The sequence below is a fragment of the Roseomonas sp. E05 genome, from assembly GCF_030063475.1.
Taxonomy (GTDB): Bacteria; Pseudomonadota; Alphaproteobacteria; order Acetobacterales; family Acetobacteraceae; genus Pseudoroseomonas.
On sequence record NZ_JASIRT010000021.1, the window covers coordinates 1 to 54,504 of the forward strand.

54 protein-coding genes and 2 riboswitches (1 of these 56 only partly in view) are annotated in these 54,504 nt (G+C 70.0%); of the genes, 22 read left to right on the forward strand and 32 right to left on the reverse strand.

Annotation, left to right across the window (positions count from 1 at the left end):
* Positions 1-126: 126 nt before the first annotated feature.
* Positions 127-1,076 (reverse strand): IS630 family transposase gene (locus QMO56_RS18085; protein WP_283527988.1). Its coding sequence is split into 2 segments (ribosomal slippage): positions 127-737 and positions 737-1,076, totalling 951 coding nucleotides; the frame shifts between segments, so codons are not numbered across the junction.
* An 89-nt stretch (positions 1,077-1,165) separates the two neighbouring features.
* Positions 1,166-1,558: a GFA family protein gene (locus QMO56_RS18090; protein ID WP_283527990.1), complete on the reverse strand. Its 393-nt coding sequence runs from the start codon at positions 1,556-1,558 to the stop codon at positions 1,166-1,168.
* 98 nt (positions 1,559-1,656) lie between these two features.
* On the opposite strand from QMO56_RS18090, the gene QMO56_RS18095 reads away from it, so the two are divergent.
* Positions 1,657-1,833 carry a hypothetical protein gene (locus QMO56_RS18095; RefSeq protein WP_283527992.1) on the forward strand — a complete coding sequence of 59 codons (177 nt, stop codon included), beginning with the start codon at positions 1,657-1,659 and terminating at the stop codon, positions 1,831-1,833.
* A gap of 86 nt (positions 1,834-1,919) precedes the next feature.
* Here QMO56_RS18095 and QMO56_RS18100 read toward each other — a convergent pair whose 3' ends face one another.
* Entirely contained in the window at positions 1,920-3,137 is a 1,218-nt protein-coding gene (locus QMO56_RS18100; protein ID WP_283528123.1) for an MFS transporter, read from the reverse strand.
* Positions 3,138-3,263: 126 nt separating this feature from the next.
* Positions 3,264-4,715, reverse strand: a complete 1,452-nt coding sequence (locus QMO56_RS18105) for an MFS transporter (protein WP_283527994.1) — start codon at positions 4,713-4,715, stop codon at positions 3,264-3,266.
* Positions 4,716-4,856: 141 nt separating this feature from the next.
* On the opposite strand from QMO56_RS18105, the gene QMO56_RS18110 reads away from it, so the two are divergent.
* The 4 genes from QMO56_RS18110 to QMO56_RS18125 all read left to right on the forward strand — a co-directional run bounded on the left by QMO56_RS18110 (position 4,857) and on the right by QMO56_RS18125 (position 8,476).
* A complete protein-coding gene (locus QMO56_RS18110; RefSeq protein ID WP_283527996.1) occupies positions 4,857-5,834 on the forward strand; it encodes a TRAP transporter substrate-binding protein in 978 nt (325 codons plus the stop codon).
* Between the two features lie 115 nt (positions 5,835-5,949).
* A complete protein-coding gene (locus QMO56_RS18115) occupies positions 5,950-6,528 on the forward strand; it encodes a TRAP transporter small permease (RefSeq protein WP_283528125.1) in 579 nt (192 codons plus the stop codon).
* The gene (locus tag QMO56_RS18120; protein ID WP_283527997.1) at positions 6,525-7,802 is read left to right on the forward strand and encodes a TRAP transporter large permease; all 1,278 of its coding nucleotides are present in this window, start codon (positions 6,525-6,527) and stop codon (positions 7,800-7,802) included. The genes QMO56_RS18115 and QMO56_RS18120 overlap by 4 nt, the downstream gene beginning before the upstream one ends.
* Positions 7,802-8,476, forward strand: a complete 675-nt coding sequence (locus QMO56_RS18125) for a DNA-3-methyladenine glycosylase (RefSeq protein ID WP_283527999.1) — start codon at positions 7,802-7,804, stop codon at positions 8,474-8,476. The genes QMO56_RS18120 and QMO56_RS18125 overlap by 1 nt, the downstream gene beginning before the upstream one ends.
* Positions 8,477-8,496: 20 nt before the next feature.
* Here the strand turns inward: QMO56_RS18125 and QMO56_RS18130 are convergent, their stop codons facing one another.
* From QMO56_RS18130 to QMO56_RS18140, 3 genes are read right to left on the reverse strand one after another with little or no spacing between them, the layout of a single operon-like run.
* The gene (locus QMO56_RS18130) at positions 8,497-9,267 is read right to left on the reverse strand and encodes an alpha/beta fold hydrolase (RefSeq protein ID WP_283528001.1); all 771 of its coding nucleotides are present in this window, start codon (positions 9,265-9,267) and stop codon (positions 8,497-8,499) included.
* A gap of 12 nt (positions 9,268-9,279) precedes the next feature.
* The gene (locus QMO56_RS18135) at positions 9,280-10,143 is read right to left on the reverse strand and encodes a DMT family transporter (RefSeq protein ID WP_283528003.1); all 864 of its coding nucleotides are present in this window, start codon (positions 10,141-10,143) and stop codon (positions 9,280-9,282) included.
* Positions 10,143-11,159: an NAD(P)H-quinone oxidoreductase gene (locus QMO56_RS18140; RefSeq protein ID WP_283528005.1), complete on the reverse strand. Its 1,017-nt coding sequence runs from the start codon at positions 11,157-11,159 to the stop codon at positions 10,143-10,145. The genes QMO56_RS18135 and QMO56_RS18140 overlap by 1 nt, the downstream gene beginning before the upstream one ends.
* A 195-nt stretch (positions 11,160-11,354) precedes the next feature.
* Here QMO56_RS18140 and QMO56_RS18145 point away from each other — a divergent pair, with 195 nt between their 5' ends.
* The gene (locus QMO56_RS18145; protein WP_283528007.1) at positions 11,355-12,587 is read left to right on the forward strand and encodes an ABC transporter substrate-binding protein; all 1,233 of its coding nucleotides are present in this window, start codon (positions 11,355-11,357) and stop codon (positions 12,585-12,587) included.
* 3 nt (positions 12,588-12,590) lie between these two features.
* Here QMO56_RS18145 and QMO56_RS18150 read toward each other — a convergent pair whose 3' ends face one another.
* From QMO56_RS18150 to QMO56_RS18175, 6 genes are all read right to left on the reverse strand, one after another.
* Positions 12,591-13,580: a tripartite tricarboxylate transporter substrate binding protein gene (locus tag QMO56_RS18150; RefSeq protein WP_283528009.1), complete on the reverse strand. Its 990-nt coding sequence runs from the start codon at positions 13,578-13,580 to the stop codon at positions 12,591-12,593.
* 34 nt (positions 13,581-13,614) lie between these two features.
* A complete protein-coding gene (locus QMO56_RS18155) occupies positions 13,615-14,730 on the reverse strand; it encodes an ABC transporter ATP-binding protein (protein ID WP_283528011.1) in 1,116 nt (371 codons plus the stop codon).
* Positions 14,731-14,734: 4 nt separating this feature from the next.
* Complete coding sequence (locus tag QMO56_RS18160) at positions 14,735-15,649, reverse strand: ABC transporter permease subunit (RefSeq protein WP_283528013.1); 915 nt, start codon at positions 15,647-15,649, stop codon at positions 14,735-14,737.
* A gap of 14 nt (positions 15,650-15,663) precedes the next feature.
* Complete coding sequence (locus QMO56_RS18165; RefSeq protein ID WP_283528015.1) at positions 15,664-16,548, reverse strand: ABC transporter permease subunit; 885 nt, start codon at positions 16,546-16,548, stop codon at positions 15,664-15,666.
* A gap of 76 nt (positions 16,549-16,624) precedes the next feature.
* Positions 16,625-17,965 (reverse strand): extracellular solute-binding protein, encoded by a 1,341-nt coding sequence (locus QMO56_RS18170; protein ID WP_283528017.1) that lies wholly within the window; start codon positions 17,963-17,965, stop codon positions 16,625-16,627.
* A gap of 68 nt (positions 17,966-18,033) precedes the next feature.
* A complete protein-coding gene (locus QMO56_RS18175) occupies positions 18,034-19,233 on the reverse strand; it encodes a diaminopropionate ammonia-lyase (RefSeq protein WP_283528019.1) in 1,200 nt (399 codons plus the stop codon).
* 68 nt (positions 19,234-19,301) lie between these two features.
* Between QMO56_RS18175 and denD the strand changes: the two genes are divergently transcribed.
* On the forward strand, positions 19,302-20,279 hold the full coding sequence (gene denD, locus QMO56_RS18180) for a D-erythronate dehydrogenase (RefSeq protein ID WP_283528021.1): 978 nt from the start codon (positions 19,302-19,304) through the stop codon (positions 20,277-20,279).
* Between the two features lie 125 nt (positions 20,280-20,404).
* Here the strand turns inward: denD and QMO56_RS18185 are convergent, their stop codons facing one another.
* Positions 20,405-21,304 (reverse strand): polysaccharide deacetylase, encoded by a 900-nt coding sequence (locus QMO56_RS18185; RefSeq protein WP_283528023.1) that lies wholly within the window; start codon positions 21,302-21,304, stop codon positions 20,405-20,407.
* A 125-nt stretch (positions 21,305-21,429) separates the two neighbouring features.
* Here QMO56_RS18185 and rutA point away from each other — a divergent pair, with 125 nt between their 5' ends.
* Both rutA and QMO56_RS18195 read left to right on the forward strand, forming a co-directional pair.
* Positions 21,430-22,509 carry a pyrimidine utilization protein A gene (gene rutA / locus QMO56_RS18190; RefSeq protein WP_283528025.1) on the forward strand — a complete coding sequence of 360 codons (1,080 nt, stop codon included), beginning with the start codon at positions 21,430-21,432 and terminating at the stop codon, positions 22,507-22,509.
* 124 nt (positions 22,510-22,633) lie between these two features.
* Positions 22,634-24,055, forward strand: a complete 1,422-nt coding sequence (locus QMO56_RS18195) for an amidase (protein ID WP_283528027.1) — start codon at positions 22,634-22,636, stop codon at positions 24,053-24,055.
* Positions 24,056-24,157: 102 nt separating this feature from the next.
* Here the strand turns inward: QMO56_RS18195 and QMO56_RS18200 are convergent, their stop codons facing one another.
* Positions 24,158-24,622 carry a response regulator gene (locus QMO56_RS18200; protein ID WP_283528029.1) on the reverse strand — a complete coding sequence of 155 codons (465 nt, stop codon included), beginning with the start codon at positions 24,620-24,622 and terminating at the stop codon, positions 24,158-24,160.
* Between the two features lie 279 nt (positions 24,623-24,901).
* On the opposite strand from QMO56_RS18200, the gene QMO56_RS18205 reads away from it, so the two are divergent.
* Positions 24,902-26,083 carry a M20 family metallopeptidase gene (locus tag QMO56_RS18205; RefSeq protein ID WP_283528031.1) on the forward strand — a complete coding sequence of 394 codons (1,182 nt, stop codon included), beginning with the start codon at positions 24,902-24,904 and terminating at the stop codon, positions 26,081-26,083.
* Between the two features lie 48 nt (positions 26,084-26,131).
* On the opposite strand, the gene QMO56_RS18210 is transcribed toward QMO56_RS18205, so the two are convergent.
* From QMO56_RS18210 to QMO56_RS18230, 5 genes are all read right to left on the reverse strand, one after another.
* Positions 26,132-27,121, reverse strand: coding sequence for a magnesium transporter CorA family protein (locus tag QMO56_RS18210; RefSeq protein ID WP_283528033.1), 990 nt, complete (start codon positions 27,119-27,121; stop codon positions 26,132-26,134).
* 28 nt (positions 27,122-27,149) lie between these two features.
* Positions 27,150-27,869, reverse strand: coding sequence for an acireductone synthase (gene mtnC / locus QMO56_RS18215; RefSeq protein WP_283528035.1), 720 nt, complete (start codon positions 27,867-27,869; stop codon positions 27,150-27,152).
* 2 nt (positions 27,870-27,871) lie between these two features.
* Entirely contained in the window at positions 27,872-28,411 is a 540-nt protein-coding gene (locus QMO56_RS18220) for an acireductone dioxygenase (RefSeq protein ID WP_283528037.1), read from the reverse strand.
* Complete coding sequence (locus tag QMO56_RS18225; RefSeq protein WP_283528039.1) at positions 28,408-29,025, reverse strand: methylthioribulose 1-phosphate dehydratase; 618 nt, start codon at positions 29,023-29,025, stop codon at positions 28,408-28,410. The genes QMO56_RS18220 and QMO56_RS18225 overlap by 4 nt, the downstream gene beginning before the upstream one ends.
* 180 nt (positions 29,026-29,205) lie before the next feature.
* Positions 29,206-29,478: a twin-arginine translocase TatA/TatE family subunit gene (locus QMO56_RS18230; RefSeq protein ID WP_283528127.1), complete on the reverse strand. Its 273-nt coding sequence runs from the start codon at positions 29,476-29,478 to the stop codon at positions 29,206-29,208.
* Positions 29,479-29,830: 352 nt separating this feature from the next.
* Between QMO56_RS18230 and QMO56_RS18235 the strand changes: the two genes are divergently transcribed.
* Together QMO56_RS18235 and QMO56_RS18240 are read left to right on the forward strand one after the other, a co-directional pair.
* Entirely contained in the window at positions 29,831-30,811 is a 981-nt protein-coding gene (locus QMO56_RS18235) for a TerC/Alx family metal homeostasis membrane protein (protein WP_283528041.1), read from the forward strand.
* A 515-nt stretch (positions 30,812-31,326) separates the two neighbouring features.
* A complete protein-coding gene (locus tag QMO56_RS18240; RefSeq protein ID WP_283528043.1) occupies positions 31,327-31,977 on the forward strand; it encodes a Crp/Fnr family transcriptional regulator in 651 nt (216 codons plus the stop codon).
* A gap of 15 nt (positions 31,978-31,992) precedes the next feature.
* Here the strand turns inward: QMO56_RS18240 and QMO56_RS18245 are convergent, their stop codons facing one another.
* The gene (locus tag QMO56_RS18245; RefSeq protein WP_283528045.1) at positions 31,993-33,015 is read right to left on the reverse strand and encodes an SDR family oxidoreductase; all 1,023 of its coding nucleotides are present in this window, start codon (positions 33,013-33,015) and stop codon (positions 31,993-31,995) included.
* A 184-nt stretch (positions 33,016-33,199) separates the two neighbouring features.
* Between QMO56_RS18245 and QMO56_RS18250 the strand changes: the two genes are divergently transcribed.
* Entirely contained in the window at positions 33,200-34,321 is a 1,122-nt protein-coding gene (locus QMO56_RS18250; protein ID WP_283528047.1) for a DNA topoisomerase IB, read from the forward strand.
* A gap of 15 nt (positions 34,322-34,336) precedes the next feature.
* Here QMO56_RS18250 and QMO56_RS18255 read toward each other — a convergent pair whose 3' ends face one another.
* On the reverse strand, positions 34,337-34,912 hold the full coding sequence (locus QMO56_RS18255) for an NUDIX hydrolase (protein WP_283528049.1): 576 nt from the start codon (positions 34,910-34,912) through the stop codon (positions 34,337-34,339).
* A 150-nt stretch (positions 34,913-35,062) separates the two neighbouring features.
* On the opposite strand from QMO56_RS18255, the gene QMO56_RS18260 reads away from it, so the two are divergent.
* Complete coding sequence (locus QMO56_RS18260) at positions 35,063-36,076, forward strand: DUF2891 domain-containing protein (RefSeq protein ID WP_283528051.1); 1,014 nt, start codon at positions 35,063-35,065, stop codon at positions 36,074-36,076.
* 60 nt (positions 36,077-36,136) lie between these two features.
* Here QMO56_RS18260 and gcvP read toward each other — a convergent pair whose 3' ends face one another.
* From gcvP to gcvT, 3 genes are read right to left on the reverse strand one after another with little or no spacing between them, the layout of a single operon-like run.
* Complete coding sequence (gcvP, locus tag QMO56_RS18265; protein WP_283528053.1) at positions 36,137-39,037, reverse strand: aminomethyl-transferring glycine dehydrogenase; 2,901 nt, start codon at positions 39,035-39,037, stop codon at positions 36,137-36,139.
* Positions 39,034-39,411, reverse strand: coding sequence for a glycine cleavage system protein GcvH (gene gcvH / locus QMO56_RS18270; RefSeq protein WP_283528055.1), 378 nt, complete (start codon positions 39,409-39,411; stop codon positions 39,034-39,036). Before gcvH ends, gcvP begins: the two co-directional genes overlap by 4 nt.
* Positions 39,412-39,423: 12 nt before the next feature.
* On the reverse strand, positions 39,424-40,521 hold the full coding sequence (gene gcvT, locus QMO56_RS18275; RefSeq protein ID WP_283528057.1) for a glycine cleavage system aminomethyltransferase GcvT: 1,098 nt from the start codon (positions 40,519-40,521) through the stop codon (positions 39,424-39,426).
* Between the two features lie 48 nt (positions 40,522-40,569).
* Positions 40,570-40,665, reverse strand: a riboswitch (glycine riboswitch).
* 3 nt (positions 40,666-40,668) lie between these two features.
* Positions 40,669-40,767: riboswitch (glycine riboswitch) on the reverse strand.
* A gap of 224 nt (positions 40,768-40,991) precedes the next feature.
* On the opposite strand from gcvT, the gene QMO56_RS18280 reads away from it, so the two are divergent.
* Positions 40,992-42,224: a YeeE/YedE family protein gene (locus QMO56_RS18280; RefSeq protein ID WP_283528059.1), complete on the forward strand. Its 1,233-nt coding sequence runs from the start codon at positions 40,992-40,994 to the stop codon at positions 42,222-42,224.
* Positions 42,225-42,513: 289 nt separating this feature from the next.
* Here the strand turns inward: QMO56_RS18280 and QMO56_RS18285 are convergent, their stop codons facing one another.
* Complete coding sequence (locus QMO56_RS18285; RefSeq protein WP_283528061.1) at positions 42,514-42,981, reverse strand: hypothetical protein; 468 nt, start codon at positions 42,979-42,981, stop codon at positions 42,514-42,516.
* A 165-nt stretch (positions 42,982-43,146) separates the two neighbouring features.
* Here QMO56_RS18285 and ispH point away from each other — a divergent pair, with 165 nt between their 5' ends.
* From ispH to QMO56_RS18305, 4 genes are all read left to right on the forward strand, one after another.
* Positions 43,147-44,124: a 4-hydroxy-3-methylbut-2-enyl diphosphate reductase gene (gene ispH / locus QMO56_RS18290; RefSeq protein WP_283528063.1), complete on the forward strand. Its 978-nt coding sequence runs from the start codon at positions 43,147-43,149 to the stop codon at positions 44,122-44,124.
* Between the two features lie 20 nt (positions 44,125-44,144).
* Positions 44,145-45,119 (forward strand): homoserine kinase, encoded by a 975-nt coding sequence (locus QMO56_RS18295; RefSeq protein WP_283528065.1) that lies wholly within the window; start codon positions 44,145-44,147, stop codon positions 45,117-45,119.
* On the forward strand, positions 45,109-45,597 hold the full coding sequence (gene rnhA / locus QMO56_RS18300) for a ribonuclease HI (RefSeq protein WP_283528067.1): 489 nt from the start codon (positions 45,109-45,111) through the stop codon (positions 45,595-45,597). Before QMO56_RS18295 ends, rnhA begins: the two co-directional genes overlap by 11 nt.
* 906 nt (positions 45,598-46,503) lie before the next feature.
* Positions 46,504-47,373 carry a GIY-YIG nuclease family protein gene (locus tag QMO56_RS18305; protein WP_283528069.1) on the forward strand — a complete coding sequence of 290 codons (870 nt, stop codon included), beginning with the start codon at positions 46,504-46,506 and terminating at the stop codon, positions 47,371-47,373.
* A gap of 350 nt (positions 47,374-47,723) precedes the next feature.
* On the opposite strand, the gene QMO56_RS18310 is transcribed toward QMO56_RS18305, so the two are convergent.
* Complete coding sequence (locus QMO56_RS18310; protein ID WP_283528070.1) at positions 47,724-49,901, reverse strand: AAA family ATPase; 2,178 nt, start codon at positions 49,899-49,901, stop codon at positions 47,724-47,726.
* 313 nt (positions 49,902-50,214) lie between these two features.
* Here QMO56_RS18310 and QMO56_RS18315 point away from each other — a divergent pair, with 313 nt between their 5' ends.
* Positions 50,215-50,472: a hypothetical protein gene (locus tag QMO56_RS18315; RefSeq protein WP_283528072.1), complete on the forward strand. Its 258-nt coding sequence runs from the start codon at positions 50,215-50,217 to the stop codon at positions 50,470-50,472.
* Positions 50,473-50,607: 135 nt separating this feature from the next.
* Here the strand turns inward: QMO56_RS18315 and QMO56_RS18320 are convergent, their stop codons facing one another.
* Positions 50,608-51,282 (reverse strand): DUF7002 family protein, encoded by a 675-nt coding sequence (locus QMO56_RS18320; RefSeq protein WP_283528074.1) that lies wholly within the window; start codon positions 51,280-51,282, stop codon positions 50,608-50,610.
* A 280-nt stretch (positions 51,283-51,562) separates the two neighbouring features.
* On the opposite strand from QMO56_RS18320, the gene QMO56_RS18325 reads away from it, so the two are divergent.
* The gene (locus tag QMO56_RS18325; protein ID WP_283528076.1) at positions 51,563-52,183 is read left to right on the forward strand and encodes an AbiEi antitoxin N-terminal domain-containing protein; all 621 of its coding nucleotides are present in this window, start codon (positions 51,563-51,565) and stop codon (positions 52,181-52,183) included.
* 120 nt (positions 52,184-52,303) lie between these two features.
* On the forward strand, positions 52,304-52,777 hold the full coding sequence (locus tag QMO56_RS18330) for a DUF4126 family protein (protein ID WP_283528078.1): 474 nt from the start codon (positions 52,304-52,306) through the stop codon (positions 52,775-52,777).
* A 167-nt stretch (positions 52,778-52,944) separates the two neighbouring features.
* Here QMO56_RS18330 and QMO56_RS18335 read toward each other — a convergent pair whose 3' ends face one another.
* The 4 genes from QMO56_RS18335 to QMO56_RS18350 form a co-directional block, all read right to left on the reverse strand.
* Complete coding sequence (locus tag QMO56_RS18335) at positions 52,945-53,586, reverse strand: hypothetical protein (protein WP_283528079.1); 642 nt, start codon at positions 53,584-53,586, stop codon at positions 52,945-52,947.
* Between the two features lie 85 nt (positions 53,587-53,671).
* Positions 53,672-53,851 (reverse strand): hypothetical protein, encoded by a 180-nt coding sequence (locus QMO56_RS18340; protein WP_283528081.1) that lies wholly within the window; start codon positions 53,849-53,851, stop codon positions 53,672-53,674.
* A gap of 147 nt (positions 53,852-53,998) precedes the next feature.
* Complete coding sequence (locus tag QMO56_RS18345; RefSeq protein ID WP_283528083.1) at positions 53,999-54,319, reverse strand: hypothetical protein; 321 nt, start codon at positions 54,317-54,319, stop codon at positions 53,999-54,001.
* A gap of 83 nt (positions 54,320-54,402) precedes the next feature.
* Positions 54,403-54,504 carry the final stretch of a hypothetical protein gene (locus QMO56_RS18350; protein ID WP_283528085.1) on the reverse strand. 531 nt of this gene lie beyond the right edge of the window, so the window shows 102 of its 633 coding nt (coding positions 532-633); the start codon falls outside the window, past its right edge; its stop codon occupies positions 54,403-54,405.

Genomic DNA, 54,504 nt, shown 5'->3' on the forward strand with positions numbered 1-54,504 from the left:
GCGCAACGCATCCGGGTCCGCGCTCATCCAGGCCAGCCTCCAAAAGCCAGCCTTGAATCACGCCCCGCTCAGCAGCGGAATCCCTCAGATCAGGAAATCGTCACCACCGCCTAGAGCATAATCTGATCAGTCTGGTCCATATCCGGCAGCGGTGAAATAGCTGGCACATTCCTGTGGTGAGAACTGCGGGAGGGCGTCGCGGATGGCATCCCAGAGCGCGTCGATGGTGCGGGTGGCAGCCTTCCGCAGGAGTGCCTTGAGCTTGGAGAAGGCATTCTTGATCGGGTTGAAGTCCGGAGAGTACGGCGGCAGAAACCGCAGTGTCGCGCCTGCGGCTTGAATGGCTTCCCGGACGGCGGCGCCTTTGTGGGCAGGCAGGTTGTCGAGGATGACGATGTCGCCTGGGCGTAGGGTGCGTGCCAGAACCTGCCGTGCATAGGCGGTGAACCACTCGCTCGTCATGGCGCCGTCCAGCACCATCGGCGCGGTCAGGCCGGACAAGCGCAGCGCGCCCGTGAAGGTGGTCGTCTTCCAGTGGCCGTGCGGTACGGGTGCCCGGCAGCGGGTTCCGCGCTTCGAGCGCCCATAGAGCCGTGCCATCTTGGTGGAGGCGCTGATCTCGTCGATGAAGACCAGCCGTTCGGGATCCAGGTCAGGCTGCGCCTCGAACCAGGCTTTACGCCTGGCGGCTACGTCCGACCTCAATTGCTCCGCGGCGTGGGCGGTCTTTTTTTGACTGTCATGTCGTGGCGGTCCAGCAAGCGCCAGACGGTGCTCGGAGCCACTGCGACACCGTGGTCCCGCCAGAGCATCTCGGCCAACTCGACCAGCGTGATGTCGACCTTGGCGTCCACCGCGGCCAGGATGATGTCCCTGTAGGCTTCGGCCCGCCGCGACCGGCGGTCGCCGCCTTGGCGGCGTGCCTTGGCCTGGCCGCTCGTGTGCCAGTCCTGCATCCAGCGGATCGCGCTGGACACGGAGACGCCAAACCGGGCCGCCGCGGCGCGGCGGGATGATCCCGCCTCCACGGCCGCAATGACGCGCGACCTGAGATCAGAGGACAGCGCTCTGCTCATCCCAACCGGCCTCCTCCCGGCCCATAGGGTGAATCAGATTTCCAGCCGTTCGGGAATCCCTCTCCGATTCAATCAGGTCAGATCATGCTCTAGCCGCGCGTGGTCGCGTGCCGCGGCAGGCCATCCGCCACCCACACCCAGGAGAGCCGGCTCCGCGCCCAGGTGTGGTCCTGTGGCGGCACCTGCTCAGGATCGTCGAGGCTGGCGGTGGTGATGTCGATCTCGTCCGGCAGGTCGTGCCGCTGATAGGTCAGGCTGGTGCCGCAATCCGGGCAGAAGCCCCGTTGCGCGACGGGGCTGGAGGCGAAATACCGCGGCTTTCCGCCGGTGAAGCGGAGGCTGGCGGTCGGTACGCTGAACCAGGCCACCATCGGCGCGCCGCTGCTGCGCCGGCAATCCGCGCAATGGCAGAGGGTTGCGTTGAACGGCGCGCCTTCGGCCTCGTAGCGCACCTGGCCGCAGGCGCATCCCCCCGTGAGCATGTCCCGAGTTCCTTCCTGGATGGCGGCATCAGCCTGCCATGGAACCCGGCGCCGCGCGGCCCGTTTCCTCTGGGCAAGCAGGAAACAGGAGAACACGGATGGCCGAGGACAAGAACCCCAATGCCGACCGCACCGGCACCGAGAAGGTTCATCAGGAGATGGGAACCCCACCCAACCCGGAGACACCCCGCCCGCAGGACGGTAGCAAGCCGGTGGACCAGAAGGCCCAGAAGGATGCCGCCGAGGAGCGCCGCAAGACCGGTGGCTACGAGTAGGAAGGCCGGGGCAGCCCTTCCCCCAGCCCCCTGACTGGCAAAAAGAAGATGGGGGTTCGGGGGAATTCCTTCCCCCGACCTTTTCTTCAGTTCTCGCGTGCCACCGGCGGCAGCCGCGCCAGGAACAGCGCCGCGACCAGCAGCGCCAGCAGCAGGCAACCGCCCACCAGCGCGCCGACGCCCACCCAGCGCCCGGAGGCCCAGGCCAGCCCGCCCAGCACGCCGACGATGCTGGCTCCCATGTAGTAGGCGAAGAGGTAGAGCGAGGAGGCCTGCGCCTTCGCCGTCAGCGCCCGCCGCCCCACCCAGGAGCTTGCCAGGGAGTGGCAGCCGAAGAAGCCGAAGGTGAGCAGCGCCATGCCCAGGATGATCAAGGGCAGGGAGGAAGGCAGCGTCAGCGCGAGGCCGGAGAGCATGATCAGCACGGTCGCCCAGAGCATCCGGCGCCGGCCGAAGCGGTCCGCGAGGCCGCCGACGAAGGTCGAGCTGCCGATACCCACCAGATAGACGGCGAAGACCATCGCCACCGTGCTGTGCGCCAGCGAGAAGGGCGGCGCCAGCAGGCGGAAGCCGATGTAGTTGTAGATGGTGACGAAGCTTCCCATGAACAGGAAGCCTTCGAGGAACAGCCAGCGCAGCCCGCCGTCCCGCAGGTGCATGGCGAAGTTCGTCGCCATCCCGCCCCAGGAGAGCGGGCGCGGGCGGAAGTGCCGCGAGGCTGGCAGGCTTTGCCAGAAGACCAGCGCCGCCGCCACGCCGAGCAGGCCGATGCCGCCGATCGCCCAGTTCCACCCGCCCCAGTCCAGCAGCAGGCCGGCGAGGATGCGGCCACTCAGCCCGCCGAGCGCCGTGCCGCTGATGTAGAGGCCCATGGCGAAGCCGCTCGACTGCGGCTCCACCTCCTCCGAGATGAAGGCCATGGCCACCGCCGGCAGGCCGCTGAGCGCCACGCCGAACAGCGCCCGCAGCAGCAGGAAGCTCTCCCAGCCCGGGGCGAAGGCGGCGGCCACGGTCAGCAGCGAGGAGACGACCACGGAGGCCACCATCACCGGCTTGCGGCCCAGCGCCTCCGACACCGCGCTGGCCACCAGCAGGCAGAAGGCCATGACGGCGGTGGGGACGGACAGCGCCAGGCTGCTCGCCGCCGGGCTGACCTGGAAGGCGGCCGAGAAGGCCGGCAGCAAGGGCTGCGCGCAGTAGAGCAGCGCGAAGGTGGCGAATCCGGCACAGAGGAAGGCGAGATTCGTGCGGCGGAAGGCGGCCGTGCCGCGCTGGATATAGGGAGGCTCCTCGGTGGCGTTCATGGCGGGGTCCGGCAGGTTCCGTTGCGCCGCAGCATGGCGCATGGCCCGGCCGCTGTCGCCTCCGGGCGTGGCACGGCTGCCGCCGCTTCCCGGCATGGCCGCTCCCGCATGCGGTGCGGGCGCCGCTCAGTCCTGGTGGGCAGATAGCGGCGAAGCGATCGATTCCAGCGAGCGCCCCTCCGCCGCGAAGCCGAGCTTCCACTCCGTGAAGGCCGCGAGCAGCATCAGGGCGGCGGCCAGCAGGAAGCCGAGCGTGATGTCCATCCGCGCGCCGCCCTCGATGAGCCAGCCGAACAGCGCCGGGCCGGCGACGCCGCCGATGCCGGTGCCGAAGGCGTAGAAAATGGCGATGGCGATGGCGCGCATCTCCAGCGGGAAACTCTCCCCCACCGTCAGATAGGCGGCGGAGGCGGCCGGTGAGGCGAAGAAGAAGATCACCGTCCAGGCGAGCGTCTGCTCCCAGGCATTCAGCCAGCCCTGCTGGAATGCGAGGCCGGAGATCGCCATCAGCAGGCCTGAGATGGCATAGGTGGCGGTGATCATGATGCGCCGGCCGATGCTGTCGAAGAACGGCCCGAGCAGCAGCGGCCCGAGCAGGTTGCCGAGCGCGAAGGGCAGGATGTACCAGCCGACCTCGCGTGACGGCACGCCCTGGAAGGTCGTCAGGATCAGCGCGTAGGTGAAGAAGATGGCGTTGTAGCAGAAGGCCTGGCAGGCCATCAGCGTAACGCCGAGCACGGTGCGCCGGCGCTGCCGGTGCAGCATGACGTGCAGCACCTCGCGCATCGTCGCCTTGCCGCGCCGGCTGAGCCGTACGGGACCGTATTGCAGTGGCGGCAGCGGCCCCTGGCGGGATTCCACCTGCGCCTCGATGGCGGTCACCACGCGGTCCGCCTCGCCGGGCTTGCCATGCGTCATCAGCCAGCGCGGGCTCTCCGGCACCCAGCTCCGCAGCAGCATGATGACGAAGGCGAGTGCACCGCCGACGACGAAGGCGGCGCGCCAGCCGATCTCGGGGTCGATGATCGCCGGGTCGAGCACCACCAGGGCGGAGAGCGCGCCGATGGCGGCGCCGGCCCAGAAGGTGCCGTTCACCGCCAGGTCCACCGTGCCGCGGCGCCGCGCCGGGATCATCTCCTGGATCGCCGAGTTCACCGCCGCGTACTCGCCGCCGATGCCGGCGCCCGTCAGTGCGCGGAACAGCGCGAAGGACCAGAAATCCCAGGAGAAGCCGGTGGCGATGCTGGAGAGCATGTAGACGATGACGGTGACGAAGAAGATCTTCCGCCGCCCCACCCGGTCGGTGAGCCAGCCGAAGAACAGCGCCCCGAGCACCGCGCCGATCAGGTAGGCGGAGGCGGAGAGACCGACCTGGGTCTCGGAGAGGCCGAGGCTCGGGCTCTCATGGATGGCGCCGGCCAGCGAGCCGACCAGCGTGACTTCCAGCCCGTCCAGCGTCCAGGTGATGCCGAGGGCGGCGATGATCAGCCAGTGGAAGCGGTCCCAGGGCAGCCGGTCCATGCGGGCGGGCACTTCCGTCTCGAAGACCTGCGCCGCCGCGTCCTGCCCCTGCCGCATCCCGTGCTTCCCCCCTGCCATTCTGCCGGTGAACGCCACTCTGGCCCAGGTGTTGCCCTTGTTGCAAAGCCCGAGGCCGCTCCCTTAAGAAGAGCACAACGGAGCGCCGGCCCTTCCGGCGCCGAGGGGGGAAGACTGAACATGAAGATGCTGCGCCGCACGGTGCTGGCCGCCATCCTGGCCGCCGCACCCGGGCTCGCCGCCCGGGCCCAGACCGAGATCACCATCCAGCACCCGCTGCCGACGGCCAACAGCCATTACGGCGCCGGCGCGACGGCGTTCAAGGAGACGCTGGAGAAGCTCTCCAACGGCAAGTATCACGTCACCATCCAGCGCAACGATAATGAGCGCGAGATGATCGAAAGCGTGCAGATCGGCACGCTGGACTTCACCATCACCTCCACCGGCCCGGTCGGCAACTTCGTGCCGGAAGTGCGGGCGGTGGACGTGCCCTTCCTGTTCCGCGACTACGCGCATGCGCGCGGCGCGCTGGATTCGCAAGTCGGGCAGGACATCCTGGCGAAGTTCCCCTCCAAGGGCCTGATCGGCGTCATCTGGATGGAGAACGGCTTCCGCCACCTGACCAACAGCCGCCATGAGGTGAAGGCGCCCGCCGACGTGCGCGGCCTGAAGGTGCGCACGATGGAGAACCAGGTGCATATGCGCGCCTTCTCCACCCTGGGCGCGCTGCCGACGCCGATGGCCTTCTCCGAGCTGATCCCGGCCCTGCAGCAGGGCACGGTGGACGGCCAGGAGAACCCGATCCCGGTGATCGTCGCCAACAACATCGACCAGGTGCAGAAGTACCTGACGCTGACCGGCCATGTGTACTCGCCGGCGCTGCTGATCGGCTCGCCGGCGCTGTGGGGCCGGCTCTCGGACTCCGAGAAGGCGACGTTCATGCAGGCCGCCAAGGCCGCGCGCGACGCCAACCGCGCCAAGGTGACGGCCGACGAGGAGAACGGCGTGGCCGAGCTGCGCCGCCGCGGCATGGACGTCACCACCAAGGTGAACACCGAGGAGTTCCAGAAGGCGCTGGCGCCGGCCTTCGCGCAGTACGAGAAGGAGCTGGACGCCAACACCCTGCGCCGCCTGCGCGACTGGAAGCCGGCGCAGTAACCCGCCTGCCCCGGCGCGGCCGCCGCGCCGGGGATGCTTGACGCCATCCCCGCAGGAGTGAGCCTCCCTTGCGCATCCACCCCGTGACCGGGGGCGCCGGATGGCGCCCTTGAGCGTGAATTTCGTCCCTCTGGCGACCATTGCCGCCGCCAGCCTGCTCGCCACCCTGCTGGCGCTCTGGATCGCCGCCAGGGCCGAGCCGCTGCGGCGCGCCGTTCTGGTGGCCGACCGCGCGCTGACCGGCCTCGCCGCCGCGGTGGCCTGCATTGCGCTCGCCGTCGCCGCCTGCGCCGGCCTCTGGCAGGTGTTCTCGCGCTTCGCCACCGAGACGCCGGCGGTGTGGAGCGAGGCGCTGGTGCGCACGGCGCTGATCTGGATGGCGCTGCTCGGCCTCGCCGTGGCGCTGCGGATGGGCGCGCTGGTCTCGATCGACGTGGCGCACCGCTACAGCACCGGCAGCTTCCAGCGGGCGCTGGAGGCCGCATCCCTGGCCACCAGCCTCTCCCTGATGGGCGTGCTGTTCTGGTTCGGCTGGGGCATGGCCCAGCGCGTCAAGTTTCAGGAGATGGCGGGGCTGGAGGTTTCGATGTCCTGGGGCTATGCCGCCATCCCGATCGGCGCGCTCTTCGCCATGCTGGGCGCCTTCGCCCATTTCCTCGACCGCCGCTCGGCGGAGCTGGAGGCGGCGGTATGACCGGCGCGATGCTCCTGGTGATGCTGGCGGGCTTCGCCGCCGCCATCCCGGTCGCCGTGGCCATCGGCCTCGCCGCCATCGTCGGCATCGAGGGCTGGACGCGCTTCCCGATGATCGTCGCGGCGCAGCAGATCTTCGTCGCGCTCGACAAGTTCCCGCTGGCCGCCATTCCCTTCTTCATCCTGGCCGGCAACCTGATGGATGTGGGCGGCATCTCGCGCCGGCTGGTGGAGTTCGCCAAGTCGATCGTCGGCGGGGTGCAGGGCGGGCTGCCCGCCACCTGCATCGTCACCTGCATGATCTTCGCCGCGATCAGCGGCTCCTCGGTGGCCACCACCTTCGCCATCGGCACCATCATGATCCCGGCGCTGGTGAAGCATGGCTATCCCGTCGGCTTCGCGGCGGCGCTGCAGGCCACCTCGGCCGAGCTGGGCGTGATCATCCCGCCCTCCATCCCGATGATCCTCTACGGCGTGACCACGCAGGTCTCGATCCCCGAGCTGTTCATCGCCGGCTTCGTGCCCGGCGCGCTGGTGGCCGGCGCGCTGGTGGCGACGGTGCTGGTCTGGTGCCGCATCAAGGGCTGGGGCAAGCGGGACGGCGACGGGCGGCTGCCCTTCCTTGCCGCACTGAAACAGGCGAGCTTCGCCCTGCTGATGCCGGTGATCGTGCTGGGCGGCATCTATGGCGGCGTCACGACGCCGACCGAGGCCAGCGTCATCGCGGTGTTCTACGCCATCATCGTCGGCATGCTGCTGCACCGGGAACTGGGCATGCGGGATCTCTACCCGATCTTCCGCAAGTCGGTGGTCTCGTCCTCCGTCATCATGTTCATCATCGCCTGCGCGGCTCTGTTCTCCTACCTGCTGAACCGCCAGGGCGTGCCGGACGCGGCGGCGGCCTGGATGGTGCAGACCTTCCAGGGGCCGGTGATGTTCCTGCTCGGGGTGAACATCTTCCTGTTCGTCGTCGGCATGTTCGTCGAGACCAGCGCCAGCATCATCGTGCTGGCGCCGATCCTGGCCGATGCGGCGCAACGCGTCGGCATCGACGGCGTGCATTTCGGCACCATCATGGTGGTGAACCTGGCCCTCGGCATGATCACGCCGCCCTTCGGCGTGAACCTCTTCGCCGCAGCGCAGGTGGCGGGTTGCGGCATCGAGGCGATGATGCGCTACCTTGCCGTCTTCATCGCCGTGGTGCTCGTCTGCCTCATGCTCATCACCTATGTCCCCGGCCTGACGCTCGCCCTGCCGGCGCTCGTCTTCCGTTGATGCTGGCGCCCTCCCGCCCCGTCGTGCGGGGCCTTTCCCCCCGCGCGGCGCGGACCTACTTGGCCGCCGACCCGGTGCTCGGCCCGGTGATCCGCCAGGTCGGCGCCATGACGCTGAAGCCCTTGCAGCGCGAGCCCTATGAGGCGCTGGTGCGCGCCATCGCCCACCAGCAGGTGCATGGCCGCGCGGCCGAGGCGATGCTCGGCCGTCTGCTGGCGCTGTTTCCCGACCATGACTTTCCGCCCGCCACCGGCATCCTGGCCCTGCCGGAGGAGGCGCTGCGCGGCTGTGGCTTCTCGGGCGCGAAATGCGCGGCGATCCGCGACATCGCGCACAAGTCGGCCGGCGGGCTGGTGCCGACGCGGCGTGCCGCTGCCCGACTGCCGGACGAGGAACTGGTCCAGCGGCTGGTGGCGCTGCGTGGCGTCGGCCGCTGGACAGTGGAGATGCTGCTGATCTTCACCCTCGGCCGGCCCGACGTGCTCCCGGTGGACGATTTCGGCGTGCGCGAGGGCTATCGGCTCGCCGCCGGCCGCGACACGCAGCCGAAGCCGAAGGAACTGGCCGAAATCGGCCTGGCCTGGGCGCCCTACCGCTCGGCGGCGGCCTGGTATCTCTGGCGGGCGGCGGATCTGGCCAAGGAAGGCCGCTTCAAGGCTCCCGTGGCCCTCTAGGGAGGCAAGGCCTCCCCCGCTCAGCCAAGAAAGGCCGCCACCGCCGCCAGGAAGCCTTCCGGCTTCTCCGCATGGAGCCAATGCCCCGCCCCCTTCACCGTGGCGAAGCGCGCCGCCGGGAAGAGCCGGCGGAACAGCGGCCGGTGCTCGGCGCGGATATAGTCGGACTGCTCGCCGGCCAGCACCAGGGTCGGTCCCTCGTACTGCGCGCCGCCAGGCAGCGGTGGCGCCGCCTCGATAGCCGGCAGGGCGGCGGCGATCTCGCGCAGGCCCATGCGCCAGGCCGGCGGATCGCTGTCGAGCTGCAGGTTCTGCAACAGGAAGCCCCGCACGGCGGCCGAAGGCACCGCGCCGGCCAGCGCCGCATCCGCCTCGCGCCGCGTCAGGCCGGGCGGCAGCGGCATGGCCAGCATCGCCTCGGCATAGGGGCGGAAGGCGGGCGGATAGTCCACGGGGGCGATGTCGGCCACGACCAGCCGCTCCACCAGCCCGGGCCGGGAGAGCGCCAGGGCCATGGCCACCTTGCCGCCCATGGAATGGCCCAGCACCATGGCGGGCGCGGCCCCGAGCGCCGCCAGGGTCTCGGCGACGTCCCCGGCCATGGCGGCATAGTCCATCGCCGGATCATGCGGCGACTGCCCGTGGTTGCGCAGGTCCAGCGCGATGACCCGCCGCGTGGCGGCCAGCGCCTTCTGCACCGTGGCGAAGTTCTGCGCCTGCCCGAACAGGCCGTGCAGCAGCACCAGCGGCGGCCCCGCCCCCTGCCCTGCCTCGGTCGCCTTCAGCCGCATCGTGCCTCTCCCTTATCCGCGCGTCGCCACCAGCACGCTCGCGACGATCAGTGCGCCGCCGACCAGCACGTCCCAGCCCAGCGGCTCCCCCAGCCAGAGGGTCGAGACGACGAGGCCGATCGCCGGCGCCAGCAGGAAACCGACGGAGGAGACGGCGCCCGGCAGGCGCCGCCCCGCCTCGATCACCGCCCAGGTGCCGAGCGGCGCGACAATGCAGCCGATCACCAGCATATGTGGCCAGGCGTCGCGCCCGATCCCCCCATTCGGCTCCAGGAGCAGGGCCATCGGCACCAGCACAACGCCGCCGAGCAGGAAGCACCAGGGCAGGACGTCGAGCATGGTGCGGCTCGGCGGGAAGCGGCGCGTGATGATGATGGCGCAGGACCAGAGCAGCGCCGCCAGCAGCAGCATGGCATGGCCGAGCAGGGCGCCCGGCTCGCTCCAGTCCACCGCCCAGGGGCCGGCGAGCGCCGCCACTCCCCCCAGCCCCAGCGCCGCCGCCAGCCAGCGCATGGCCGAGACCCGCTCGCGCAGCAGCAGCACCGACATCGGCACCAGCCAGTAGATGGTGACATTGGCCAGCACCGCGGTGCGCCCGGCGGGCACCAGCGCCACCGCCAGATGCGTCAGCGCGAAGAAGCCGCCGAGCTGCAGCAGGCCAACGCCGAGCAACGCCGGCCAGTCCTGCCGCGCCGGCCAGGCGAGCCGGCCCGTGATGACCAGCACGCCGGCCGCGATCAGCGCGCCGAGCAGCGTGCGCGAGACGGCGAACCATAGCGGCGTGGCATAGGGCAGCGCCGCCTTGGTGATCGGCCAGGCGCCGCCGAACAGCGTGACGGCGATTAGCAGCAGGCGCAGGTCGGCCAGGCGCAGCATCAGGCCGCCGGTTCGGCGACGGTCAGCATGATCTTGCCGATATGCGTGCTGCTCTCCATCAGCCGGTGCGCGGCCGCCGCTTCACGCAGCGGGAAGGTGGCGTGGATCACCGGGCCGCACTCGCCGCGCGCGAGCAGCGGCCAGACCTTCGCCTCCAGTTCGGCGGCGAGCGCTCCCTTCTCGGCCGTGGTGCGCGGCCGCATGGTGCTGCCGGTGACGGTCAGGCGCTTCAGCATGATCGGCCGCAGGTCCACCTTCTCCGCCTCATGCCCCTGCAGGAAGGCGATGATCACCAGCCGGCCGTCCTTCGCCATGCAGCGGAGGTTGCGCTGGAAATAGGCGGCGCCGACCATGTCGAGCAGCACGTCGACGCCGTTGCCGCCGGTGTGCTGCTTCACCGCCTCGACGAAATCCTCGTCCCGGTAGTTGATCGCCACGTCGGCGCCGAGCTTGCGGCAGGCCTTGCATTTCTCGGCGCTGCCCGCGGTGGCCAGGACCTTCGCGCCGAAGGCCTTGGCGAGCTGGATGGCGGTGACGCCGATGCCCGAGGTGCCGCCATGGATCAGCACCGTCTCACCGGCCTTCAGGCGGCCATGGCCGAACAGGTTGGCCCAGACGGTGAAATAGGTCTCCGGCAGGGCGGCGGCGCGCACGGCGTCGAAGCCGGCTGGCCAGGGCAGCGTCTGCGCTTCCGGCGCCGTGCAGTACTCGGCATAGCCACCGCCATTGGCCAGCGCGCAGACGCGGTCGCCGGCCTTGTAGCGGCGCACCTCGGCGCCGGTCGCGACCACCTCGCCCGCCACCTCCAGGCCGGCGATCGGGCTGGCGCCGGGCGGCGGCGGATAGAGGCCCATACGCTGCTGCACATCCGGCCGGTTCACGCCGGCGGCGAGCACACGGATCAGCACTTCGTCCGGCTTCGGCGAGGGCAGCGGACCGGTGGCGGGAACGAGCACCTCCGGCCCGCCACCCGCACCATGGTCGATGTAGGTCATCGTGCTCGGCAGTTCAGTCATGGCTTCCTCCTTCCTGGCAGGGGGCGCGCAGGGCGCCGCAAGGTCGGCGGCGTACCGCCCGGCGTCAAGGCGTGGCGAAAGTGGCAGGCTCACCACGCGGAAATTGTCACGTTCCCGCACGAGTGCAGTTGCGCGCCGCATCGCTTGGGTAGACCATTTGGCCCCCCTCTGCCTTTCCGCCTGCCGGAGTCCGCAATGGTCCGCATCCGCCGCCGAACCCTGCTCGGCCAGGCCGCTCTTGCGCTCGCGGCACGGCAGGCGGCGGCCCAGGGGCGCGCCGCCGGAGCGGCGCCGGAACTGCGGATCGGCGCCATCTTTCCCTTCGCCGGCCCGCTGGCCCTGCATGGGGACGAGAGCTTCCGGGGCCTGGAAATGGCGGTCGAGGCGCGCAACGCCGCCGGCGGCGTATTCGGGCGGCCGCTGCGGCTGGTGAAGGCGGAAGCCTCCGATGCCGCGCAGGCCGGCGAGGCGGCGCGCCGCCTGCTGGCGGGGCCGGAGCGTGTGGCGGCTCTGTTCGGCAGCTGCGCCTCGGCCGTGTCCTTCGCCGCGACGCAGGTCGCGGAGCTGGAGGGCGTGCCCTATTTCGAGCTGGGCGCCATCGCCGATACGATCACCGTGCGCGGCTTCCGCTATCTCTTCCGCAGCTGCCCGCGCGGCTCTGATTATGCGGCGCTGACGCTGCGCGCCGCGCGCTGGCTGCTGCCGGCGCTGTGGCAGATGCCGCCCGCCGCGATGCAGGTCGCCATCCTGCATGAGGACACGCTCTACGGGCAGAGCGTCGCAACGGCGCAGGAGGTGGGGCTGCAGGGTACGGCGCGGCTGCTCGGCCGCTTCGGCTATGCCGCGGGCGGGCAGGAGATCCCGGCGCTTGCCCAGCGCCTGCGCGCGGCGGAGACGCAGCTCGTGCTGCATACCGGACAGCAGGCGGAGATCCTGCTGCTGTTCCGCGCGATGAAGGAGATCGGCTGGCGGCCGCGCATGGTGCTGGGGGCCGGCGCCGGCTACAGCCTCGCCGACCTGGCGCAGGCACTCGGCCCGCAGGTGGAGGGCGTGATGACGGTGGGCTTCCCGCCCTACCTGGCCGCCGGCCGCGCCGGCGAGGAGGCGCGGCAGCTCGCCGAGGTCTATCGCGGCAAGTACGGGCACGATCCCCGCTCCGGCCACAGTCTGGCGAACCATGCGGGTGCCCGCCTCTTCCTGGAGGCGCTGCACCGTGCCGGCTCGCCGGACAAGGAACGCGTTCGCGCCGCCGTGCTGGCCACCACCTTCGAGGAGCGGGAGGCGCCGCTGGGCTGGGCCGCCGGCTTCGACGAGAGCGGACAGAATCTGCGCGCCCGCCCGGTGCTCGCGCAGTGGCAGGGCGGGCGGCTGGTGCCGGTCTTTCCCGAGCCGGCCGCGGCGGGCGTGCCGCGGCCGCAGATCGGCTGAGCCTCAGTCCACCTTGATGCCGGCTTCCTTGATGATCGGCTCCCACTTGGCGATCTCGTCGGCCAGCCACTTCCTCGTGCTGGCCGGCGTGCTGTCGCTGCGCGGCGTCATGGTCAGGTCGGCCAGCTTCTTCTGAACCTCATCCTTGGCCATGACCTTGTTGATCTCCTGGTTCATGCGCTGGACGATCGCGTCCGGCGTGCCCGCCGGCGCCAGCACCATGTGCCAGGTATAAGCCTCGTAGCCTGGCACGCCGGCTTCGCTGAAGGTCGGGATCTCCGGCACCTGCGGCAGGCGCTTGTCGGAAGAGATCGCCAGCCCCTTCACCTCGCCCTTCTGCACGAAGGGCAGCGCGCTGTTGGCGACGTCCAGCATCATCGTCACGGTGCCGTTCAGCAGGTCCGGCATGGCGGCGGCCGAGCCGCGATAGGGCACGTGGTTGACCTTCAGCCCACCCGCCTGCTTCAGGAACAGCTCGGTGGCCAGGTGCAGCGCCGCGCCGCTGCCGGTGCTGGCATAGTCGTACTCGCCCGGGTTCTTCTTGAAGAGGTCGATCAGCTCCTGCAGATTCTTGACCGGCACGTCCTTGTTGACCATCAGCAGCATCGGGATGACGCCGGTGAGCGCGACGGGCGTGAAGTCCTTCACTGGGTCGAAGGGCAGGCTCGGATAGATGGCGCGGATCGCCGCCTGCGCGATGGTCGTGTAGAGGAAGGTATGCCCGTCCTTCGGTGCCTTGGCGACGGCATCGGCGCCGACCACCGTGCCCGCGCCGGTGCGGTTCTCAACGATGACGCGCTGAGGCAGCGCCTTGGACAACTCATCAGCGATCAGGCGCGCCGGGATGTCGGTCGGGCCGCCCGCGGAGAAGGGCACGACCAGGCGGATCGGCTGGTCCGGCCAATTGGCCTGGGCGCGCGCGGCGCCGGGCAGAACGGCCGGTGCCGCCAGGGTGGCCCCGAGCGCCAGGAAGTCGCGGCGGTGCAGTCTCATCGTGTCAGGTCCCCGAAGAGGTTCGGGGCACCCTTTAGAGGCTTGCCGAGGTGACGAAAAGTCCATCTTCTGCCCGCTGGCTTGCCGGGATGCGTCCGAGGGGCAGGCGCACGCCGCTCGCCGGGTCGAAAAGGTGCAGCCGGGCCGGCGGCAGGTCGAGGCCGATCTCCTCGCCGCGGGCCGGCGCCGCATCGGCGGGGCTGTGCAGGGTCAGGGCCGCGCCGCCCGGCATCCGGGCATGCACCAGGACCGAGGCGCCAAGATCCTCCACCATTTCCACCGTGGCGGGCAGCCGCCCGGCCTCGACATGCTCCGGGCGGATGCCGAGCATGACCGCGCCGCGATGCCCCACGGCCTCCGGCAGGCGCAGCAGCGTGCCGTCGGCGAGGCGGAGGGTGTCGCCGCTGGCCAGCACCTCGGCGGGCAAAAGGTTCATCGCCGGGGCGCCGAGAAAGCCGGCGACGAACAGGCTGGCCGGGCGCGCATAGACCTCGCGCGGCGTGCCTTGCTGCTCGACGCGGCCGGCATTCATCACCACCAGGTGATCGGCCAACGTCATTGCCTCCTGCTGGTCATGCGTGACGAGCACCGAGGTGGCGCCGAGCCGCTCGTGCAGACGCCGCAGCTCCAGGCGCATCTGCACCCGCAGCTTGGCATCGAGGTTGGAGAGCGGCTCGTCATAGAGAAAAACCTTCGGGCGCCGCACCATGGCGCGGCCGATGGCGACGCGCTGCCGCTGCCCGCCCGAGAGCTGGCCAGGGCGGCGGGCCAGCAGCGGCGTGAGTTCCAGCGCAGCGGCCAGTTCGGCGACGCGCGCCTGCCGCTCGGTGCGGGAGACGCCCGCCACCTTCAGTGGATAGCCGATATTCTCCGCCACGCTCATATGCGGATAGAGCGCGTAGTTCTGGAAGACCATGGCGCAGCCGCGGTCCTTCGGCTCGCGCTCGTTCATCCGCGCCCCGCCGATGCGCAACTCGCCGGCGCTGATCGCCTCCAGTCCGGCGACCATGCGCAGCAGCGTGGACTTGCCGCAGCCGGAGGGGCCGAGGATGACGACGAAGGCGCCCTCCGGCAGCGCGAGGTCCACCTCGCGCACGGCCGCGTTGGTGCCGTAGGTCTTGCTGACGCCGGCGAGTTCGATGGCCGCCATGGGGCTACTTCTCCGTCTGAACGAGGCCGCGCACGAACCAGCGCTGCATCAGCACCACGACGGCAAGCGGCGGCAGCATGGCCAGCAGGGCGCCGGCCATGACGATGTTCCATTCCGGCAGCCCGTCGCCGCGCGGCACCATGCGCGACAGCTCCACCATCACCGTGCTGCGCTCCGGTTCGGTGGTGACCAGCAGCGGCCAGAGATACTGGTTCCAGGCATAGACGAACATGATGGTGGCGAGCGCCGCCATGGTGGTGCGGGAGAGCGGCACCAGCACGTCCCACAGGAAGCGCAGCGCCCCGGCACCGTCCATCTTGGCGGCCTCCACCAGCTCCTCCGGGATGGTCAGGAAGAACTGGCGGTAGAGGAAGGTGCCGGTGGCCGTGGCGATCAGCGGCAGGATCAGGCCGGGATAGGAGTTCAGCAGCCGCCATTGCAGCGCGACATGGATGCCGCTCACCGTTTCGATCAGGCCGGTGAGGCCGGTCGCGTCCAGGATCGCCTGGAAGGGGGCGAGCGCATTGGCCGCCACCGCATAGGTCGGCACGATGCGCACCTCCAGCGGCAGCATCAGCGTGATGAAGATGGCCCAGAAGACCAGCACCCGCGCCCGCCAGCTGAAGAACACGATGGCGAAGGCCGCCAGCATGGCCAGCACGATCTTGCCGACCGTGACGCCGACCGCGACGATCAGGCTGGTGGTGAAGCGCGTGGCGAAGCCGCCGCGCCGCCAGGCCTCCGCGAGGTTGTCGGCGAGGTGCCCGCCCGGCAGCCAGTGGATGGGCACGCTGTTCACGCCCGCCACGTCCTGCGTCGCGGCGACCAGGGCAAGCCAGACCGGCACCAGCAGCGCCACCGCCGAGAGCAGCAGCACGATATGGGTGAAGACATCGAGCCAGGGACGGCGCTCAACCATGGTTCCCCCTCGCCTCAGCGGTAGTGCATCTTCCGCTCGACGAAGCGGAACTGGATGACGGTGAGCAGGATGACGAGGCCCATCAGCACGATGCTCTGGGCGGCCGCGCCGGAGTAGTCGAGGCCTTTGAAGCCGTCGGCATAGATCTTGTAGACCATGATCTCCGTCGCGCGCGCCGGCCCGCCTGCGGTCATGATGTCCACCAGGCCGAAGCTGTTGGTGAAGCTGTCCGTCAGGTTGATGACGACGAGGAAGAAGAAGGTCGGCGCCAGCAGCGGCACCTGGATGTCGCGCATCCGCCGCAGCGGCCCGGCGCCGTCCATCGCCGCCGCCTCGATCAGCGGGCGCGGGATGGATTGCAGCCCGGCGAGGAAGAAGACGAAGTTGTAGGCCACGAGCTGCCAGGCGCCGGCCAGGATCAGCATCAGCATGGCGTGCGTGCCGTTCAGCGCCGGGTCCCAGGCGCCGGGCCAGAGCGCGTTGAGCGTGCTGAACACGCCGGCGCGCGGGTCGAAGACGAAGCGGAAGATCATGCCGATGGCTGGCGCGGCGATGGCGTAGGGCCAGATCAGCGCCACGCGCCAGCCGCGGCTGGCGCGCACCTCGCGGTCGATGAACAGCGCCAGCAGCAATGCGATCAGGATGGCCAGCGCGGACGTACCGAAGGCATAGGTCAGACTGGTCCGCACCGAGGACCAATAGGCGGCGCTGCCAAAGATCTCCTGGAAGTTCTGCCAGCCGACCCATTGCCGGCCACCGCCCCAAGGCTGCTCCAGGGTGAAGGCCCAGTGGAAGGCTTCGCCCGTGGGCCAGTAGAAGAAGACGAAGATGATCAGGAGCTGCGGCAGCACGAGCAGCCAGGGCAGCAGCGGCGAGCGGAAGGTGGCGCGGCGTTCCAAGGCGACCTCGTTCGGCGGAGGAAAGGCCCCGCGCGCGCCAGGGACGGCAGGCGCGGGGAGCAGGCTCAGTGGCCGGTCAGGGCAGCGTCTTGCCGCGATAGGTCTGCTGGAAGCGGCGCAGCAGCTGGTTGCCCTGTTCCTGGAGGGAGGCCAGCGCCTGATCCATGCTCTTCTGGCCGGCGAAGGCGGCCTGCATCTCGTTCGCGTAAGCCGCGCGGAACTGCGTCAGGTTGCCGAGGCGCAGGCCCTTGGTCAGCGGCGTCGGCTCCCGCAGCAGCAGGCTCTTCATGGCGACCTCGCGGCCGACATTCTCCGGGCGCTCGAAGAAGCCTTCGTCCTTCATCCGCTCATAGCCGGTGCGGGTGACGGGCACGTAGCCGGTCCTGGTGGACCAGAATTCCTCGCTCTCCGGCGTGGCGAGAAAGGCGAAGAAGGCGGCCGCCCCCTTGTACTCGGTCTGCGGCCGGCCCTTCAGCGCCCAGAGCGAAGCCCCGCCGACGCGCGTGTTGTAGCGCTCATGCCCGGCATAGACGGGCAGCAGCGCGGGGGTCCAGTCCAGCCCCTCCTTTGCGGTCAGGCGCACCGTCTGGTGGCTGGCGATGGAGCCGAAGGTCACGTTGCAGTCGCCACTCGCGAAGGAGGCGATGACGTTCTGGCCGCTCTCGGGCGTGCGGACCTTGATCAGCCCGTCCTTGTACCAGTTCAGCAGGTTGTTGAAGTGCTGCTTCACCAGCGGCTGATTGTCGAACACATACTCGGCGTCCAGCCCGCCATAGCCGTTGTCCTTGCTGGCGACGGGAATGTTGTGAGCGGCGGTGAACTGCTCGAAGAGCGCCCAGCTGTCGAAGTCCATCGACATCGGGCAGGCGCTGCCGGCCTGCTTCATTGCCACCAGGGCCTTGTGCAGATCCTCCCAGGTGGCGGGGGGATTCTCGAAGCCGACCTTCCGGCCTTCGGCACGGTTCCAGTACATCACCGCCGTCGAGGAGTTGAACGGGAAGGACAGCATCTCGCCCTTCGAGTTCGCGTAATAGGCGGCGATCGGGGCGATGTAGTTGCTCCAGTCGACGTCGTATCCCTGTTCCGACATCAGCGCGCGCGCCGGCACGTACTGGCCGGAGAGCATCAGGTCGGCCGTGCCGATATCATAGACCTGCACGATGGTCGGCTGCTCGCCGGCGCGGAAGGCGGCGATGGTGTTCTGCAGCGCCTTGGCGTAGTCGCCCTGGCTGGTGCAGGTGATCTGGTACTGCTGCTGGCTGTCGTTGAAGCGCTTGCAGACCTCCTGCACCACGTCGCTGAGCTGGCCGGTGAGGCCGTACCAGAAGGTGAAGCCCTGGCGCTGCTGCGCCTGGGCGGCCGGCGCGCCGAGCGTCAGCGCAAGGCCGGCGGCCAGCGCCGTCAGACGAAACTTCATGCGATCCCCCGATCTTCCCGAAGAGGGCGCAGCCAGGGCGCCCCGTCGGAGCGGGGATTAGCGGCGGCTCATGACACCGGCTTGACAGCCTGATGACTGTCCGGAGACGACACGCCAACGAGGCGGGCGTAAAGCTCCGGGTCGGTCGCACCCTCGGTGCCGAAGACGAGCACGCGGCTCTGGGCGTCCAGATCGAGTGCCGCGCGGGCCGTGGGGTCGGCGGCGGCCAGCAGCAGGCCCGCGAGGCCGGCCACCGCGCTCTCCCCCGCCACGATGGCGGGGCTGCGGGCCGCCAGCAGGCGCATCACCTCCACGGCCGTGTCGTCGCTGATGGCCATGAAGGCGAAGGCGCCGCGCTCCAGCTCCTGCCAGGCCAGCAGACTCGGCTCGCCGCAGGCCAAGCCCGCCATCAGCGTGTCCAGCTCGCCCGGGACGGCGACCGCCTGCCCCGCTTCGGCGCTGGCCAGCAGGCAGGCAGCCTTCTCCGGCTCCACCACCACCAGGCGCGGCCCGGGGCCGAAGCGGGCGCGCAGCTGCACCGAAACCGCCGCCGCGACGCCGCCCACGCCGCCTTGGACGAAGACATGCGTCGGCGCCTCCGATAGCGCGGCCAGGGCCTCCTCCGCCATCAGCCGGTAGCCCTGCATGACGTCGCGCGGCACCTCGGTATAGCCGGGATAGGAGGTGTCGGAGACGACGAACCAGCCCTCCCGCTCCGCCGTGGCGGCGGCCTCGCGCACCGCGTCGTCATAGGTGCCGGGCACGACGCGGATCTCGGCGCCATAGGTGGCGATGGCGTCGCGCCGTCCCTGGCTCACCCCCTCATGCACGAAGATGACGCAGCGCGCCCCGAAGCGCTGCGCGCCCCAGGCGACCGAACGGCCATGGTTGCCGTCCGTGGCGCAGGTCACGGTGATGGCGCGCGTGGCGTCCGCATAGCGGCCTTCCAGCAGTTCGCTGACACGCGCCGCATTGGCCACGCCGCGCTTCGCCAGCTCGGCCACCAGCAGCCGCGCCACGGCATAGGCGCCGCCCAGCGCCTTGAAGCTGCCCAGCCCGAAGCGGCTGCCCTCGTCCTTATAGTGGAGCGCCGCGATGCCGCACCCCGCGGCGATCTCCGGCAGCGGGTGCAGCGGCGTCACCGCATAGCCCGGCCAGGCGGCGATCTCGGTGGCGGCGCGGCGGAACCCGCTTTCGGGGAGCACCACCACGCCGGGCGTGCCATGATGCGGGTTGACGAAGAGGCGGAAGGGACGATGCGGGATCATTCCCGCAGCTTGGCCCGGCACGCGCCGCGCGGCAATCTGGCGGAATCGGCAACCGAGGCGAGGAAATTATGCACATCACCATTCTCGGCGGGGGCGGCTTCCTCGGCCGCAAGCTGGCGGCACGGCTGGCGCGGGACGGCCAGTTGGACGGCCGCCGCGTCACCGCCCTCACCCTGTTCGACCTGAATACGCCCGTTCCGCCGGCCGAGGCCCCCTTCCCCATCCGTACCCTCGCCGGAGACGTGACCGACCGCACTGCTTTGGCCGAGGCCATCCCGCCGCAGACGGAAGTGATCTTTCATCTCGCCGCCGTGGTCAGCGCCGCGGCCGAGGCGGATTTCGACCTCGGCATGAGGGTCAACCTGCACGGCACGCTGGCGGTGCTCGACACCTGCCGCACCCTCCCCAGGCCGCCGCGCGTGGTCTTCACCTCCTCGGTGGCGAGCTTCGGCGGCGGACAGCGGGCCATGGTGCCGGATGACGGGCGCCAGCTCCCCGCCAACTCCTACGGCGCGCAGAAGGCCGTCGGCGAGCTGCTGCTGCAGGACGCCACGCGCCGCGGCTTCCTCGATGCCGTCTCCATTCGCCTGCCCACGGTGATGGTGCGGCCGGGGCGGCCGAACAAGGCGGCCTCCTCCTTCGTCTCGGCGGTGCTGCGCGAGCCGCTGCTCGGCCTCTCCACCACCTGCCCGGTGGAGGAGGATTTCGCCGTCTGGATCTGCTCGCCGCGCCGTGCGGTGGAGTGGTTCCTCTATGCCGCGTCCATGGACACGGCCCCGCTCGGCCTGGACCGCGGCATCAACCCACCCGGCGCCTCGGTAACGGTGGCACAGATGCTCGCTGCGCTGCCGGAGGAAGCCCGCAAGCTGGTCAGCTTCGTGCCGGATACGGCGATCCAGGCCATCGTCTCCGGCTGGCCCGCCGCCTTCACCGCGGAGCGTGCGCAGCGCCTGGGCTTCTCGGAACAGGAACCTTTGGCGGAGGTGGTGCGCGCCTTCATCGAGGACGACCTGGAGGCCACGCGCGCGGAACGCGCCAACGGGTGAGAAAAAGATCGGGGGGAAGGAATTCCCCCCGACCCCCCCATCTTTTTTCTGTCAGTTCAAGGCGTGCGGCAAACTTGAAGAAAGAAGATGGGGGTCTGGGGGAATTCTTTCCCCCGGCCTTCTTCTTACTTCGCCTGCTCCTTGCACCACTGCGCCAGCTCGGCATGCGTGGCGAACCAGATGCCCTCATGGCCCTTGATGTGCTCGACCAGCCGCTCCAGCAGCGCGATGCGGCTGCGGTGGCCGATGACATGGGGGTGCATGGTCAGCAGGAAGGTGCCGCCCTCGGCATAGGCGCCGTCGAACTCGGCGCGGAAGATCTCCTCCACGCCGGAGGGCGGCGTATAGGGGCGGATCGCCGAGAAGCGCAGCATGTTCATGTAGGGTGCGTCGTCGCGGATCCACTCGGGCGGCAGTTCCACCACGCCGGTCGGCTCGCCATGCGCCAGCAGCTCGTAGGGCTCGTCGTCGGCCATCAGCGAACTGTCGTAGAGCAGCCCCATCTCGCGGATGATGTCGAGCGTATCCACCGAGAAATCCCAGCTCGCGGTGCGGATGCCGACGGGGCGGCGGCCGGAGACCTTCTCCAGCGTGTCGGCGGCGCGCAGCGTCAGCTCGCGCTCCACGCCCGGCGGCAGGCCGGTGTTCGCCTCATGGATCCAGGAATGGATGCCGATCTCGTGGCCGTCATCCGCCACCGCGCGCACTTCCTCCGGGTGCAGCAGCGCAGAAACCGCCGGGTAGAAGAAGCTGGCCTTGATGCCGTGCTGGTCCAGCAGCCGGCGGATGCGCGGCATGCCCTGGCGCGAGCCGTACTGGCCCTGGCTGATGCGCATCGGGCTCTCGTCGGAATCGCGCAGTGGACCGGTCTCATGGTCGGCGTCGAAGGAGAGCGCCACGCAGCAGCGCGCGCCGTTCGGCCAGGCCTTGGGCGCCAGGCTGCGGCCGCCATAGGCGCGGCTGACGATGTGGCGCCAGTGCTCCTCCGGCCATTCCCAAGGCTTCTTGGCGGGCTGATCGGTCATCGCGGGACTCCGTGTGGCAAGGGAAGGCCGATCCTGCGTCCGCCGGCGCGGCATGGAAACCCCCGGCCCTGGCACGGGAGTTGCTGCGGTTGCGAAGCGATCCTGCAAGCCATGGAGAACCGCTCATGGATGTCGGCGTCTTCATCCCGATCAACAACAACGGCTGGCTGATCTCGGAGAACGCTCCGCAGTACATGCCGAGCTTCGACCTGAACCGGCAGATCGTGCAGAAGGCCGAGGGCTACGGCCTGGACTTCGCCCTCTCGATGATCAAGCTGCACGGGTTCGGCGGCAAGACCGCGTTCTGGGACCACGGGCTGGAGAGCTTCACGCTGATGGCAGGGCTCGCCGCCGTCACCCGCCGTATCCGCCTCTTCGCCTCCACCGCCGTGCTGACGCTGCCGCCCGCCATCGTCGCCCGCATGGCGGTGACGATCGACAGCATCTCCGGTGGCCGCTTCGGCGTGAACATCGTCTCCGGCTGGCAGCGCACCGAATACAGCCAGATGGGGCTCTGGCCGGGCGAGGAGCATTTCGCCAAGCGCTACGACTACAGCACGGAATACGTGCAGGTCATGCGCGAGCTCTGGGCAGAGGGGCGCTCCGACTTCAAGGGCACCCACTTCCAGATGGACGACTGCAAGCTGAGCCCCCGTCCGCAGGCACCGATCAAGGTGGTGGCCGCCGGGCAGAGCGAACGCGGCCTGCAATTCGCCGCCGAGTACGCCGACTACAACTTCTGCCTGGGCCAGGGCGTCAACGAGCCGGCCAAGGCCGCGCCGCTGGCCGCGCGCCTGATCGAGGCCGCCGCCCGCACCGGGCGCGATGTCGGCACCTACATGCTCTACATGGTGATCGCCGACGAGACGGACGAAGCCGCCATGGCCAAGTGGCGGCACTACCTGGCCGGGGCGGACACGGAGGCGCTGGCCTGGCTCGGCGCCCGCACCGGCGAGGACACCCGGGCCGACGCCACCTCCAGCGCCAAGGCCATGGTGGTCGGCGCCTCGCCGATCAACTTCAACATGGGCACGCTGGTCGGCTCCTATGCCAGCGTCGCGCGGATGCTGGACGAGGCAGCGGCCGTGCCGGGCGTGAAGGGCCTGATGCTGACCTTCGACGACTTCCTGATCGGCCTCGACCAGTTCGGCCAGCGCATCCAGCCGCTGATGCGGAGCCGGGCGCGGGTGCCGGAACCCGTCTGAGGCGGCATTCCCGGCGGGGCGGATCGTGCATCCCCGCACTGGCACCAGGGCGGCCGTCGGGGCAAGTTGCGCATGGGCCGGGCGCCTGTTGCCCCGGCCCAGCTTCCTCTAGGCGGAATCCAGCATGTCCGATACCGATCCGGCCCTGATGTCGGCCGAGCAGCTCCTGGCCCTTTATGCGCGCCGTCGCCTCTCCCCGGTGGAGGCGCTGCAGGCGGTGATGGAGCGGGTGGCGCGCTACAATCCCTGGGTGAACGCCTTCGCCGTGCTGAACCCCAAGGCGCTGGCCCAGGCCGGCGAATCCGAGGCCCGCTGGACCGCCGGCCGCCCAATGGGACCGCTGGACGGCGTGCCGGTCACGGTCAAGGATCTGCTGAACCTGCAGGGCTTCCCCACCCGCCGCGGCAGCAAGACCAGCGACACCACCCCGGCCGCCGAGGATGCCCCCGCCGTGATCGGGCTGAAGTCCGCCGGCGCCGTCATCCTCGGCAAGACCACCACCACCGAGTTCGGCTGGAAGACCCCTGGCGACTGCCCGCTGCATGGCATCACCCGCAACCCCTGGAACTCCCAGCGCACCGTCGGCGGCTCCTCCTCCGGCACCGGGGCAGCGGGCGCCGCGGGCTTCGGCCCGCTGCATGTCGGCACCGATGCCGGCGGCTCCATCCGCATCCCTGCCGCCTATTGCGGGCTGGTCGGGCTGAAGCCGAGCTATGGCCGCATTCCCCAGTGGCCGCACAGCGCCTTCGGCCAGGTCTCCTGCGCCGGGCCGATGACCCGAACGGTGCGCGACGCGGCGCTGATGTTCTCCGCCATGGCGCAGGGCGACATCCGCGATCCCTACTGCCTGCATGACGAGCCGCGCGACTGGCGCGCGGGCATCGAGGATGGTGTGGCCGGACTGCGCGTCGCGGTGGTGCGCAGGCTGGGCTATGCGCCGCCGATCGACGCCGAGGGCGAGGCTGCCGTGCTGACCGCCGCGCGCATCCTTTCCGAGCAGGGCGCCATCGTCGAGGACGCCGAGCCCGAGCTGCCGGACACCAGGCAGATCTTCGGCCGGGTCTGGGGCGTGGCCCTGGCGCGGCTGGTCAAGACCATGGCCCCGGAGAAGCGCGCGCTGCTCGACAAGGGGCTGGAGGAGGTGGCTGAACGCGAGGGCGGGATGGCCGCCATCGACTTCCTGGGCGCCGAGGCGCTGCGCACCGAGGCGGCGCACGCGATGGCGCGCTTCCACCAGAAATACGACCTGGTCCTCTGCCCGACCACGCCGACCGCCGCCTTCGACGCGGACGCGCCGACGCTGAAGCCGACCGAGGCGCTGTGGCGCGACTGGGCGCCCTGGACCTTCACCTTCAACCTGACGCGCCAGCCGGCCATCACCGTGCCCTTCGGCACCGATGAGGACGGCATGCCGCGCGGCGTGCAGTTCGCGGCGGCGCAACTGCGGGACGACCTCTGCTTCCGCGCCGCACGGGCGATCGAGCGGGCAGTGACCCTGCCGGCACCGAAGCCCGAGGTGCAGGCCTGCGCGCACCACGCGCACTGAGGCGCTGAGGGGCTGAGGGGCTCTGAGGGGCTGAGGGGCTCTGAGGGGCTGAGGGGCTGAGGGGCTGAGGGGCGCGCGGGCAGGCGCCGCGCGCCCGGCTTATTAGCCGCCGCCCGGCCGCGTCTTCTCCTCAAGCTCGCGCACGGCGCTCTCCAGCTGCCGCATGGAGTAGGGCTTGGGGAGGAAGCCGACGCCCTCTTGCAGTGCCGCCGGCAGCCTCATGCTGGCCTGGGCATGGCCGCTGGCCAGCAGCACCGGCAGGCCCGGATGCAGCTCCCGCGCCGCGGCGGCCAGCGCAATGCCGTCCATTCCGGGCAGGGTGACATCGGTGATCATCAGCACCGGAGCAGGATTCGCCTTCAGCCAGTCCAGCGCCTGCTCGGCGCGGCTGAGGCCAGGCGCCTGGAAATCCATCATCTCCAGCATCTGCGTCAGGTTCATGCAGATCAGCGGTTCGTCCTCAACGACCAGCACGACGCTGCCGGCAGGCCAGCCCTGGCCGCCCTCCCCCGGCTCGGTGGTGGCTGCGGCGGAGAGGCTGCGTGGCACGGCGCCGGCCTGATGCATGGTCGCGTCTTCCTGGGAAGGGGGACGGTCAGCCTGGGTCAAGGTACGTACCTCCGCGTTGTGCCGTCCAGAAACATGGGGCCCGGATGGCGGATGCGCGACTCCGCCACGCCAGGGCGCCGCGGACACGCCCTCTTCCACCGGCCCGATCCCCCAGCGCGGTAGCCAACTTCCCCAGCCCTGTCCATTCCCTCGCGAACACCTTTGCGCGCCGGCTTCACGCCGGGCGGCGAATTCGTCACCTTGTGAGCGCGATTGCAGCATCGAGGAGAGTGGCGGATGAGCGCCAGCGAAGCACGGATCACGGAATGGCTGGCGGCCCAGCAAGGGGCGATGCTGGCCGAGCTGGAGGCGATGGTGAACATCGACGGCGGCAGCTACGACAAAGCCGGCGTGGATGCGGTGGGCGAGCGCGTGAAAGCCTTCTGCGCCCAATACGGCATCCCGGTGGAGGTGGTCCCCGGCCAGAAGCATGGCGACTGCCTGCGCGCCATGGTGGCGGGCGGCGACTCCGCGGCCTCCGGCAATGCGCGGCGCAACATCGTGCTGATGGGCCATCGCGACACGGTGTTCCCCAAGGGTGAACCGGAGCGCCGCCCCTTCCGCATCGAGAACGGTATCGCCACCGGTCCCGGCGTCTGTGACATGAAGGCCGGGCTGGTGCAGAACATGTTCGTGCTGGCCGCCTTCGCGCAGTTCGGCGGCGCGCCCGGCCCGCTGGTCGGTCTGTTCACCGGCGACGAGGAGATCGGCTCGCCCGAGGGCCGCCCGGTGATCGAGGCGGAGGCCCGCAAGGCCCGCGTCGTCTTCAACTCCGAGCCTGGCCGCCCCTCCGGCGCCGTGGTCACCGGCCGCAAGGGCGGCGTGTTCATGGTGATGGACATCGAGGGCAAGGCCGCGCATTCCGGCGGCAACTTCGAGGCCGGCATCAGCGCCATCGAGGAGCTGGCGCGCAAGGTGCAGGCGATCCATGCGCTGACCGACATCCCGCGCGGCATCACGCTGAATGTCGGCCTGGTCTCGGGCGGGCAGAGCGTGAACACGGTGGCCCCCTGGGCGCAAGGGCAGATCGACCTGCGCTACATCCACCCCGAGGACCGCGACGACATCATGGGTCGCATCCACGCCATCGTGGAGAAGAGCTTCGTGCCCGGCACGCGTGCGCGCCTGACCATCCGCGGCGAGTTCCTGCCGCTGGCGCAGAACCCGGGCACCGATGCGGTCTTCGGCATCTACAAGGCGGCCGCGGCAGAGAGCGGCTTCGAGACCATGGGCGAGTTCGCCGGCGGCTGCGCCGACAGCGGCTTCACCGCGGCGGTCGGCGCGCCGACGCTCTGCGCCGTCGGGCCGGTGGGCGGCAAGGCGCACAGCCCGGAGGAGTATCTGGAGGTCGCGACCCTGGTGCCGCGCGCCCAGGCCCTTGCGCGCGCCATCCTGAAACTGGAGGGCGCCGGCCTCTGAGGCGAAGGCCGGGAGGAGCAATCCTCCCGGAAGCCGCGCGGCGCCGTGCTAGAGCCAGCCTTTGCGCTTGAAGTAGAAGACGGGAAGAATGGCGCTCACCACCATCACCAGCAGCGCCAGCGGATAGCCGAGATGCCATTGCAGCTCCGGCATGTGGGCGAAATTCATGCCGTAGATGCTGGCCAGGAGGGTCGGTGGCATCAGCGCCACGCTGGCGACCGTGAAGGTCTTGATGATGCCGTTCTGGTCGATGTTGATGATGCCGAGCACCGCATCGAGCAGGAAGTTGGCCTTGTTGTTGAGAAAGGCCGCGTGCTCGACCAGGGAACGGACGTCGCGCATCAGCGTCTTGATGCCGGTCTTGTTTTCCTTGCGTACGGCGGTGGACTTCTCGGCGCCGACGAAGGTGAGGATGCGGGAGAGGCCGAGCAGCGTCTCGTTGGCGCGGCTGGTCACCTCGCCCACTTCACCGAGCGCGATCAGCACGTCCTTCATCTCGGCGTCCCGCGCCTTGACCTTCACCTTCGCGGGCCTGCGGGCGTTGCGGAAGGCGGCCCGGCTGGCGCGGTCCATGTCAGCGCCGACGCGCTCCAGCACGTCCGCCAGCCGGTCCACCACCTGCTCGAACAGGCCGAGCATCACGCCGTCCGGGCTTTGCAGCAATGACGGCGTGCGCATCGCCCGGCTCGCGAAGGCGGTGAAGGCCTTGGGCGTGGCGTAGCGCACCGTGACGACGTTGTTTTCCGCGAGCACGAAGGTGATGGCGGTGGAGCCGTATTCCCCCTGGTCCACGCCATAGAGGAAGTTGGCGGTGAGGAAGAGCGCCACCTCCTCCTTGTAGAGACGCGAGGAGCTTTCGATCTCCTGCATCTCCTCCCGTGTCGGGATCTCCAGGTTCAGCGCCGCCTGGACGGCTTGTTCCTCCGCCCGTGTCGGCGCCAGCAGGTCGATCCAGACGGCGGCGCGCAGCTCCTCGGCCGAGGGGATGCCTTCTCCCTGGACGGTCCGCCCGTCGCGCACCGTGTAGGTGGTCATCATGCGGTGCGGCCTCCGGGGCTGATCGGTCTCAGGCGGCCGCGCCGGCCGAAAGGGATGGGGCGGGCAGCCTGAAGCGTCCGGCCACCGCGGGGAAGTCGGGCGCCTGCGGATGGCGCGGGCTGGGCTGCGTGCCGTCCTGCCGGCGCACGAGCTGACAGACCTGCAGCCCGGCGGCGGCGGCGGCATCCAGCTCCTCCGCCACATCGGAGAGGAACAGGATCTCGCCCGCCGGCCGGTGCAGGCCCTGGGCGATGGCCGCATAGCTGGCCGCCTCGCGCTTGCCGCCCACGGCGGTGTCGAAGAAGCCGCTGAACAGGCCGGTGAGGTCGCCCGCCGGGGAATGGCCGAAGAGCAGCTTCTGCGCCGCCACCGAGCCGGAGGAATAGACGTAGAGCCCGATCCCCGCGCGCGACCAGGCGCGCAGGCAGGGCGCCACATCCGGCCAGAGATGGCCGGTCACCTCGCCGCTGAGAAAGCCGTCGCGCCAGATCATGCCCTGCAGCGTCTTGAGCGGGCCGATCTTGGCGTCTTCCGCCATCCAGCGGCGCAGTGCGGCGCGGGGCTCCTCCCCCGGCCGCGCGGCCTGGCGGACCGCGTCCAGGCAGGCCGCCACCTCGGGCTCCGCGCCATGCGCGTCCAGGAAGGCGTCCAGCGCCCGCTCCGCGAAGGGGAACAGGGTCTCCTTCACGAAGGCGATGGCGCTGGTGGTGCCCTCGATATCCGTCAGGACGGCACTGACCGGCGCCACCGTCACTCCGTCACCGCCGGGAAGCGCTCGGAGATGTCGGTGCCTGTGTAGTGGGGCGTCCAGCCGCTGGTGTCGGTGAAGACGCGCAGCACGGTGAAGGAGGGCTCGCTGCCGGCATCGAACCAGTGCTGGGCATTGGCCGGCACGCTGATCAGGTCGCCCCGGGTGCAGTGCGCGTCGAACACCTTGCCCTCGGCATGGATGATGAAGTTGCCGGTGCCCTCGTGGAAGAAGCGGACCTCGTCCTCGGTGTGGGTGTGCTCGGCGAGGAACTTCTGCCGCATCGCCTCCTTCTGCGGGTGGTCGGGCGAGAGCTTGATCACGTCCGCCGTGCCGGCGCTGCTGCCGGCCATGAAGGCGTCGAGCTGCGGACGGTAGGCCTCCAGCACATCCTCGGCGGCGGCGCCGGCGGGCAGCGGCGCCACCTCCCAGCGCTCGAAGCGCACATTGATGGGGGCGAGCGCCGCGGCGATCTCCGCCGCATCACTGCTGCGCAGCAGCTCGGCACCCGTGGCGGCATCCCTGACGGTCAGAAGGCTCATCCGATCCTCCCCTCCAGAAGTTCACATTCAAGCATGAATTCAAGCGCCTCCAGCCGGGCCAGCGCCGCTTCCATCTCGCGCGCCCATACATAGACGCCGTGGCCGCGGATTAAATAGCCCGGAGGGATGACATCCAGGGCCGCCCAGCGGGCCTCCACCGCCGCCTGCAGGCGGGGGATGTCCTGGTCGTTGTCGAAGACCGGCACGGCCACGCGGGCGTCATGGGTGGCCAGGCCCGGGAATGCCTTCAGCAGCTCGTAGCGGGCCAGATCCAGGCTCTTCCCCGCGCGGCGGGAGAGCACCGTGTTGGCGATGGAATGGCCGTGCAGCACCGCCCCGGCCGCGGGGAAGCGGCGATAGATGCCGCAATGCAGCAAGGTTTCGGCCGAGGGGCGCAGCGCCGGATCCTCGGGCTGCCCTTGCAGATCCACCGCCACGATGGCTTCGGGCGTCAGGTGGCCTTTGTGGATGCCGGAGCGCGTGACGGCCACCCGCCCCTCCGCCAGCCGCACCGAGAGGTTCCCGGCCGTGGCCGGCACCCAGTTGCGCCGGTCCATTCGGCGGCCGGCTCCGATGATGGCGTCGATGGCGGGCTGAGGGATGGGCAGCGTCATGCGGGGCGCTCCGGAGCGGCGGCGGGCGGTCGCGGCGCTAATAGCGCAGTCCCGGCCCGCTCCGCCAGGGGAGCTCCGTCCGGCCTTCCGCCGGCAGAGGGGGGAAACAACAACGGCCAGGGGGGCCTCCGCCACCCTGGCCGCGTTCCGGCTTATCGGGCCGGTCGTCCCGTGCGCGGCTCAGGCCGCGGGGTGGGAGGAATTGGAGGTGTTCGGCTGGGCGCTGCCGGTGGGGCGGGTCGGTGCCGGCCCGGGAAGATTGCCGGCCGGCGGCTGGTTCGACTCCGCCGCCATTGAGGCATCCTTCTCGTCATCGTCCTCCTTCATGTTCTGCTTGAAGGACTTGATGCCCTTGGCGAGATCGCCCATGAGGCCGCTGATCTTGCCGCCGCCGAACAGCAGCAGAATGACCAGCAGCACGACAAGCCAGTGCCAGATGCTGAAGGAACCCATAGCCACGCCTCGATCCAGTTGGGCGGCCAGCGGCCTGGAAGGAATGGCCCCGCCGGCCTGACCGCGTCTCCTCGCCTCGATGGAGGACAGTAGTGTCCCGACCGCCATCACGCAAATGAGCAGATGGCGTGAATCGCGCCGGGAAACAACCGGCTCTTGTCATTCCGTGAAAATTCGTCCATCTTTGCCGTGATCCGGGCCCCTCTGGCGACCCGGCGGGTGTTCCGGCCTGACCGGTGCCTCCCGCCTTCGCGATGTCGGATCGACTAATCGCGCAATCGGGCCCGGCGCGCTTCCACCCTGGAGAATGGTGTTCTGTCCGGCCGGGCCTCAGAGAGGAGAACCGTTCGGCATGGAAGCCTCACCCGTTTTCTGGCTCGCATTCAACGCGGCCGTTCTCGGCCTGCTGTTGCTGGATCTCGGCGTATTCGCCCGGAAAAACGCCCAGGGCGACCCCGTCCCGGTGCCGGTGCGCACCGCCCTCATCAAGTCGGCCGCCTATGCCGGCCTGGCCCTCGCCTTCTTCGTCTGGCTGCGCCTGAGCTACGGCGCCTCCCCGGAGGAGCGTAGCGCCAAGAGCCTGGAGTTCCTGACCGGCTATCTGATCGAGTGGTCGCTCTCGGTCGATAACATCTTCGTCTTCGTCCTGCTCTTCGCGAAGTTCGGCGTGCCCCCCGCCTACCAGCACCGGGTGCTGTTCTGGGGCATCCTGGGCGCGCTGCTGATGCGCGGCGTCATGATCGTGGTCGGCACCGCGCTGCTGCGCGAGTTCGACTGGCTGATGGTGGTCTTCGGCCTGTTCCTGGTGTGGTCGGGCTGGAAGATGCTGCGCGCCGCCGAGGAGGAGCCGGACCCGACCAACAGCCCCGTGCTGCGCTGGCTGCGCCGCCACCTGCCGGTGACGGAGGGCTTCCGTGGCAATGCCTTCACCGCGCGGGAGGGCGGCCGGCTGATGGTCACGCCGCTGCTGCTGGTGCTGGTGCTGATCGAACTGACCGATCTGTTCTTCGCGCTCGACAGCATTCCCGCAATCTTCGCCGTCTCGACCGACCCGTTCATCGTCTACACGGCGAATGTCTTCGCCATCCTCGGCCTGCGGGCGATGTACTTCGCCCTGGCCGGCATCATTCACCGCTTCAAATACCTGAAGCATGGGCTTTCGATTGTGCTAATGATCGTCGGCGCCAAGATGCTGGCCAACTGGTACGCCGGCGGCAAGGCGGTGCCGGTGGAGTATGCCCTGCTGGTGACGGGCGGCATCATTACCGGCTCGATCATCCTCTCCCTGTGGAAGACGCGGAGCGAGCGGGCAGGCGTGACGTCCGCCGAGTGAAGGGATGGCGCGGTCCGGGATGACACGGTCAATCCCGGCGGGGCCAGGGGCGGACGCCCCTGGCCCCGGACCCGCCCCGCAAACCGGACTTCTGCCGCGCGTTCCCTTCCTGCGGGCCGCATCGCGTTCCTCGATGCAGAAGACAGAGGACTTCCGCGAGCCGTTCCGACCGGGCCGAAGCCCTGATTGTCTGTACCGACTGCGCTGTTCCTGGCCGGGCTGAGCCATCTGCGGCACCCTTTGTTTCCCGCCTGACCTCCCTCGGGCCCGCGGCGCACCGGATGCCCGACTCCGCCGCCGAGGCCGATCAGCCTCTTGGAACATCATAAGCCCTGCTCCGCTGTCCGCCGTTCGCAGGCTGCCAGACCAGGGTTCCGTTGCAGGCACCGTTTGAATGCTGGAACCGGGTCGGGAAGCAGCGTAAAAACGGCGTCATGTCGGTAAAACCCAACTTGACACCCCTGCCCGGAAGCTGTTCTGCCTGCGCGGTCCGGCCTTTCGCCCTGTTTCGGGTTGTGCCCCAGGCACAGGTGGGGGAGATCGCGCGCGTCCGTTCGGCCGTGCGGCTGGTGCGGGCCAACGAGGTGATCCGGGACGGCGTGTTCACCCTCTATGCCGGCTGGGCCTTCTCCTGGACCACGACGACCGACGGGCGCCGGCAGATCCTCGACTTCCACCTGCCCGGCGACCTTGTCGAGCGCAGCGAGGACGGTGCCGAGGTCTCCGCGCTGACCGATGCCAGCTTCTGCGCCCTGTCGCGGGATCGCCTGTGCGAGTTCATGGGGCGCGATCCGGGCCTGGCCCTCTCCTACGCCGATGGACTTTCGCGTGACCGGGCACGGCTACGGGAGCGGCTGACCAGCCTGGGCCGACGCGACGCGGTGGGGCGAGTGGCGCACCTGTTGCTGGAACTGCATACCCGGCTGCAGCGCCGCGGCGGCGCCGACCGCACCGGCGCGCCACTGCCGCTGAAGCAGGCGCATCTGGCCGACGCGCTGGGGCTCTCCGTGGAGCATGCCAACCGCGCCCTGGCGACCCTGCGGCGCGAGGAGGTGGCCTCCCTGCAAAAGGGCCGGCTGGAGATCCTGGACCGGCCCGAAATGGAGGAACTGGCCGGCTGGTCGATCGCACCGGCGGAGGCGCCGGTGATCACGGCGAAGGCCTGAACCACCGCCCCTTGCTTAGCGCCGCCTTGGCGGCCCGGCGAAGCAGGCCAGCACGCCAAGCGCGCCCAGCCCCAGCAGCATCGTCGCCAACCCCGGCGAGCGGTTCAGCGCCATCTGCGGACTGTGACGCAGGGCCTCCTGCCCGAAGGCGCCATGCACCGGCGATGGAGTGGCGGAGGGGCGGAACAGCGTCTCCTCGCGCTGGTCCTTCGCCTGCGCCGAATGGGAGACCTGCATCTCCGGCCCGAACCGGCCCAGCGCCCAGTCCAGCACGCCCGGCATCACGGTATTGGCCAGGCCGAAGGCGACGGTCTGGCCGCCCACCTTCACCTCGCGCCGACGACTGGTGACGGCGAGATGGATGGCCTCCGCCACGATCTCGGGCTCATAGACCGGCGGCGGCGGGCGCGGCACGCCATCCTTCAGGCGCGAAGCCGCGTGGTTGAAGAAGGGTGTGTTGGTCGAGGGCGGGTGCACGATGCCGAGATGCACCGCGCTGTTGTCGTGCAACAGCTCGGCCCGCACCGCCTCGGTGAAGCCGGCGACGGCGTATTTCGCCGCGGAATAGGCGGATTGCAGCGGAACTGCCCGCATCGCCACGGCAGAGCCGATATTGACGATGGTGCCCCGGTTGCGCGGCTGCATCCGCCGCAGCGCAACCCGCGTACCGTTCACCACGCCGAGATAGGTGACCTGGGTGACGCGGAGATAGTCCTCCTCCGAAAGGTCCATGAAGCGGCCATAGGCGCTCACTCCCGCATCGTTCACCCAGGCCTGGATCGGCCCCAGCTTCGCCTCGATCTCCGTGGCGGCCCGCTCCAGCGCCGCCGCATCCGAGACATCCGCGGCAGCCGCGCAGCCCTTCCCTCCGGCGCGGCGCACATCGGCCAGGGCGGCCTCCAGCCCGGCCTCCCCGCGCGCGATCAGCCCGACATCCCATCCCCGCTGCGCGAAGAGAGCGGCGGTACAGCGGCCGATGCCGGAGGAGCCTCCGGTGATGGCCAGGACAGGGCGGGACGCGGCAGGACGGTCGGACATGGCAGCGCTTCTCTCCTGCTGGACGGAAGGGAGGACCGCCCGCAGGGGCAGCCCTTCCCTTTCACTACCGGCCGGGCGGGGCGAGGTTCCCGCACCGTGCGCACGCCAGGCCAGGCGGAACCAGCCATAGCTCTCCTGCGTTCAGCTCCTGCAACTCAGGCGACATAGAGCGAGAGCCTCGATCATGCTCACCGAAGCCGCCACGGCGGTCGCGACACCCCAGCGCCACGCCTCCCCTGCCCCGCCGCCCGAGGCGAAGGCCGAGGCGGCCGCGGCCGGGCTGCGCTACGTCTCCGACGAGATGCCGGGCCTGACCCGGCGGCGCAGCGGCAGCGGCTTCACCTACCGCGACGCCGAAGGTCGGACGGTGCGGGACAAGGCGGTGCTCCAGCGGGTGCGCAGCCTGGCCATCCCGCCCGCCTGGACCGAGGTGTGGATCTGCCCCTACCCCGACGGCCACATCCAGGCCACCGGGCGCGACGCCAAGGGCCGCAAGCAGTACCGCTACCATCCCGACTGGCGGGCGGCACGGGACGCCACGAAGTTCCAGCACATCATGGACTTCGCCCGCAGCCTGCCGGCGCTGCGCGCGCGCGTCCAGGACGACATGGCGAAGCGCGGCCTGGGGCGGGAGAAGGTGCTCGCCACCGTCGTCCACCTGCTGGACACCACGCTCATCCGCGTGGGCAACGAGGACTATGCCCAGGCGAACAAAAGCTACGGCCTGACCACCCTGCGCGACCGCCATGTGGCGATCGAGGGAAGCGCGCTGCGCTTCGCCTTCCGGGCCAAGAGCGGCAAGGAATGGCGCCTCTCCATCCGCGACCGGCGCGTCGCCAAGGTGGTGCGGGCCTGCCAGGACCTGCCGGGCCAGACGCTGTTTCAGTATCTCGACGAGAATGGCGAACGGCAGGCCATCGATTCGGCCGATGTGAACGAGTACCTGCGCGCCGCCACCGGGCACGACATCACCGCCAAGGACTTCCGCACCTGGGCCGGCACCGTGCTTGCCGCCATGGCGCTCGCCGAGTTCGAGCACTTTGATACGAAGGCCGCGGCGAAGCGCAACGTGAAGGCAGCGATCGAGCACACCGCAGCGCGGCTCGGCAACACGCCCACCATCTGCCGCAAGTGCTACGTCCATCCGGAAGTGGTGGGCAGCTACCTGGAGGGCGCGCTGCTCGTGCAGGTCCGCCGCGAGGTGGAGGCCGAGTTGCGGGAGGATCTGGCGGAGCTGAAGCCCGAGGAGGCGGCGGTGCTCGCCTTCCTGCGCGAGCGCCTCGCCGCCGCGACGGAGGCGGCCTGAGGGCCGCCTCTCCCTTCAGCGTGGACGCAGCTCCAGGCTGAGCCGGCCGATGGCGTGCAGCGCCAGGAACAGGCCGGGCAGGTCCAGCGCCTGCAGCATCAGCCCCTGCGGAATGCCCGCCAGCAGCCGCTCCAGCGGCCAGAGCTCCACCGTGATGTCCTCCCCCGCCTCATGCGCGGTCGGGCCGGCGGGCACGGCGTCCAGCGCCAGCACAGTGTGGACGCGGTTGCGGTGCGTGACAGTGTTGGGGCTGAGGCTGGAGATCAGGCGCAGCGCGGGCGCGGCATAGCCCGTTTCCTCGCGCAGCTCGCGCGCCGCGCCCTCCAGCGGGCTGGTGTCGGAAGGGTCCATGCGGCCGGCAGGCAGTTCCAGCGAGGAGGCGCGCGCGCCGTGCCGGTACTGGCGCACCATCACCAGCTCGTCGGCCGGCGTGATCGCCACCACATGCACCCAGTCCGGGTAGTTGAAGGTGTAGAAGGGGTCGAGGATGTTGCCGCGGGCGTCGCGGCAGGCATCGGCGGTGACGTCGATCCAACGGTCCCGCACCACGGTGCGGCTGGACAGAACCTGCCAGGGAGGGGTTTCGCTCATGGCGCCAGGATGCGGCGCCGGCCGCCCCCGGTCCACCGCCTCGTCCGCCGGACCGGCGACAATCCGGCCCGGAAACTCTCCGGCCGGGCTTTTCTCCCGGCGGTTCCGGGGTGAAGGTCGGTCCCGGCCACATCAGAATGAGGAACCCGCATGCGAGCGACACTGAACGAGGACATGGCCGGCCGTTTCGCCGGCATCGCCCTGGGCCATGTCACGCGGGAGTATCCCAACAAGCTCACGCATGGCCTGGCCGGACCGGAGGATGCCCGGACCCCCAGCGCGCTGCACCCGGTCTTCTACGGCAGCTTCGACTGGCACTCCTGCGTCCATGCCTATTGGATGCTGGCCCATCTGCTGCGGCGCTTCCCCGACATGGCGCCGGCCAGCGCCGTGCGCGACCTGTTCGACCGGCAGCTGACCCCGGAAAAGATCGCCGGGGAGTGCGCCTATCTCGCCCAGCCCACGGCGCGCGGCTTCGAGCGCCCCTATGGCTGGGCCTGGCTGCTGAAGCTGGCGGCGGAGCTGAAGGGCCTCCCCGACATGCCATGGTCTGAGCATCTGGCGCCGCTGGCCGAGGTCTTCGTGCAGCGCTTCCGCGACTTCCTGCCCAAGGCGACCTATCCGGTGCGGGTGGGCACGCATTTCAACACCGCCTTCGGGCTGCGGCTGGCCGCCGACTATGCCGAGGCGACGGAGGACGCCGCCTTCCTCGCCCTGCTGCGCGAGACCGCCGGGCGCTGGTACGGGAATGACGAGGACTGCCCGGCCTGGGGGGAGCCGAGCGGCGACGACTTCCTCTCCCCTGCCCTGATCGAGGCCGAATGCATGCGGCGCCTGCTGCCACCCGAGCAGTTCGCCTACTGGTTCGACCGCTTCCTGCCCCGCCTGGCCACCGCCCAGCCGATGCCGCTGTTCCGTCCGGCGGAAGTCAGCGACCGCTCGGACGGCAAGATCGCCCATCTGGACGGGCTCAATCTCAGCCGCGCCTGGTGCTGGCGTGCGCTGGCGCGGGCGCTGCCGGCGGAGGACCCGCGCCGGGTGCTGATGGACCGCGTGGCGGATCTGCACCTCACCGCCGGCCTCCCGCATGTGGCAGGCGACTACATGGGCGAGCACTGGCTGGCCAGCTTCGCCGTGCTGGCCCTGGAGGCGGGGGAGGCCTGAGCCTCCCTCACCCGTCGGCGGAAAAGCCCAGGGGAGAATGGCCTCTCCCCCGGCACTTCCTCACTCCGCCGCCTGGGCGTATTCCTCCAGCGGCGCGCAGGTGCAGACCAGGTTGCGGTCGCCATAGACGTTGTCCACACGCTTCACCGGCGGCCAGTACTTGTGCGCGGCGACGAAGGGCAGCGGGAAGGCGGCTTCGGCCCGGCTGTAGGGATGCGTCCATTCCTCGGCGGTGACTTCCGCCGCGGTGTGGGGCGCGTTCTTCAGCGGGTTGTCGGCCTTGTCCATGCGGCCCTGCTCCACCGCGCGGATCTCGCCGCGGATGGCGATCATGGCGTCGCAGAAGCGGTCCAGCTCGGCCTTGGGCTCGCTCTCGGTGGGCTCCACCATCAGCGTGCCGGCGACCGGCCAGGACATGGTCGGCGCGTGGAAGCCGTAGTCCTGCAGGCGCTTGGCGATGTCCTCGACCAGCACGCCGCCGCCCTGCTGGAAGCCGCGGCAGTCCAGGATGCACTCATGCGCCACCATGCCGCGCGCGCCCTTGTAGAGCACGGGGAAGTGCCCTTCGAGCCGGCGCGCGATGTAGTTGGCGTTGAGGATGGCCACCTGCGTCGCCCGCTTCAGCGCCGCCCCGCCCATCATGCGGATATAGGCGTAGGAGATCGGCAGGATGGAGGCGCTGCCGAAGGGCGCCGCCGAGACCGGGCCATAACCCGTCGCCGGTCCGGCCTCCTTCAGCAGCGGGTGGTTCGGCAGATGCGGCACCAGGTGCTTCGCCACGCCGATCGGGCCGACGCCCGGCCCGCCGCCGCCATGCGGGATGCAGAAGGTCTTGTGCAGGTTCAGGTGGCAGACATCGGCGCCGATCCGGCCGGGGGCGGTCAGGCCCACCTGCGCGTTCATGTTGGCGCCGTCCATGTAGACCTGCCCGCCGGCCTGATGGACCGCGTCACAGATGCGGATGATCTCCTCCTCGAAGACGCCATGCGTCGAGGGATAGGTGATCATCAGCGCCGAAAGCTTCTCGGCGTGCTGGGCGATCTTGGCGTCGAGGTCCGCGAGGTCCACGTTGCCGTCGCGGTCGCAGCCGACCACCACCACGCGCATCCCCGCCATCACGGCCGAGGCCGGGTTGGTGCCATGCGCCGAGGAGGGGATCAGGCAGATGTCGCGCTGCCCCTGCCCCCGCGCCTGATGGAAGGCGCGGATGGCGAGCAGCCCGGCATATTCGCCCTGGCTGCCGGCATTCGGCTGCAGCGAGACGGCGGCGAAGCCGGTGATGGCGGCCAGCCAGTTCTCCAGCCGTCGGATCAGCGCGATATAGCCCGCCGCCTGGTCCACCGGGGCAAAGGGATGGATCTCGCTGAAGCCGGGGAAGGTGACCGGGATCATCTCCGCCGTGGCGTTCAGCTTCATCGTGCAGGAACCGAGCGGGATCATGCTGCGGTTCAGCGCGACGTCCTTGTCCTCCAGCGACTTCAGGTAGCGGAGCATGCTGTGCTCCGCGTGGTGGCTGTTGAACACGCCGGCGGTGAGGAAGGCCGAGTTGCGCGCCAGCGCGGCGGGAACGCCGCCCGTGGGCGCGACCGAGCCCAGCGCCAGCTTCGCCCCGCCCGCCTCGGCCAGCACGGCGACGAGGGTTTCCAGGTCGGCGCGGGAGACGGTCTCGTCCAGCGCGATGCCCACGCCGGTGGCGTCGATGCGGCGCAGGTTGAAGCCGGCGGCCAGCGCCGCATGCATCAGCGCCTCGGCCTTGTCGCCCGCCTCGATGGCGAGGGTGTCGAAGAAGGCGTCATGGCGCAGCGTGAAGCCGGCGGCCTGCGCGGCGCCGGCCAGCAGCCGGGCCTGCAGGGTCACGCGGCGGGCGATGCGCTTCAGCCCCTCCGGCCCGTGCCAGACGGCGTACATGCCGGCCATCACGGCCAACAGCACCTGCGCCGTGCAGATGTTGGACGTCGCCTTCTCGCGGCGGATGTGCTGCTCGCGGGTCTGCAAGGCGAGACGCATGGCCGGGCGCCCGGCGGCGTCGACGGAAACGCCGACGAGCCGGCCCGGCATCAGGCGCTTGTAGGCATCCTTCACCGCCATGAAGGCGGCGTGCGGGCCGCCATAGCCCATCGGCACGCCGAAGCGCTGCGAGGAGCCGATCACCACATCGGCGCCCATCTCGCCCGGCGGCGTCAGCAGCACCAGCGAGAGCGGGTCGGCGGCGACGATGGCGAGGCCGCCCGCGGCCTGCACCGCGGCGATCTCGGGCGCGATGTCCCGCAGCGCGCCGGTCGTGCCGGGATACTGCAGCACCAGGGCAAAGGGCTTCTGGGCGGCGCAGGCCTCGGCCACCTGGGCAGGCGGAACGACGCTGACGGTGAGGCCCAGCGGCTCGGCGCGGGTGCGGATGACGGCCAGCGTCTGCGGGTGCACATCCTCCGCCACCAGCAGGGTGTGCGACTTCGCCCTGGTGGCCGCCAGCGCCAGCGCCATCGCCTCGGCGGCGGCGGTGGCCTCGTCCAGCAGCGAGGCATTGGCCACCGGCAGGCCGGTGAGGTCGGTCACCATGGTCTGGAAGTTGACCAGCGCCTCCAGCCGCCCTTGGGCGATCTCCGCCTGATAGGGTGTGTAGGCGGTGTACCAGCCCGGGTTCTCCAGCACGTTGCGCAGGATCACCGGCGGCACATGCGTGCCGTGGTAGCCCATGCCGATCAGCGCGTGCACCCGGTTGTTCAGCTCCGCCAGGGCGCGCAGCTCGGCGATCACCTCGGCCTCGTTCACCGGCGCGGGGAGCGCGGAGAAGTCCTGCCCGCGGATGGCGGCGGGCACGGTGCGCTCGGCCAGCGCGTCGAGGCTCTCCAGGCCCAGGACCTCCAGCATCTCCGCCACCTCGGCCTCGGAAGGGCCGATATGCCGGGCGGCGAAGGCGCCGTGGTCCTCCAGCGCCTTCAGCTCGTCGAGCGCGTCGCTCATGCCTGGCTGTCCACGAAGGCCTGATAGGCGTCGGCGTCCATCAGGGCGTCGATCTCGGCGGTGTCGGCCGGCTCTATCTTGAAGAACCAGCCGGCGCCGGTGGGGTCGCTGTTCACCTGGGCCGGGTCGTCCGGCAGGGCGGCGTTCACCTCGGTGATCTTGCCGGCGATCGGCGCATAGACGTCGGAGGCGGCCTTCACGCTCTCGACCACGGCAATGGAGTCGCCGGCGGCCACCTCACGCCCGACCTCGGGCAGGTCCACGAAGACCACGTCGCCGAGGGCGGTCTGCGCGTGGTCGGTGATGCCGACGGTGGCGACGCCACCCTCCAGCCGCACCCATTCATGGTCCTTGGAGAACTTCAGATCGGCCATCGGGGCAGGTCCTTATCGGGCGTAACGGTGGGGAACGAAGGGGGTGGGCGCGACGCAGGCCGGGAGCGGCTTGCCGCGCACCATGAGATCAAGCGTGGTGCCGTCGGCGGCGTGCTCGCGCGCCACGTAGCCCATGGCGCAGGGGCCGTTCAGCGAGGGGCCGAAGGTGCCGCTGGTCACCTCGCCCACCGTCGCGCCGCCGGCCACGATCGAGGTGTGCGCGCGGGCGGGCTGGCGCCCCTCCGGCAACAGGCCGACGCGCAGCCGCTTCGGGCCGTTGTCCAGCTCCTCGCGAACGCGCTCGGCGCCGGGGAAGTTCCACTCGCTGCGGCGGCGCTTGCCGATGGTCCAGACCAGGTTGGCCTCGACCGGGCTGGTCGTCTCGTCGATGTCGTTGCCGTAGAGGCAGAGGCCCGCTTCCAGCCGCAGCGAGTCGCGCGCGCCGAGCCCGGCGGGCGAGACGCCGGGCAGCGCCAGCAGGGCGCGGGCCAGGGCCTCGGCCTGCTCGGCCGGCACGCTGATCTCCACGCCGTCCTCGCCGGTATAGCCGCTGCGGCTGACCAGCACGGGAATGCCCTCAATCTCGGTGGCGGCGACGCCCATGAAGCCGAGCATGGCGATGGCGGGCGCCAGCGAGGCCAAGGCGGCAACGGCGGCGGGGCCCTGCAGCGCGATCAGCGCACGGTCCTCCAGCCGGTTCAGCCGGACGCCGGCGGGCAGCACCGCCTCGATGGCCGGCAGATCCACGTCCTTGCGGCTGGCGTTCACCACCAGGAAGAGCCGGTCGCCGAGATTGGCGACCATGAAGTCGTCCAGGATGCCGCCCGATTCGGTGGTCAGCAGGCCGTATTTCTGGCGCCCGGGCTTCAGGATCTTCACGTCGGCCGGGGTCAGGCGCTCCAGCGCCTCGGCCGCGCCCTCGCCGACCAACTCCGCCTGTCCCATGTGGGAGACGTCGAACAGCGCGGCGCCGCTGCGGCAGGCCAGGTGCTCGGCCAGGATGCCGGCGGGATACTGCACCGGCATGGAATAGCCGGCGAAGGGCACCATCTTGCCGCCCAGCTCGCGGTGCAGGGATGCCAGGGGAGTCTCAAGCAAGGTCTCGGCCACGCAGCCTCCAACGCCGCGCGATGGCGGCGGGTCAGGGTTCGTGGCCCCCCTCTGTCCCGAGACCTGAGAGATTCAGCGCGGGCGTTTGCGCGCCTTACTCCGTCGGTGCCAGCCCCCGTTTCCGGGCTTTGGGCTTTCCAGAGGTCCCTTCCCCACGCGGCCCTTCTGCCTGAGCGTTTCCGGGGGCCGGTTGCGCCTTCGGCGACGGCCACCGCGAGCGGCGCCGTTCTCTCCCGCGCGGGATCTGCGGGAACTCCTAGGTGCCCGAGCGCCGCGCCGCTTGCAAGGGGCGAGGAGCGTCGGCGTGCGGAATCGGCACATCGCCGGCGGGCATCATGTCACCAAGTGGTGACGGCATTCCGTATTTTGCACAGATTGTAGCGGTGAAATGGCGCCACACCGATGCTATTTCACGTCTCGATTGCGCCGCATCGGGCACGGTGCCGGCCCGCCTCGGAGATCCGTCCGCCATGTCAGCTTCGACCCTTGCCGCCCCGGCGCCCCCGCGGCGCCCGGCCGGCATCAACACCCCTGTCGCGCTCGGCGCCCTGGCCATCCTGCTGGCCGGCATGGCAGCCGTCGGGCAGCTCGTCAGCCCGCGCCAGGCGGCGCTCTACCTGCTGGGCGGAGCGCTTGGCCTCGTCCTCTACCACGCGGCCTTCGGCTTCACCTCCGCCTGGCGGGTCTTCATCGCCGACCGGCGCGGCGAAGGTCTGCGGGCGCAGATGGTGATGCTCGCCATCGCCGTGCTGCTGTTCTTCCCCGTGCTCTCCGCCGGCACGCTGCTGGGGCAGCCTGTGCAGGGGCTGGTCTCGCCGGTGGGCGTCTCGGTGGTGGTCGGCGCCCTCCTCTTCGGCATGGGGATGCAGCTCGGCGGCGGCTGCGCCTCCGGCACGCTCTACACGGCCGGCGGCGGCTCGACGCGCATGGTGCTGACCCTCGCGGCCTTCGTCGCCGGCTCGGCGCTCGGCGCGGCGCATCTGCACTGGTGGGCGGCGCTGCCGCACCTGCCGCCCATTTCCCTCGTCCAGAGCTGGGGCATGGTGCCCGCGCTGGCCGCCAACCTGGCGGTCTTCGCCCTGATCGCCGGCGTGACGGTGGTGCTGGAGCGGCGGCGGCATGGCCGGCTGGTGCGGGCCGCGGCCGCTCCACGCGCGGGGCTGGGCCGCTTCCTGCGTGGCCCCTGGCCGATCCTGGCGGGAGCGGTGGCCCTGGCGGTGCTGAACTTCGCGACCCTGACTCTGGCCGGGCGCCCCTGGGGCATCACCTCGGCCTTCGCCCTCTGGGGCTCCAAGGCCGCCCTCGCCCTGGGCTTCGACGTGAACAGCTGGCCCTACTGGTCCTCGCCGGCACAGCAGGCGGCGCTGCATGGCAGTGTGCTGAGCGACATCACCTCGGTGATGGATGTCGGCATCATCCTCGGCGCCATGCTGGCCGCGGCGCTGGCGGGCCGTTTCTCGCCGACGCTGCGGATTCCGCTGCGCTCCGCCGTCGCCGCGGTGGTGGGCGGCGTCATGCTCGGCTATGGCGCGCGGCTCGCCTATGGCTGCAACATCGGCGCCTACTTCTCCGGCATCGCCTCCGGCAGCCTGCATGGCTGGGTGTGGATGGTGGCCGCCTTCCTGGGAAACGTCCTCGGTACCCGTCTCCGCCCGCTCTTCGGGCTGGAGGTGGAACGCCTGCCGCGGCAGACCGGCTGCTGAGCGGCTGCTCCGGGCCGCGCGCGCCGCGGCCCGGTACGTCCTGCGCGGATGCGCTTCCACGCGCCAGGGCCTGCGATGCTCCTCCCGCCACTCCCTTCCGGGAAATCCGGAGCCTCGAAGGGGCCGCCCGCAGACGGCCGCGCCGGACCGTTTTCCAGCAACAACCGTGGCTCACACCGGCAGGGTCTCCCAGGGCTTTTTCCGCTCGCGTCGGCCCGCCGCAAAAGCTCCAGCCACTTGTTTCCCCAGGATCATCCGCCCGAACGGTTCCGTCTGGCTGGATGATGCGCTAGCGCGGGCCACGCTGGCGGTTCAGCGCCAGTTCCTCCGGGCTGAGCACGAAACCGAGCAGGATGCGCTTCTGCGCCGCCGCAGCCTGCGGTTGGCCGGGAATGCGGATGCTCAGCTCCTCGCCCTCGTTCTTCGTGCGCGAAACGTTGGATGGGAATTCAACCTGCATGGTATAGGTCGCGCGGGAAAGGATGTGGTTCCCGTTGTCCACCACCGCCACCATATAGGGGATCTCGGCGGTGCGGCCCTGGGCGGCGGGGCCGCGCTCCGCGTTGAAGTTGGGGGTGAGGGTGACGTCCAGCCCGGCTTGGCGGGGCGCGTAGTCGCATTTCGCCTGGAAGCCCGACAGGGAGGCGTTCAGTTCCATGGCCGTCAGGTCCTGCCCGCCGCCCGGGCGGAAGCGGGTCAGGTCCGCGGCATCGGCAAGGATGGCGATGCGCGGGCAGGGCGCCGTCGCATTGGACAACGGCGTGGCCGTTCCACCACCGCCGCTGCAGGCGCCGAGCAGCAGAACTGCCCCACCGATTGCCACCATCCCGCCGTTCCGGAGGTTCCGCGCCTTGACCATGCTGCCACTCTTCCCCTTAGTGCCGCGTCCGGATGCCCCGGCCGGTTGCCCGGGCACCGCCGCATGAACGACCATGACCCCATCGGACAGGCCAGCATGACCGTCAAGCCCGCCCTGTATGTGCTGCTCGCCGGCCCCCGGGGCTTCTGCGCCGGCGTGGACCGCGCGATCAAGATCGTCGAGGAGACGCTGCATCGCTTTGGCCCGCCCGTCTACGTCCGGCATGAGATCGTCCATAACCGCTTCGTGGTGAACAGCCTGCAGGCCAAGGGCGCTGTCTTCGTCGAGGAGCTGGACGAGGTGCCGGAGGATGCGCCGGTGGTGTTCAGCGCCCATGGCGTGCCCAAGGCGGTGCCGGCGGAGGCGAAGCGGCGAAACATGGTCTATCTGGACGCCACCTGCCCGCTGGTCTCCAAGGTGCACCGCGCCGCCGAGCACCAGGCGGCTGCCGGGCGGCATATCCTGCTGATCGGGCATGAGGGGCACCCGGAGGTGGTGGGCACGCTGGGCCAGCTGCCGCCCGGCTCCTTCACCCTGATCGAGACGGTGGAGGATGCCGAGCGCAAGCCGGTGCCCGACCTGCCGCTGACCTACACCACCCAGACCACCCTCTCGGTGGAGGATACCGCCGGCATCGTCGCCGCCCTGCGCCGCCGCTTCCCGGACATGGCCGAGCCTGCGAAGGAGAGCATCTGCTACGCCACCACCAACCGCCAGGCGGCGGTGAAGGCGATCGCCGCCCGCGCCGACATGGTGGTGGTGGTCGGCGCGCCGAACTCCTCCAACAGCGTGCGGCTGCGGGAGGTGGCGGAGCGCGCCGGCTGCCCGCGCGCCATCATGGTGCAGCGGGGCAGCGACCTCGACCCGGCGGTGGTGGAGGGGCTCGGCACCGTCGGCATTACCGCAGGCGCCAGCGCGCCGGAGGTGCTGGTGGAGGAAATCCTCGCCCGGCTGCGCGAGCGCTTCACGCTGACCCTTGAGGAAGTGGTCGTGGCGCAGGAAACTGTGACGTTCAAGCTGCCGGCGGCGCTGGCGAAGTAATCTGCATCAATGGGGCGCCCATGGCGGTCTATACCGAGGTTTCGGACGAGGCGTTGCGCGCCTTCCTCGCCGAATATGAGCTGGGCGAGCTGCTGGCCTTCCGCGGCATCGCCGAAGGGGTGGAGAACAGCAACTTCGCCCTCAAGACCAGCGGCGGCGACTTCATTCTCACCCTCTATGAGAAGCGGGTGGACCCGGCGGAGCTGCCCTGGTTCCTCGGGCTGATGCGGCATCTGGCGGCGCATGGCCTCTCCTGCCCGCTCCCTGTGGCGGGACGGGACGGCAGTGCCCTGCGCAGCCTCTGCGGCCGCCCGGCGGCCATCTGCACCTTCCTGCCCGGCGTCTGGCCCCGCCGGGTGCGGCAGGCGCATTGCGCGCCGGTGGGCGCGGCGCTGGCGCAGCTGCACAGTGCCGGCGAGGGCTTCCGCGCCGAGCGGCCGAACGCGCTCGGTCCACGCGCCTGGGCGCCGCTGCTGGACCGCTGCCGCGCCGGCGGCGACGCCGTACAGCCCGGCCTGGTCGTCGAGCTGGACGAGCACCTCGCCGGCATCCTGCGCGACTGGCCCCGGGGCCTGCCGCGCGGCCACATCCATGCCGATCTCTTCCCGGACAACGTCTTCTTCCTGGAGGAGGAGCGTGGCACGCCGCGCGTCTCCGGGCTGATCGACTTCTACTTCGCCTGCACCGACTTCCTGGCCTATGACCTCGCCATCTGCCTCAACGCCTGGTGCTTCGAGCCGGACCTTTCCCTCAACGTCACCAAGGCGCGGGCGCTGATCGGCGCCTATCAGGCGCTGCGGCCGTTCACCCCGGAGGAGCTGGAGGCGCTGCCGGTGCTCTGCCGTGGGGCCGCCATCCGCTTCCTGCTGACGCGCCTCTACGACTGGACCCACACGCCCGCCGGGGCGCTGGTGACGCGCAAGGACCCGCTGGAATACTTGCGCCGCCTGCGCTTCCATGCCGGGGCGAAGGATGTTGCCGCCTATGGCCTCTGACACGCCGCTTGACGCCTTCACCGAGGCCTCGCCCGAAGCATCGGAGCGGCTGGTCGAGATCTGGACCGATGGCGGCTGCAAGCCCAATCCCGGCCCCGGCGGCTGGGCCGCCATCCTGCGCTACGGCACGGCCGAGAAGGAGCTTTCCGGCTTCGACGCCGCCACCACCAACAACCGCATGGAACTGACCGCCGCCATCATGGCGCTGGAGACGCTGAAACGTCCCTGCACGGTGGTGCTGCACACGGACAGCGAGTACGTCCGCAACGGCATCAGCCGCTGGATCAACGGCTGGGTTCGCAACAACTGGCGCAACGCCGCCAAGGACCCGGTGGCGAACATGGAGCTGTGGCAGCGCCTGCTGGCCGCCGCCAAGCCGCACAAGGTGGATTGGCGCTGGGTGCGAGGCCATGCCGGCGACGCGATGAACGAGCGCGCCGACCAGCTCGCGACCGCGGCACGGCAGGCCGGCCGGTAGAGGCCCTGTTGTGAGCACCCCCAAAACCCGGCTCCGACACCAGTAAACTCCGTCGCCGCACAAGAACAACTTAGCCGCCAGCCAAATATTCGCGACGCCAATGACAAGATATAGTTGAGCGTTTCCAAATAAATGAAGACCAGAACCGCTGCTATGGAAGCGCGTGCAAGTATAGTATGCTGAGCTACGTCGTGCGCCTGAGAGGCCTCGATCTCAAGGTCAGTTCTCAGGCGCCGCCATCATGCCTGCGCATGCAAGCGCGTGGCTGCGAGCCATGCGCGGCCGAGGCCAGCGAAGCCGCCTTGGCGGCCTAGCGGCATCACCGATCGGATGCCTTGCCGAGGTTTGGCGCCGTGTCCCGGCGTCGAATGACTGACAGGGTCAGCATGCCTGCCGGGGTGCGCGGCTCTTACGGCGGACGCCCCGGTCACCAACAGGCAGCCTGCGGAGCGGCCAAATGCGGTGATCTGCCTCGCCAAAGGCAACCCAAGCGGCGATGGTGAGCCGGGCAATCGGCAGCGAAAGCGTAGCGCGCGAGATCTGGCCAGAAGGCTGAAGCCGAGCCAAGGCGCCCTGTTTTCTTCTACGGCAGGTCTCATGCTTCAGGCAGGTCAACATGGACGATGGGCGGCTCTCGCATCCGCCTGGCGCGAAGGTCGGGACTGAACGACCGATTGTGGCTTGAAGGCCCTCAGGCGTGTGCTGCCATCGCGTCGAGTGGTCGGAGGCGGCGGTGCTGACGGCTGCGGCGAAGCTCAGATCAGGGTCCGATTCCGTGATCGAGCCAGAATGGCCCGACGTCGCCCCCGCTCCTGACTGCATCCGGCCGAACCCACGCCTCACACTGAAGATGCCAAGCTTACGCTGATACCTCGATCCGGACTATGGTGCGGTATGGATTCACAGGTGGCCTCCGTCCAGGCGCAGCATGGCATCGATTTCACGACTCGGGACGAGGTACGAGGCATGCTGGCCTCGGCCAGGGGCCGCTTTTACGTCTACGCCCTGGGATGGCCTGACGGCACGCCGTTCTATATTGGGAAAGGCAGCAACTCGCCGGGCGTCGTTCCGCGGGTGTTCCAGCACGAGGCCGAGGCGAGGACCACCGCGCGACGCTCGCACAAGCTCAACATCCTGCGCAAACTGACCCGTGAGGGGCTGGTGCCCTGTTACGCAATCAGCGGGTTCTTCGATGGCGAGTTCGAGGCGCACGCGGTAGAGCGCGGCCTGATCCTGCGGATCGGGCGCCATGACCTTCGGACAGGGCCGCTCGCCAACCAAACGGACGGCGGCGAGGGCACGTCCAACCCGTCGCAGGAATCTCGCGATCGCCGCCTCGCTACCCTGGGCGGACAGTCGGACGACCCAGACCGGCGGCGCATCAACGAGTTCTTCGCGGAGATTGGGGGCCCGCAGGACTCGGTTCCGATCAAGCCGCTGCTGGGCTGGCGGAAGGCCGAACCCCTGGTACCAAGCTTGAAGGCAATCGGCCCCACCAGTCGGATGGCCAAGGCCGTTGTCGCCAGCGCGGCCGCGAACGGTGTCCTGCTGCGTCCCGGCGTGATGATCCCCCGCCTACTCCAGGTGGATGGAGTCGAGTACCTGATTGAAAACGGCTGCGGCAAGGAAGCGATCACGGCAGGCGTCCTCTCCGCTCCGCCCGCGGTCGTTCTCCCTCGCGACGAGAGCATGGCGCTCACGGAGCGGGGCTTCCGCTTCGTGGTGGGCACTTTCGGGGCGGAGCGGCTGGTCTCCCTCGGTGTCCTCGAACCCTAAATGCGGGCGGAGCGCCCGACTCAGGCGAGTTTGCTCATCAGCGGCACCGAGAGTGTTTATGAGGGACTTCTGAAGCACGCAGAGTCGCTGGCAGACCTCATGACCTGGTCAGCTCAGCACGCCGCAGTGGACCTTGACGTCCCTTACTTCGGCCTCGATTTCGTGGTCGCTCGTGGAGCCACAATCGACGGCTCCGGCATGCTCAAGCACCTCGATCCAGACTAACCTAAGCTGCCCCCACCCCGGTAAAGCGATGCAGTCTGACCCGCCGCTGTAATTTCCGAGGGTCATGCCGGATGTAGCACTGCATGGTCATGGCCGAGCCGTATGCGAATGGCCCAGCGTGCTCATCAGACCTCGCCCGCAGCGCCCTCCCCCGCCACCAGCGCCTCGACCTCGGCTCTCGACACGATCTCCCTGTCCACCAGCAGGTCCGCGAGGCGCCGGATGACGGCCGCATGCCGCCGCACCACCGTCCGCGCCTCGGCGTAGGCCGCGTCCAGCATCCCGGCGACGCGGCGCGCGACATCCGGCTGCTCCGCGAGTAGCGTGGGGACGTCGGCGGCATCCGGCATGCCGCGCCAAACCAGAGCGTCGCGCCCCTCGTCGAGGCCAAGGGCGGTTACAGCCACTGTCGCCAGCCACGTGGCCCTGCTGAGATCGCTTTCGACGCCGCCTCCGCTCGTGGCCGACGCGCCGCCGAGTAACTCCTCCTCGGCGGCGCGCCCGGCCAGCGCCTCCCGCAGCGTCGCGAGCAGGGCAGCGCGGGTTAAAGCGGGTCGGGTCTCGTCCACCTGCTTCCAGTGCACGCGGCCCGCCAGCCCCCTCGAAGGCACGATCGTCGCCGCGACCAAGGCGCCCGGTCGTTCGAGCGCCACCATCACGGCATGCCCGGCTTCGTGGACGGCCGTTCTATTCAAGGAGGCCAGCGGCGGGCTCGACGCCCTCCCTCTCACCTCCGCCTCCAGGTCAGAAAGCGTGCCTCCTCGCCGGTCATGCCGCGCCCGCCGCCGCATGCCGCGGACCCACCGCTCGGCGTCGGCGCCGGTCGAGCCGAGCCCGATGAGCGCGAGCCGCGACAGGTCGGCGTCCGGCAGCTCGTCGCCCAGGTGGTGCCGGAGGATGGCCGCGAGGGCCGCCTGGTCCGGCAGCGGCACCTGGATCAGGCGCTCCAGGCGACCCGGCCGCAGGATAGCCGGGTCGAGGCGGCTGGCGTCGTTGCAGCAGCCGACGACGACCACTCCCTCGCGCCCTGCGGCGCCGTCCAATTCTTCCAGGAACGCGTTGACGACCTGGACGGCGTAGCCGCGCTCGCGGCGGCCGAAGGCGGCTCGGTCGCCGAAGGCGTCGATTTCGTCCACGAGGAGGATGCAGGGCGCCGCCTTGCGCGCGTCATCGAAGGTCCTCTGCATGGCGCCGAGGGTGGTGCCGAGGTGGCCCTCTTGGGCGCCCTGCCACTGCGCGAGCGAGCCGGTCACGAGGTGCACGCCGCATTGCGCAGCCAGCGCCTTGGCGAAGGTGGTCTTGCCGGTGCCGGTGGGGCCGAACAGCACCGCGCCGCGGTCCACCTCCCGCCATGGCAACGTGCCCACGGCATAGTCCGCGAGGTCGCGCGCCACGTCCTTGCCCCAGCGCACGGCTTCATCCATCCCGTGCAAGCCGTCCAGCCTCAGCGCCTGATCGCCGATTTGCCTGCAGGCCAGCTGCGCGAGCCGAGTGAGGTAGGCTTCCGCATCCTGGCCCGGTCGCCGGGCGAGCCACAGGTCGGCGACGGTCACCCGCGCCGCCACCTCTGCCCCAATGGACACCGTGACTGGCGGGGCGCCGGTCAGGATCGTTGCTGTCTCGATGAGCGCTGGGGCGTCCGGTAGGCCAATGGTCACCCGCTCCGTAGCTGCACGCATGAGGTCGGAGGGCAGGAAGCGTGCGGGCGATGGGCTGAAGCCGTAGACCGGCCTACCACTCGCGACCACCGCACGAACCGCACGGTTCCCTTCGTCGGGACGGTGGTCTCGCGACTTCCCATCGCGGCGAAAAGCGACCCAAGCCGAGTTGGCCCCCTCTCCTTTGTGTCCGGATCCCTCCTGCTCCCCGCGGTCCGTGGCCGCCCTCGTCGCGGCGTGGATAAGCTCCCGCCAAGCTTCGGCGATGGGCTCGACCCACTCGGCGCCAGGGACCTCAACAACGATCACGGCGCCGGGCTGGCGCGCCCGTGCCTTCAGCCCAGGGTCGACTTCCAGCAGGCGTAGCACCATGGCGGTGGCGGCGATCTGGGCCGGATCGGCTGGTTCCGGCTGGCCGAGCGGACTACCATCGGCGGCCCGGAGCATGGCACCCCAAGCCTCACCTGGTGACGTGCCGAAATCGCCCGGCAGCGCGTCGACGGCCTCCTCGAACTCACCGGTCAGCCGGTCCATGAGACGCTCTCGGACCTCGTCATCCGTCAACGGCGCGGCGCCCTCCTGGTCCTCCTCCAGCGAAGGGGTGGTGGAAGCGCGCTTGTTGGTGCTGGCATCGGAATCAGACATGGGTCACCGCAGCTCCGGCGCGGGTGCGCCAGATTTACCGCCGCCCACCCCTGCCTCGCGGCAGAAGGCCCCTAGTTCACCGATGATGAGCATGGTGCCTCCTGTTCTGACAGCGCAACTGCAAGGGCGAAGCAACTCAGCGCCCGAAACAGGACCGGAACATGAAGGCGGTGGTCAAAACATTCTTCTGGCCGAAATGTTTGCCAACGAGGGAGCGCTGAACTCCAACCGGATGAGGGATACTCCGCCGGACCTCACATCTCGCTTGCTGGCGACGCGTGCATCCTGACGACGCCAGAGAGGAGACGCCCACATGGAAGACGAGCGGCGCTGGCAGATCGCCGAGGACGGCATCCTGCAGATTGAGAAGTTCATCCGCCGCGGCGACATGGAGATGGCCACCACCACCTTCGAGCTGACGGCCGACGGCCTGATAGCCTTTGCGAATGCCAAGCAGATGTCCCGGCTGCGGAAGCTTGCGGCGGCCCTGGACATCCGCGATCCGGGCTGGGCCGAGGAGCCGCTGGAGGACCTGCAGGCTGTCGAGCCTTCTCGGTTCGGGATGCACTGACCGGCACCCTGAGCGGGCGATTCCCGGTTATCTAGGACTGCCGGGACGAACGAGAGGCTCCCAGCCGACGCCACACCTCAGATGCAAGGTGACCGAAGGCGGACACATGCATGATGCGGTACCGAGTACTGAGCGCTACCGGACGTACTGGACTGCCAAGGCTTCCTCGCCCCGCATCGTGAGCACCCGCCGGACGAAGCGCCCGACATCGGGTATCCCACCCGTGACCGCCAGCTCGACCACCCGTTCGCCAGCCTTCCGCCGTCGCCGCCAGTCCGCGTAGGGGTAGTCGGCGATCGGCAGGAAGGTGTCCCGTCCGCGTGGAGCCGGGAACGGCTTGGTCGCCCCGCTGTTGATCGGGCTCAGCGTGATCCGCTCACGGTAGGCCGCCACCAAGGAGGCGGCGTCCAGTTCCAGGACATCATGCTCCAGGGCGCGGTACGGCTTTGCCGTCAGCAGCCGGTGCAGGCGGTCACGGGTGAGCCACATGAACACCCGCGCGTTCAGGATGCGGTACCACTCCTTGGGTGTCAGGCCATCCTGCAGGCACCGCGCCAAGCCCGCATCGTCCATGGGCTTCTGGTCCCGGATGGTCGCCCGGCCCAGGCGAGGATGTTCGAGGACGACGCCCTCGCCGCGCCGCTCGGCTTCGATGACCTCCCTCCGGCCGCCGGTCACCTCGAATCGGTCCAGGAGGGCGGAGGTGCTCAGGAGCCCGTGCCGCTGGATCGAAGGCCAGCTCCCGCGCTCGGCCATGTGGTAGAGCACGGGACAGTCACGGAGGAGTTCGTCGAGCTCGTCGTTGGTCACCAGGTCAGCCAGTCAATCGTTGAGCCGCAGCTGCCAAGGGTGCCACCGGGACGGGGCGCCCACCAGCCACCTCCCTGCCCTTCCGGTTCGATGTCGAACCGGCGCAAGGATTCGCGACGCCTGCGTCACATAGCCGAATCCTTATCCTGACCGATGGGCGGAAAGATGGCCGCTCGTCAGCACCGAGCGGGTGTTGCCGATCGCCCCCGGAACCTCGTAGCCTCCGCAATGGGGGCGTCGCGGCCAGGTGCCGAGGCCCCAACAGGAACGACGGAACACCGTGACCCAGCTGCAGCAGCTCCAGGACCTGCTCGCCGACGGCTCCGTGTGGCGCTCGTCCAAGCTGCGTTCGCTGGGCATCCGGCCGCAGGCCATCGCCAACGCCCTCAAGGCCGGTCAGATCTGTCAGGTCAGCAAGGGCTTCTACTACCGCACCGACGCCGGGGTGGACCCAGAGTTCGCCAGCTTGGTCGCCGCCTGCCACCGCATGCCGCAGGGCGTCGCCTGCCTACTGTCGGCCGCCCACCTGACCGGGCTTGCGGACCGGGTACCCGAGCAGCCGTGGATCGCGCTGCCAGCGAACGCCCATGGCAGCACCGCCCGTGGACAGGCCGGGCGCCTGCTGCGGTGGACTTATGACGGCGCCTTCGAGGCAGGTATCGTGGAACGGCGCATCGGCGGCGCCTCCATCAAGCTCACCGGCCCGGCCCGCACAGTAGTTGACTTGGTCCGGTACGGCCGACACCTGGGCGGCTTGGAACCGGCGGCCGACGCGACCCGGCGCTTTGTTGCGAGCGGGGGAGCGTTCGCCGACGTCGCCACTATCGCCATGCAGTTGCGCGTCCCCGAGGAGACGCTGCGTCGGCTGGAGACACTTCGGGTGGTCATGGCGGCGACATAGCCGAGCCAGGGTTCAGCCACACAGCGGCATCTTCGGCGTACCTGCCTCACGGGCGAGCCGCCCGGCGAAACCTTGGTTCCCGAGCACGAGTTGGCACCCGGACACAGCCGGACGAACACCATGCTCGCCTCCTTCCTGATGGGCCTCGTCGGCGGACAGCGGGCGATGACGCCGCTGGTCGCGGTCTCTATCGCCTCAGCGACCGGCAACCTGCCCGGCGGCAACGGCGCGCCGCGGATACTCTCCCACCCGTACGTGGTGGCATCCACGGTTGCCCTCGCCGCCGCCGAGTTGGCGGGCGACAAGATGAAGACGGCGCCGGACCGCGTCGTGCCCATTGGTCTCGTCGCGCGGTTCACGACCTCCGCCATCGCCGGGGCAGCCTTGGCGCCGCGGCAGGACCGCTGGCTCGGCGCGGCGGTCGGCGGCTTGACCGCCCTCGCTGCCTCCTACCCAGGCTGGCGCGCCCGCATCGCCACCATGCCGCGTTACGGCCAGACACGGACCGGCTTGGTCGAGGACGCGATCGTCGTTGTCGGCGCGATCACCATCCTACGTGCATTCGCCACCCCTTCTGGCCGCAGCAGACACTGACGCCTCGGCTGCGGAGTGGGTGAGCTCCGCCAGCCGTCGGTGGGCACCGGGGCGGGTGTTCGTGGTGGAGGTGTCGCTTCATTCACGCCGCAGCACTTCACTATGGAAGGGAGGCACGGCTTGCTACCGTGGCGGTGAAGCGGGCGCCCAACCAGCTCGAGCCGTGGTCAGTCCACCGTCGGGTCCTGCATGCGGATCCAGACCGTCGGCCCCACGTCCACAATGGGACTGGTGGCCAGGGCGAGCGCGGCTAGGCTGGGCAGGACGTGGGCATGGAGGATACGTGCCCTTGCTGGCTCGGTCGGCGGCGTCGTGCCACGCAACGGCACCACCGAGACGTTCTCCGCCGCCCATGCCTCCCAGGCCATGTCCGCGCTCTCGTCCGGCGCCCATGCCTGCCCATCCACCGCATCCCAGTCCACCTTCGGGCGCGCGGCAGGCAGGTGCAGCGCGCCCGCGACGGGCTGGAAGGTGACATCCGACCCATCGGTCCGGAGCACGCAGACGCAGAGGCTCCCCCCTTCCCGCTCGGAGTAGACCGCCTCGCCACCAGGAAGCTCGACGAGGGCCACGTCCTTGGGCAGCCGGACGTTGGCGATCACCGGGTACAAGACGTGGGGCGGAGCCGACATGGCAAGCTCCCGCGCCTGCTTGGTCACTTCCTCGTCGAACTCGGCCAGGAACGGTGACCCGGCGCTCCGGAAGAGGCGGCGGGCCACGTGCGCCAAGAAGCCATCCTTGGGAGGGTTGGTGCTGAGGGTGGCGTAGACGGAGGCGCGCCTGGCGCCATCCCGCTGAACGTTGTGCATGGCTGTCTCCTCGGTGCCAGCGGCACCGTCGTGTTGGGGAAGGCAGCGGCGCTGGCGGCCTGGGGCGCACCGGCGCCGCCGGTTGTCAGGCGTGCCCGCCGCCCATCGGAATTTCCGAGCCGTCCGGCCGGGTGAGCACCAGCTGGCGCCTGCCGACGAAGGACAGGGCGAGCGCCAAGGCGAACAGGTCGTGGAGAACCGTTTCCTCCGCCCACCGCTGGGCAGCCGGGACCCCCAGGCCCTTGTCGTGGCAGGTCACCCGCATGCTCGCCCTGGCCCAAGTCCTCCAGCGCCTGGCATCGGCGACCAGCGGCTTGCCCGCCCAGAGCCTGTCCCAGGCGGTGACTGGGCGAGGGTTGGCGGGCACTAGGTGCGCCGTGAACGGGCACTCCCGGATGGTCACGCCATCCGACTAGAGACGGAACATGTCGACGGCGCCATCCCCCCGAACCTCGGCGAACACGCCGAGGGCGCCGATGTCGTGCGGGAGTTGCACGAGGACGCTCTTCGTCGGCATCCAGATGCTCGCGATGGCCTGCAGCATGAAGGCCGCCCCTCCTTTGGCCTGCAGCTTCGCCGGGAGGTCGGCGTAACCATCCTCCAGCGCGATCGGGAGAATGCGCTCCTGCTTGCGGAGCCGGATGGCGACCTCGGCGACACGGCCAGTGCTGGGGGCGGTAAGGAGGTGGTGCACGAGGTCGAAGGGCTTCGTGCTCGCCTGGAATTCGGACATGACTTCTCCTTCGCGCCCGAGGGGCGCGTTGCGACTGCCTGAGATGTTGTGGGACCGGCCGGGCGCCTTGCCCGGCCGGAAGCTCAGTGGCGGGCGGCGCGGACGACCGAGGCGATGTCCGGCATGAACCTGGGCGAGGTGGCGGCGGCCAGCACCGTGAGGTCGTTGAGGCCGACGCCGCAGAA

What these genes read in the sequence shown, in the direction of transcription:
- QMO56_RS18255 (WP_283528049.1), bottom strand. Translation starts at nt 34,912, where the DNA reads ATGAGCGAAACCCCTCCCTGGCAGGTTCTGTCCAGCCGCACCGTGGTG.
- QMO56_RS18310 (WP_283528070.1), bottom strand. Translation starts at nt 49,901, where the DNA reads ATGTCTGATTCCGATGCCAGCACCAACAAGCGCGCTTCCACCACCCCT.
- gcvP (WP_283528053.1), bottom strand. Translation starts at nt 39,037, where the DNA reads ATGAGCGACGCGCTCGACGAGCTGAAGGCGCTGGAGGACCACGGCGCC.
- QMO56_RS18330 (WP_283528078.1), top strand. Translation starts at nt 52,304, where the DNA reads ATGCTCGCCTCCTTCCTGATGGGCCTCGTCGGCGGACAGCGGGCGATG.
- QMO56_RS18170 (WP_283528017.1), bottom strand. Translation starts at nt 17,965, where the DNA reads ATGAAGTTTCGTCTGACGGCGCTGGCCGCCGGCCTTGCGCTGACGCTC.
- QMO56_RS18155 (WP_283528011.1), bottom strand. Translation starts at nt 14,730, where the DNA reads ATGGCGGCCATCGAACTCGCCGGCGTCAGCAAGACCTACGGCACCAAC.
- QMO56_RS18090 (WP_283527990.1), bottom strand. Translation starts at nt 1,558, where the DNA reads ATGCTCACGGGGGGATGCGCCTGCGGCCAGGTGCGCTACGAGGCCGAA.
- QMO56_RS18220 (WP_283528037.1), bottom strand. Translation starts at nt 28,411, where the DNA reads ATGAGCCTTCTGACCGTCAGGGATGCCGCCACGGGTGCCGAGCTGCTG.
- QMO56_RS18100 (WP_283528123.1), bottom strand. Translation starts at nt 3,137, where the DNA reads ATGAACGCCACCGAGGAGCCTCCCTATATCCAGCGCGGCACGGCCGCC.
- denD (WP_283528021.1), top strand. Translation starts at nt 19,302, where the DNA reads ATGCACATCACCATTCTCGGCGGGGGCGGCTTCCTCGGCCGCAAGCTG.
- QMO56_RS18335 (WP_283528079.1), bottom strand. Translation starts at nt 53,586, where the DNA reads ATGCACAACGTTCAGCGGGATGGCGCCAGGCGCGCCTCCGTCTACGCC.
- QMO56_RS18160 (WP_283528013.1), bottom strand. Translation starts at nt 15,649, where the DNA reads ATGGTTGAGCGCCGTCCCTGGCTCGATGTCTTCACCCATATCGTGCTG.
- QMO56_RS18230 (WP_283528127.1), bottom strand. Translation starts at nt 29,478, where the DNA reads ATGGGTTCCTTCAGCATCTGGCACTGGCTTGTCGTGCTGCTGGTCATT.
- QMO56_RS18120 (WP_283527997.1), top strand. Translation starts at nt 6,525, where the DNA reads ATGACCGGCGCGATGCTCCTGGTGATGCTGGCGGGCTTCGCCGCCGCC.
- rnhA (WP_283528067.1), top strand. Translation starts at nt 45,109, where the DNA reads ATGGCCTCTGACACGCCGCTTGACGCCTTCACCGAGGCCTCGCCCGAA.
- QMO56_RS18245 (WP_283528045.1), bottom strand. Translation starts at nt 33,015, where the DNA reads ATGTCCGACCGTCCTGCCGCGTCCCGCCCTGTCCTGGCCATCACCGGA.
- QMO56_RS18125 (WP_283527999.1), top strand. Translation starts at nt 7,802, where the DNA reads ATGCTGGCGCCCTCCCGCCCCGTCGTGCGGGGCCTTTCCCCCCGCGCG.
- QMO56_RS18235 (WP_283528041.1), top strand. Translation starts at nt 29,831, where the DNA reads ATGGAAGCCTCACCCGTTTTCTGGCTCGCATTCAACGCGGCCGTTCTC.
- QMO56_RS18140 (WP_283528005.1), bottom strand. Translation starts at nt 11,159, where the DNA reads ATGACTGAACTGCCGAGCACGATGACCTACATCGACCATGGTGCGGGT.
- QMO56_RS18315 (WP_283528072.1), top strand. Translation starts at nt 50,215, where the DNA reads ATGGAAGACGAGCGGCGCTGGCAGATCGCCGAGGACGGCATCCTGCAG.
- QMO56_RS18225 (WP_283528039.1), bottom strand. Translation starts at nt 29,025, where the DNA reads ATGACGCTGCCCATCCCTCAGCCCGCCATCGACGCCATCATCGGAGCC.
- QMO56_RS18150 (WP_283528009.1), bottom strand. Translation starts at nt 13,580, where the DNA reads ATGAGACTGCACCGCCGCGACTTCCTGGCGCTCGGGGCCACCCTGGCG.
- QMO56_RS18210 (WP_283528033.1), bottom strand. Translation starts at nt 27,121, where the DNA reads ATGATGACCACCTACACGGTGCGCGACGGGCGGACCGTCCAGGGAGAA.
- QMO56_RS18250 (WP_283528047.1), top strand. Translation starts at nt 33,200, where the DNA reads ATGCTCACCGAAGCCGCCACGGCGGTCGCGACACCCCAGCGCCACGCC.
- QMO56_RS18110 (WP_283527996.1), top strand. Translation starts at nt 4,857, where the DNA reads ATGAAGATGCTGCGCCGCACGGTGCTGGCCGCCATCCTGGCCGCCGCA.
- QMO56_RS18205 (WP_283528031.1), top strand. Translation starts at nt 24,902, where the DNA reads ATGAGCGCCAGCGAAGCACGGATCACGGAATGGCTGGCGGCCCAGCAA.
- QMO56_RS18095 (WP_283527992.1), top strand. Translation starts at nt 1,657, where the DNA reads ATGGCCGAGGACAAGAACCCCAATGCCGACCGCACCGGCACCGAGAAG.
- QMO56_RS18130 (WP_283528001.1), bottom strand. Translation starts at nt 9,267, where the DNA reads ATGCGGCTGAAGGCGACCGAGGCAGGGCAGGGGGCGGGGCCGCCGCTG.
- QMO56_RS18280 (WP_283528059.1), top strand. Translation starts at nt 40,992, where the DNA reads ATGTCAGCTTCGACCCTTGCCGCCCCGGCGCCCCCGCGGCGCCCGGCC.
- rutA (WP_283528025.1), top strand. Translation starts at nt 21,430, where the DNA reads ATGGATGTCGGCGTCTTCATCCCGATCAACAACAACGGCTGGCTGATC.
- QMO56_RS18295 (WP_283528065.1), top strand. Translation starts at nt 44,145, where the DNA reads ATGGCGGTCTATACCGAGGTTTCGGACGAGGCGTTGCGCGCCTTCCTC.
- QMO56_RS18105 (WP_283527994.1), bottom strand. Translation starts at nt 4,715, where the DNA reads ATGCGGCAGGGGCAGGACGCGGCGGCGCAGGTCTTCGAGACGGAAGTG.
- QMO56_RS18345 (WP_283528083.1), bottom strand. Translation starts at nt 54,319, where the DNA reads ATGTCCGAATTCCAGGCGAGCACGAAGCCCTTCGACCTCGTGCACCAC.
- QMO56_RS18195 (WP_283528027.1), top strand. Translation starts at nt 22,634, where the DNA reads ATGTCCGATACCGATCCGGCCCTGATGTCGGCCGAGCAGCTCCTGGCC.
- QMO56_RS18200 (WP_283528029.1), bottom strand. Translation starts at nt 24,622, where the DNA reads ATGCATCAGGCCGGCGCCGTGCCACGCAGCCTCTCCGCCGCAGCCACC.
- QMO56_RS18340 (WP_283528081.1), bottom strand. Translation starts at nt 53,851, where the DNA reads ATGCGGGTGACCTGCCACGACAAGGGCCTGGGGGTCCCGGCTGCCCAG.
- QMO56_RS18185 (WP_283528023.1), bottom strand. Translation starts at nt 21,304, where the DNA reads ATGACCGATCAGCCCGCCAAGAAGCCTTGGGAATGGCCGGAGGAGCAC.
- QMO56_RS18260 (WP_283528051.1), top strand. Translation starts at nt 35,063, where the DNA reads ATGCGAGCGACACTGAACGAGGACATGGCCGGCCGTTTCGCCGGCATC.
- QMO56_RS18175 (WP_283528019.1), bottom strand. Translation starts at nt 19,233, where the DNA reads ATGATCCCGCATCGTCCCTTCCGCCTCTTCGTCAACCCGCATCATGGC.
- QMO56_RS18145 (WP_283528007.1), top strand. Translation starts at nt 11,355, where the DNA reads ATGGTCCGCATCCGCCGCCGAACCCTGCTCGGCCAGGCCGCTCTTGCG.
- ispH (WP_283528063.1), top strand. Translation starts at nt 43,147, where the DNA reads ATGAACGACCATGACCCCATCGGACAGGCCAGCATGACCGTCAAGCCC.
- gcvH (WP_283528055.1), bottom strand. Translation starts at nt 39,411, where the DNA reads ATGGCCGATCTGAAGTTCTCCAAGGACCATGAATGGGTGCGGCTGGAG.
- QMO56_RS18135 (WP_283528003.1), bottom strand. Translation starts at nt 10,143, where the DNA reads ATGCTGCGCCTGGCCGACCTGCGCCTGCTGCTAATCGCCGTCACGCTG.